The 53842-nt window shown below is 64.8% G+C and carries 63 protein-coding genes, 1 tRNA gene and 1 pseudogene (1 of these 65 cut by a window edge); 29 read left to right on the top strand and 36 right to left on the bottom strand.

Annotation, left to right across the window (positions count from 1 at the left end; all coding sequences use genetic code 11):
• The 8 genes from OF829_RS08945 to OF829_RS08910 all read right to left on the bottom strand — a co-directional run.
• Positions 1 to 62, bottom strand: partial view of a Fic family protein gene (locus OF829_RS08945; protein ID WP_264939668.1) — the 5' portion only. 1075 nt of this gene lie to the left of the window's left edge; 62 of the gene's 1137 nt are visible here — the first part of the coding sequence; its start codon is at positions 60 to 62; its stop codon lies off the left edge, out of view.
• Positions 63 to 154: 92 nt separating this feature from the next.
• The gene (qatD, locus tag OF829_RS08940) at positions 155 to 904 is read right to left on the bottom strand and encodes a Qat anti-phage system TatD family nuclease QatD (protein ID WP_264939667.1); all 750 of its coding nucleotides are present in this window, start codon (positions 902 to 904) and stop codon (positions 155 to 157) included.
• 8 nt (positions 905 to 912) lie between these two features.
• Positions 913 to 2262 (bottom strand): Qat anti-phage system QueC-like protein QatC, encoded by a 1350-nt coding sequence (qatC, locus tag OF829_RS08935; RefSeq protein ID WP_264939666.1) that lies wholly within the window; start codon positions 2260 to 2262, stop codon positions 913 to 915.
• Positions 2259 to 3158 (bottom strand): Qat anti-phage system associated protein QatB, encoded by a 900-nt coding sequence (gene qatB, locus OF829_RS20580; protein ID WP_319951547.1) that lies wholly within the window; start codon positions 3156 to 3158, stop codon positions 2259 to 2261. The genes qatC and qatB overlap by 4 nt, the downstream gene beginning before the upstream one ends.
• Positions 3158 to 5119, bottom strand: a complete 1962-nt coding sequence (gene qatA / locus OF829_RS08925) for a Qat anti-phage system ATPase QatA (RefSeq protein WP_264939664.1) — start codon at positions 5117 to 5119, stop codon at positions 3158 to 3160. The genes qatB and qatA overlap by 1 nt, the downstream gene beginning before the upstream one ends.
• A 307-nt stretch (positions 5120 to 5426) precedes the next feature.
• Entirely contained in the window at positions 5427 to 6404 is a 978-nt protein-coding gene (locus tag OF829_RS08920) for a DUF2726 domain-containing protein (RefSeq protein WP_264939663.1), read from the bottom strand.
• 181 nt (positions 6405 to 6585) lie between these two features.
• Positions 6586 to 6897, bottom strand: a complete 312-nt coding sequence (locus tag OF829_RS08915) for a DUF3768 domain-containing protein (protein WP_264939662.1) — start codon at positions 6895 to 6897, stop codon at positions 6586 to 6588.
• On the bottom strand, positions 6894 to 7106 hold the full coding sequence (locus OF829_RS08910) for a hypothetical protein (protein WP_264939661.1): 213 nt from the start codon (positions 7104 to 7106) through the stop codon (positions 6894 to 6896). Before OF829_RS08910 ends, OF829_RS08915 begins: the two co-directional genes overlap by 4 nt.
• 351 nt (positions 7107 to 7457) lie before the next feature.
• On the opposite strand from OF829_RS08910, the gene OF829_RS08905 reads away from it, so the two are divergent.
• Positions 7458 to 7805 (top strand): recombinase family protein, encoded by a 348-nt coding sequence (locus OF829_RS08905; RefSeq protein ID WP_264939660.1) that lies wholly within the window; start codon positions 7458 to 7460, stop codon positions 7803 to 7805.
• Positions 7806 to 7830: 25 nt separating this feature from the next.
• Here OF829_RS08905 and OF829_RS08900 read toward each other — a convergent pair whose 3' ends face one another.
• A complete protein-coding gene (locus OF829_RS08900; protein ID WP_264939659.1) occupies positions 7831 to 7971 on the bottom strand; it encodes a hypothetical protein in 141 nt (46 codons plus the stop codon).
• 289 nt (positions 7972 to 8260) lie between these two features.
• Here OF829_RS08900 and OF829_RS08895 point away from each other — a divergent pair, with 289 nt between their 5' ends.
• Positions 8261 to 9172 carry a hypothetical protein gene (locus OF829_RS08895; RefSeq protein ID WP_264939658.1) on the top strand — a complete coding sequence of 304 codons (912 nt, stop codon included), beginning with the start codon at positions 8261 to 8263 and terminating at the stop codon, positions 9170 to 9172.
• Positions 9173 to 9209: 37 nt separating this feature from the next.
• Here OF829_RS08895 and OF829_RS08890 read toward each other — a convergent pair whose 3' ends face one another.
• Positions 9210 to 9851: an SOS response-associated peptidase gene (locus OF829_RS08890; RefSeq protein ID WP_264939657.1), complete on the bottom strand. Its 642-nt coding sequence runs from the start codon at positions 9849 to 9851 to the stop codon at positions 9210 to 9212.
• A gap of 297 nt (positions 9852 to 10148) precedes the next feature.
• On the opposite strand from OF829_RS08890, the gene OF829_RS08885 reads away from it, so the two are divergent.
• Together OF829_RS08885 and OF829_RS08880 are read left to right on the top strand one after the other, a co-directional pair.
• Positions 10149 to 10727 carry a hypothetical protein gene (locus OF829_RS08885; protein WP_264939656.1) on the top strand — a complete coding sequence of 193 codons (579 nt, stop codon included), beginning with the start codon at positions 10149 to 10151 and terminating at the stop codon, positions 10725 to 10727.
• 17 nt (positions 10728 to 10744) lie between these two features.
• The gene (locus OF829_RS08880) at positions 10745 to 12190 is read left to right on the top strand and encodes a hypothetical protein (protein ID WP_264939655.1); all 1446 of its coding nucleotides are present in this window, start codon (positions 10745 to 10747) and stop codon (positions 12188 to 12190) included.
• Between the two features lie 42 nt (positions 12191 to 12232).
• On the opposite strand, the gene OF829_RS08875 is transcribed toward OF829_RS08880, so the two are convergent.
• Entirely contained in the window at positions 12233 to 12889 is a 657-nt protein-coding gene (locus tag OF829_RS08875) for an SOS response-associated peptidase family protein (protein ID WP_264939654.1), read from the bottom strand.
• Positions 12890 to 13022: 133 nt separating this feature from the next.
• Here OF829_RS08875 and OF829_RS08870 point away from each other — a divergent pair, with 133 nt between their 5' ends.
• The 6 genes and pseudogenes from OF829_RS08870 to OF829_RS20610 all read left to right on the top strand — a co-directional run.
• Positions 13023 to 13205, top strand: a complete 183-nt coding sequence (locus OF829_RS08870; protein ID WP_264939653.1) for a hypothetical protein — start codon at positions 13023 to 13025, stop codon at positions 13203 to 13205.
• A 3-nt stretch (positions 13206 to 13208) separates the two neighbouring features.
• Positions 13209 to 13541 carry a hypothetical protein gene (locus OF829_RS08865; RefSeq protein ID WP_264939652.1) on the top strand — a complete coding sequence of 111 codons (333 nt, stop codon included), beginning with the start codon at positions 13209 to 13211 and terminating at the stop codon, positions 13539 to 13541.
• A 143-nt stretch (positions 13542 to 13684) separates the two neighbouring features.
• A complete protein-coding gene (locus tag OF829_RS08860; protein WP_264939651.1) occupies positions 13685 to 14728 on the top strand; it encodes a hypothetical protein in 1044 nt (347 codons plus the stop codon).
• 87 nt (positions 14729 to 14815) lie between these two features.
• A complete protein-coding gene (locus OF829_RS08855) occupies positions 14816 to 15094 on the top strand; it encodes a hypothetical protein (RefSeq protein WP_264939650.1) in 279 nt (92 codons plus the stop codon).
• 32 nt (positions 15095 to 15126) lie between these two features.
• Positions 15127 to 15324, top strand: coding sequence for a hypothetical protein (locus OF829_RS08850; protein ID WP_264939649.1), 198 nt, complete (start codon positions 15127 to 15129; stop codon positions 15322 to 15324).
• Positions 15317 to 16333, top strand: a pseudogene (locus tag OF829_RS20610) (recombinase family protein); the annotation flags it as partial. The gene OF829_RS08850 and the pseudogene OF829_RS20610, both read left to right, overlap by 8 nt.
• Before the next feature lie 650 nt (positions 16334 to 16983).
• Here the strand turns inward: OF829_RS20610 and OF829_RS08840 are convergent.
• Both OF829_RS08840 and OF829_RS08835 read right to left on the bottom strand, forming a co-directional pair.
• A tRNA-Gln gene (locus tag OF829_RS08840) sits at positions 16984 to 17058 on the bottom strand.
• A gap of 148 nt (positions 17059 to 17206) precedes the next feature.
• Positions 17207 to 18301: a branched-chain amino acid aminotransferase gene (locus OF829_RS08835; RefSeq protein ID WP_264939647.1), complete on the bottom strand. Its 1095-nt coding sequence runs from the start codon at positions 18299 to 18301 to the stop codon at positions 17207 to 17209.
• A 65-nt stretch (positions 18302 to 18366) separates the two neighbouring features.
• Between OF829_RS08835 and OF829_RS08830 the strand changes: the two genes are divergently transcribed.
• Together OF829_RS08830 and OF829_RS08825 are read left to right on the top strand one after the other, a co-directional pair.
• Positions 18367 to 18852, top strand: coding sequence for a MarR family winged helix-turn-helix transcriptional regulator (locus OF829_RS08830; protein WP_264939646.1), 486 nt, complete (start codon positions 18367 to 18369; stop codon positions 18850 to 18852).
• Between the two features lie 5 nt (positions 18853 to 18857).
• Entirely contained in the window at positions 18858 to 19133 is a 276-nt protein-coding gene (locus tag OF829_RS08825; protein WP_264939645.1) for an ASCH domain-containing protein, read from the top strand.
• A 179-nt stretch (positions 19134 to 19312) separates the two neighbouring features.
• Here the strand turns inward: OF829_RS08825 and OF829_RS08820 are convergent, their stop codons facing one another.
• The 10 genes from OF829_RS08820 to OF829_RS08775 all read right to left on the bottom strand — a co-directional run bounded on the left by OF829_RS08820 (position 19313) and on the right by OF829_RS08775 (position 30290).
• The gene (locus tag OF829_RS08820) at positions 19313 to 19936 is read right to left on the bottom strand and encodes a hemerythrin domain-containing protein (protein WP_264939644.1); all 624 of its coding nucleotides are present in this window, start codon (positions 19934 to 19936) and stop codon (positions 19313 to 19315) included.
• Between the two features lie 66 nt (positions 19937 to 20002).
• Positions 20003 to 20803, bottom strand: coding sequence for a pyrroline-5-carboxylate reductase (proC, locus tag OF829_RS08815; protein WP_264939643.1), 801 nt, complete (start codon positions 20801 to 20803; stop codon positions 20003 to 20005).
• Positions 20803 to 21306 carry a YbjN domain-containing protein gene (locus OF829_RS08810; protein ID WP_454877240.1) on the bottom strand — a complete coding sequence of 168 codons (504 nt, stop codon included), beginning with the start codon at positions 21304 to 21306 and terminating at the stop codon, positions 20803 to 20805. The genes proC and OF829_RS08810 overlap by 1 nt, the downstream gene beginning before the upstream one ends.
• Before the next feature lie 94 nt (positions 21307 to 21400).
• Positions 21401 to 21700 (bottom strand): accessory factor UbiK family protein, encoded by a 300-nt coding sequence (locus tag OF829_RS08805; RefSeq protein ID WP_264939641.1) that lies wholly within the window; start codon positions 21698 to 21700, stop codon positions 21401 to 21403.
• A complete protein-coding gene (locus tag OF829_RS08800; RefSeq protein ID WP_264939640.1) occupies positions 21690 to 22301 on the bottom strand; it encodes a TspO/MBR family protein in 612 nt (203 codons plus the stop codon). The genes OF829_RS08805 and OF829_RS08800 overlap by 11 nt, the downstream gene beginning before the upstream one ends.
• Before the next feature lie 10 nt (positions 22302 to 22311).
• Entirely contained in the window at positions 22312 to 25425 is a 3114-nt protein-coding gene (locus OF829_RS08795) for an efflux RND transporter permease subunit (RefSeq protein ID WP_264939639.1), read from the bottom strand.
• Positions 25426 to 25428: 3 nt separating this feature from the next.
• A complete protein-coding gene (locus tag OF829_RS08790) occupies positions 25429 to 26478 on the bottom strand; it encodes an efflux RND transporter periplasmic adaptor subunit (RefSeq protein ID WP_264939638.1) in 1050 nt (349 codons plus the stop codon).
• Positions 26479 to 26602: 124 nt separating this feature from the next.
• Positions 26603 to 28528, bottom strand: coding sequence for a TonB-dependent receptor domain-containing protein (locus tag OF829_RS08785; RefSeq protein WP_264939637.1), 1926 nt, complete (start codon positions 28526 to 28528; stop codon positions 26603 to 26605).
• An 80-nt stretch (positions 28529 to 28608) separates the two neighbouring features.
• Positions 28609 to 29340 (bottom strand): TlyA family RNA methyltransferase, encoded by a 732-nt coding sequence (locus OF829_RS08780; RefSeq protein ID WP_264939636.1) that lies wholly within the window; start codon positions 29338 to 29340, stop codon positions 28609 to 28611.
• Between the two features lie 5 nt (positions 29341 to 29345).
• Positions 29346 to 30290 carry a 2OG-Fe(II) oxygenase family protein gene (locus OF829_RS08775; protein ID WP_264939635.1) on the bottom strand — a complete coding sequence of 315 codons (945 nt, stop codon included), beginning with the start codon at positions 30288 to 30290 and terminating at the stop codon, positions 29346 to 29348.
• A gap of 124 nt (positions 30291 to 30414) precedes the next feature.
• Between OF829_RS08775 and OF829_RS08770 the strand changes: the two genes are divergently transcribed.
• The 5 genes from OF829_RS08770 to dxs all read left to right on the top strand — a co-directional run bounded on the left by OF829_RS08770 (position 30415) and on the right by dxs (position 35483).
• Positions 30415 to 31086, top strand: coding sequence for an RBBP9/YdeN family alpha/beta hydrolase (locus tag OF829_RS08770; protein WP_264939634.1), 672 nt, complete (start codon positions 30415 to 30417; stop codon positions 31084 to 31086).
• A 163-nt stretch (positions 31087 to 31249) separates the two neighbouring features.
• Positions 31250 to 32227, top strand: coding sequence for an alpha/beta hydrolase (locus OF829_RS08765; protein ID WP_264939633.1), 978 nt, complete (start codon positions 31250 to 31252; stop codon positions 32225 to 32227).
• A gap of 72 nt (positions 32228 to 32299) precedes the next feature.
• A complete protein-coding gene (locus OF829_RS08760; RefSeq protein ID WP_264939632.1) occupies positions 32300 to 32686 on the top strand; it encodes a MerC domain-containing protein in 387 nt (128 codons plus the stop codon).
• Between the two features lie 155 nt (positions 32687 to 32841).
• On the top strand, positions 32842 to 33306 hold the full coding sequence (locus OF829_RS08755) for a Fur family transcriptional regulator (RefSeq protein ID WP_264939631.1): 465 nt from the start codon (positions 32842 to 32844) through the stop codon (positions 33304 to 33306).
• Positions 33307 to 33557: 251 nt separating this feature from the next.
• Positions 33558 to 35483 carry a 1-deoxy-D-xylulose-5-phosphate synthase gene (gene dxs / locus OF829_RS08750; RefSeq protein WP_264939630.1) on the top strand — a complete coding sequence of 642 codons (1926 nt, stop codon included), beginning with the start codon at positions 33558 to 33560 and terminating at the stop codon, positions 35481 to 35483.
• Here dxs and OF829_RS08745 read toward each other — a convergent pair.
• The gene (locus OF829_RS08745) at positions 35480 to 35764 is read right to left on the bottom strand and encodes a type II toxin-antitoxin system RelE family toxin (RefSeq protein WP_264939629.1); all 285 of its coding nucleotides are present in this window, start codon (positions 35762 to 35764) and stop codon (positions 35480 to 35482) included. The genes dxs and OF829_RS08745 overlap by 4 nt on opposite strands.
• The gene (locus OF829_RS08740) at positions 35754 to 36002 is read right to left on the bottom strand and encodes a type II toxin-antitoxin system Phd/YefM family antitoxin (RefSeq protein WP_264939628.1); all 249 of its coding nucleotides are present in this window, start codon (positions 36000 to 36002) and stop codon (positions 35754 to 35756) included. Before OF829_RS08740 ends, OF829_RS08745 begins: the two co-directional genes overlap by 11 nt.
• Positions 36003 to 36110: 108 nt before the next feature.
• Here OF829_RS08740 and OF829_RS08735 point away from each other — a divergent pair, with 108 nt between their 5' ends.
• Complete coding sequence (locus OF829_RS08735) at positions 36111 to 36644, top strand: pseudouridine synthase (protein ID WP_264939627.1); 534 nt, start codon at positions 36111 to 36113, stop codon at positions 36642 to 36644.
• On the opposite strand, the gene OF829_RS08730 is transcribed toward OF829_RS08735, so the two are convergent.
• The 6 genes from OF829_RS08730 to OF829_RS08705 form a co-directional block, all read right to left on the bottom strand.
• A complete protein-coding gene (locus tag OF829_RS08730; RefSeq protein WP_264939626.1) occupies positions 36641 to 37024 on the bottom strand; it encodes a DUF1801 domain-containing protein in 384 nt (127 codons plus the stop codon). The genes OF829_RS08735 and OF829_RS08730 overlap by 4 nt on opposite strands.
• A gap of 14 nt (positions 37025 to 37038) precedes the next feature.
• On the bottom strand, positions 37039 to 37452 hold the full coding sequence (locus OF829_RS08725; RefSeq protein ID WP_264939625.1) for a DUF1801 domain-containing protein: 414 nt from the start codon (positions 37450 to 37452) through the stop codon (positions 37039 to 37041).
• Between the two features lie 4 nt (positions 37453 to 37456).
• On the bottom strand, positions 37457 to 37672 hold the full coding sequence (locus tag OF829_RS08720) for a hypothetical protein (protein ID WP_264939624.1): 216 nt from the start codon (positions 37670 to 37672) through the stop codon (positions 37457 to 37459).
• 13 nt (positions 37673 to 37685) lie between these two features.
• On the bottom strand, positions 37686 to 38105 hold the full coding sequence (locus tag OF829_RS08715) for an SRPBCC family protein (protein WP_264939623.1): 420 nt from the start codon (positions 38103 to 38105) through the stop codon (positions 37686 to 37688).
• Positions 38102 to 38425, bottom strand: a complete 324-nt coding sequence (locus tag OF829_RS08710) for an ArsR/SmtB family transcription factor (RefSeq protein WP_264939622.1) — start codon at positions 38423 to 38425, stop codon at positions 38102 to 38104. The genes OF829_RS08715 and OF829_RS08710 overlap by 4 nt, the downstream gene beginning before the upstream one ends.
• A 73-nt stretch (positions 38426 to 38498) precedes the next feature.
• A complete protein-coding gene (locus tag OF829_RS08705) occupies positions 38499 to 38993 on the bottom strand; it encodes a hypothetical protein (protein WP_264939621.1) in 495 nt (164 codons plus the stop codon).
• 75 nt (positions 38994 to 39068) lie between these two features.
• Here OF829_RS08705 and OF829_RS08700 point away from each other — a divergent pair, with 75 nt between their 5' ends.
• The 9 genes from OF829_RS08700 to OF829_RS08660 all read left to right on the top strand — a co-directional run bounded on the left by OF829_RS08700 (position 39069) and on the right by OF829_RS08660 (position 44602).
• On the top strand, positions 39069 to 39665 hold the full coding sequence (locus OF829_RS08700) for a DUF2306 domain-containing protein (protein ID WP_264939620.1): 597 nt from the start codon (positions 39069 to 39071) through the stop codon (positions 39663 to 39665).
• A gap of 9 nt (positions 39666 to 39674) precedes the next feature.
• Positions 39675 to 40691, top strand: coding sequence for a COX15/CtaA family protein (locus OF829_RS08695; RefSeq protein ID WP_264939619.1), 1017 nt, complete (start codon positions 39675 to 39677; stop codon positions 40689 to 40691).
• Positions 40688 to 40999 carry a divalent-cation tolerance protein CutA gene (gene cutA, locus OF829_RS08690; RefSeq protein ID WP_264939618.1) on the top strand — a complete coding sequence of 104 codons (312 nt, stop codon included), beginning with the start codon at positions 40688 to 40690 and terminating at the stop codon, positions 40997 to 40999. The genes OF829_RS08695 and cutA overlap by 4 nt, the downstream gene beginning before the upstream one ends.
• A complete protein-coding gene (locus OF829_RS08685; RefSeq protein WP_264939617.1) occupies positions 40999 to 41778 on the top strand; it encodes a hypothetical protein in 780 nt (259 codons plus the stop codon). The genes cutA and OF829_RS08685 overlap by 1 nt, the downstream gene beginning before the upstream one ends.
• A gap of 132 nt (positions 41779 to 41910) precedes the next feature.
• Positions 41911 to 42390, top strand: a complete 480-nt coding sequence (gene rplM, locus OF829_RS08680) for a 50S ribosomal protein L13 (RefSeq protein ID WP_264939616.1) — start codon at positions 41911 to 41913, stop codon at positions 42388 to 42390.
• Entirely contained in the window at positions 42390 to 42911 is a 522-nt protein-coding gene (gene rpsI / locus OF829_RS08675; protein ID WP_264939615.1) for a 30S ribosomal protein S9, read from the top strand. The genes rplM and rpsI overlap by 1 nt, the downstream gene beginning before the upstream one ends.
• Before the next feature lie 108 nt (positions 42912 to 43019).
• Positions 43020 to 43532, top strand: coding sequence for an RNA polymerase sigma factor (locus tag OF829_RS08670; protein WP_264939614.1), 513 nt, complete (start codon positions 43020 to 43022; stop codon positions 43530 to 43532).
• Complete coding sequence (locus OF829_RS08665) at positions 43529 to 44101, top strand: hypothetical protein (protein ID WP_264939613.1); 573 nt, start codon at positions 43529 to 43531, stop codon at positions 44099 to 44101. The genes OF829_RS08670 and OF829_RS08665 overlap by 4 nt, the downstream gene beginning before the upstream one ends.
• 15 nt (positions 44102 to 44116) lie before the next feature.
• Positions 44117 to 44602 (top strand): hypothetical protein, encoded by a 486-nt coding sequence (locus tag OF829_RS08660; RefSeq protein WP_264939612.1) that lies wholly within the window; start codon positions 44117 to 44119, stop codon positions 44600 to 44602.
• A 270-nt stretch (positions 44603 to 44872) separates the two neighbouring features.
• Here the strand turns inward: OF829_RS08660 and OF829_RS08655 are convergent, their stop codons facing one another.
• From OF829_RS08655 to OF829_RS08635, 5 genes are read right to left on the bottom strand one after another with little or no spacing between them, the layout of a single operon-like run.
• Positions 44873 to 46534: an SDR family oxidoreductase gene (locus OF829_RS08655; RefSeq protein ID WP_264939611.1), complete on the bottom strand. Its 1662-nt coding sequence runs from the start codon at positions 46532 to 46534 to the stop codon at positions 44873 to 44875.
• On the bottom strand, positions 46531 to 46965 hold the full coding sequence (locus tag OF829_RS08650) for a hypothetical protein (protein WP_264939610.1): 435 nt from the start codon (positions 46963 to 46965) through the stop codon (positions 46531 to 46533). The genes OF829_RS08655 and OF829_RS08650 overlap by 4 nt, the downstream gene beginning before the upstream one ends.
• Entirely contained in the window at positions 46962 to 47411 is a 450-nt protein-coding gene (locus tag OF829_RS08645) for a hypothetical protein (RefSeq protein ID WP_264939609.1), read from the bottom strand. The genes OF829_RS08650 and OF829_RS08645 overlap by 4 nt, the downstream gene beginning before the upstream one ends.
• Positions 47408 to 48106 (bottom strand): DUF4166 domain-containing protein, encoded by a 699-nt coding sequence (locus OF829_RS08640; RefSeq protein ID WP_264939608.1) that lies wholly within the window; start codon positions 48104 to 48106, stop codon positions 47408 to 47410. Before OF829_RS08640 ends, OF829_RS08645 begins: the two co-directional genes overlap by 4 nt.
• Positions 48107 to 48115: 9 nt before the next feature.
• A complete protein-coding gene (locus OF829_RS08635; RefSeq protein ID WP_264939607.1) occupies positions 48116 to 48676 on the bottom strand; it encodes a GbsR/MarR family transcriptional regulator in 561 nt (186 codons plus the stop codon).
• A gap of 328 nt (positions 48677 to 49004) precedes the next feature.
• Here OF829_RS08635 and OF829_RS08630 point away from each other — a divergent pair, with 328 nt between their 5' ends.
• Both OF829_RS08630 and OF829_RS08625 read left to right on the top strand, forming a co-directional pair.
• On the top strand, positions 49005 to 49739 hold the full coding sequence (locus OF829_RS08630; protein ID WP_264939606.1) for a class I SAM-dependent methyltransferase: 735 nt from the start codon (positions 49005 to 49007) through the stop codon (positions 49737 to 49739).
• Between the two features lie 159 nt (positions 49740 to 49898).
• A complete protein-coding gene (locus tag OF829_RS08625) occupies positions 49899 to 53528 on the top strand; it encodes an autotransporter domain-containing protein (RefSeq protein WP_264939605.1) in 3630 nt (1209 codons plus the stop codon).
• Positions 53529 to 53842 lie beyond the last annotated feature (314 nt).

Here is a 53842-nt window from a genome sequence, read left to right as displayed (position 1 = left end):
GCCAGCGCGGCGGCATCCCAATCGAAGCGCGGCCAATCCGCGTGCTGCCAATTCCACTTCATGAGTTATAGAGAGCCTTCCTATAACTCATATGATGCCATATTTTGAGCTATAAAACTAGCCTCTATGCATCGGCACGCGCACGCGAGGGCTGCTAACCGCTTGACAAGAGCGTCTTCAGATTACCGAGGATCATAGCCTCGGCCTCCCGCAACGCGAAACCATGCATTCGAGCTAGTTCGTCCACCACGAGGAGCACATCGCTGGGTCTAGCGGGCCTACCGCCTGTCCGGGTGAACGGGCCATCGGTTTCGGTAAGTAGTCTTTCCCGGGGCAAATTTTCGACCAACGCTCTCCGCTTTTCGCCGATCAGCATCTCGGCGTTGATTGAAAAATAGCAACCCAGATCGACCGCGCGCTTCGCTTCAGACGGCGTTCCCGTAAACCAGTGGAGCACGACGCGCCCCTGCTCGGGCGGCATGTGCTGCTCGATCATGTCGAGCACGATCTTGGTGGCCCTGACGCTATGGACGGTAAGTATCTTATCGCCGGCTTCCGCGCACAGTGCGAGGACGCGCGCGAAGACCGCCTTCTGCTTCTCAAAGGACTGATAAAAGCGAGGTCCGGCATCCAGTCCGACTTCACCGACATAGCGGGTATGAGGAAGCAGTTCCTCCCACAGCGCTATCTCGTGGGCACGGTCCCCGACCAATTGCGGATGGAGGCCGAGGGCGGCCCGCACATGGCGGGTCGGGGCAGCCAGTTCATGATTCCTCGCCCAGGCTTTGGGGGTGGTGGTAACCGCGAGCGTGAAAACGCCGTCCGCCTCACATTGTTTGATAGCCGCGACGTGATCGGGATAGAGATCGAGATGGCAATGGAAATCTACGAGACCGGAGGGCATGCGGTCTCCTACAGCGGGGCGGTACGAACGCCAGCAATCAATCGTCCGACTTCTTCCAAACCGCGCCGATACACCTCGGCGAGGTCGTCCTGCCTGTCGGGGAAATCGTAGAGCGGTCCCGGCTTATGAATAAGGATTTTTGCGAGTTCCGGGCGCGCCGCGAGACGCGCGATGGCGACCTGAAATGAGCGTACCTGCTGACCCTCGGCCTGATTGGTATTCAGGATGCGCGCCTGCAAATCAGGCAGATTGTAAGGCGTCGTATCGTTCTTGCCCAACGACGCCCGCCGAATGAGACAGGGTAGACAGTGCCCACAATGGCCTTGGGGTTGTTTCGTCCACCGGCCCTTCGTCGGCGATGAGCATGACAAGGAAAGCGGAGCCAGTTGCTTCAAGAGAGTGGGATTGGCGCAAGCCTTGACCATCTCACCCTTGGTCATGTTCCAGTATGGATTTTCGACCAGCCCGGGGATGCCGAGGGCCTTAAGCATCTCATTCCATCGAGCCATATAGAATGGATGGGTCGTCCTGGTGCTCAACGCGCCGAGCCGCAAACGATCGAGCGGGACGTTTAGCGCGATTAGCCCATTCTCCGGCACCTTGAGCGTGAAGGACTGACCGAGCGCGGTTCCGGCGGCAACGCCCAGCGAAAAGAACAGGAAGGATCGCCCGCGCGTGGTGTCTTCCGATCCGACGTCCTCGATCAGGCCGTGCTCGAAATTCATCCAGACTCGCAGTCGGTCGAACTCGACATTCTTGTAAGCGCCTTTCAGGCCCTCGAAGCAAAGCTCCTGTGACTTGCTGACCAGCCCTTCACCCGCATGACTCACCAGAAGAGGTTTGCCGCCCGCTTGCAAGGAGTCGATCGCACCGATGAGGCTATCCAACCCGCCCGAAAACAAGCTGACGCCATCATAGGGTGGTATGAGCGGAACCTGCGCGCTTTTCGGCACCGTCTCGAAAAAGGCTTTGGGGCGCTTTCTGAAGCCAACATTCCAACGGTCCCCCGTCAGGAAATTCAGTGTGCGCACGAGAATGGGTGCCGCGGCGCTCCACTTCACCGGATCGCTGACGGGCACGACCAACCTGATTTCCCGCGTCCACGCGTCCTGCGATTCCGTTGCGCGCGAGATTCTCGTATCCGCGGCGTGCACGTGGGCGGCAACAACCAAGAGATCGACCCCGATTTCACTCGGTGTCAGTTTCAAAGCTCGGAGGTCGGCCAAGGCGCGACCGATGCCGTGGTCGAGATTCTTTCCAGTCGAGAGTTGGAGCGTCGATGCCACCTCGTCGCGCGCTCTAGGAACGGGGATTTTGTCGTCGGGACCGAACCGCCCGATGAGCACATGCCGTCTCATGTCGCTGCCTCCGCGTCGCCCATGGTCTGAAGTATCTGGAAAGCGGACTGGTATATGCCCGTGACGAATCCGATCACCGCATCTGGGGTCAGCGCCTGAACCGCCATCGCTGCCGCGCTCAACGCGTCGCTGACACCACGTTGTATGAAATCCCGAAGCTGTGCCTGGACCCGTCCGGCGGCGCGCGCATCGGCGGGCACCGTGACGACCTTGCTACCGATGTCGTTGCACAGACGCGCTTCGATCGCGTGCGTCGCGTACAATTCGAAGATCGTTTGAATCTGGGGCGGCGTGAGCCCGTCCAAGTCTGTAATTCCGGCACCGGCGAGATCCGCGATGGTTTCGACGAAGGCGTCCCTCGCGATGCCATCGTCGATTGAGCCGCCCTCCGGGCAAATGTAGTCGGCGAGACCCGCGAATATCTCCTCGATGGGTCGACCGGCTAAGCCTTCGAGATTAAGGGTCCGCAGCGCTTCCCGAACACCGTTCGTCGCGACGTTGTTGAGGAACCGGACAAGTCCGGCACCTGCTCCACGAGATGAGCCCATCCGACTCGCCGCGTTTCGCGACCCTCCCGCTGCGCGCGAAACATACTGCGAAACGGCGCGTCCCAGGCTTCGACGATCACTTCCGCCGGAACTCGTGAATCGGGTAAAATTGCCCCGCGCCGCCGTGTAACGATCCGAGTCTCCTGCAGTCGGCGCAACGGGCCGGGCGGGCGGAGCCGAAGGTGCGCTTGGGGCGCCCCCATCATTCTGGCCAGGTGGCGTTCCATCGTCGGGGCTCGGCAGCCCACCGTCACCACCTCCGGCATCGCCTCCGCCATCTCCTTGGAGCCAACTCGGCACGAGCGGTGTACCGCCGCTCGCGCCGCCGTATGAACTCGAAGTGCCCATCAGCGTCCCCCCCTGCGTGTTCGAAGGGCGGCCGCCGCCGTCGCCTTCAGCATCGCCGACTTCGAGGCCGACCATTTCTCCAAAAGTTTTTCGAAGCGCGCCACGGACTCGGCCTCTTTGATTACCCCCTCCCACCCGCTCGCGGGCCACGGTCCGCAGCGGTCGGTCGGCAGGGCTTCAAGCAAATCGACGAGGTTCGCCTGCAATGTGGGATGCGCTCGCACCAACACCGCGATTCCGTCGATGCCCGGGGGGGTGGTGTCGAACGCGTCGCCGCCCATGACGCGCCCACGCAACTCTTCGAATACCTGAGCCGCCTCTGCGGGGACCAGTTGCTTCAGTTCGTTTTCGAAGCTCTGGACCTGCAATTTCGGACCCAGCAGCTTCTCGACGACCGCGGTCAGCCGACCCAAAACAGACGCCGCGCCGAAGTAATCCTTACGGTCTTTCGTCACGAACAGGTATGGGCGCAAATCCACATCAGCCAAACTCGGCGCTAGGCTGGCCCACGCGCGGATTGCATCGGCGGCTTTCCATTCGCTGAGTGTCGCGCTTTCGGTTTCCGTCGCGACGGCGGCGGGCTTGGCGTCTTTCTCAAAACTGGTGACTCTCGGTCCGCTGCGACGGGTTTTGGATACCGTCTTTTCCTCGGACGCGACCGCTTCCAATGCCGCCAAGTCCTCGCAGCGGCCCTCCGGATGGCGTGCGGCAGCGCTTGCGATCTGATCGAACAGACGCGATAGGAATCGTTCGGCTAACATGAGCTTCGCGAGCACTGGCAACTTGACTTCGTCACCGAAGCCGCGCGCCATCGCCGTTTGATACCGCAGCAAAAGTGTATTTAGAAATCGCTTTATCTGGCGCGGATTGCCTTGCGTCCCGCTCGCCAAAATCGGCCCGATTTGATCGCTCAAAGCGAGCGCGTTCTGTACTTGCCCAGCCTTCGATCCCAGCGCCGTCCTAACCGTCTGCGCGTCAAGGCCGGCGGATTTCCAAGGCCGCTTCAGCATCTCGCGCGCTGCATCGACGAGAGCGGCGTAGGCTGGATCGGAGTCGCCAAGCTCGGCGCCGACCAAAAGCAAAGTCACGTAGATGCGCGTTTCCGTCTCGCCCAAAGCCGGTATGCGAAACGGCACCTGAATGAGCTTCTCGAGATAGTTGCGCGCGTAGTCGCGAGGCCCGGTGGTGTCAGGCAACTCCGGGAAGTGTTTGCGCACAGCGTATTCGATCATCGCCTCATCGGCGGCGACGATGAACGCGGTTCGGTCAGTGAACACGAAGAGGCGCACCGCTTCGAGTGTTTCGATCGCCGTGTCAGGCAAACAGCGGTCCAGATCGTCGATGAGCACGATGAGCTGCTTCACGCCCGACTTGTCCAAAAGGCCGTCGAACGCCTTACGGAACTCGGCGATCTCCTCCGGGACGTTTTTCGATTCACCTGGCTTAATCAGCCCCTCCACGCTGGAGATGGCTTTGTCATAGTTGCCCTTCGTCGCGAGCTTTGCGGGATCGGACAGGATACCTCTGAGGGTTCCGACGACCGCCGCAATATGGTCCGGTGTGGGAATGCCGCTCAGCGCCGTGAAAGCCAGCCCGCCGCCGTGCCGCGCGACCTTGAGCCAGTCGATGCGGCGAAAGATGTCCTTTACGGCTTCGCCTGCCTTCGTCGCCAAGGATCGCTTCTCGATCAGCCCGGTGACGATTCCCTCGATCAGCGCGATCTTAGCGTCTTCGAACCCTTGGAAGCGCCAACCGTTGAACTTGAGGCACAGAACATCATCGTCGCCGCGGAGCGAATGCTCGATCATTTCGAGGACGCTGGATTTTCCCGCACCCCAATCACCGTGAACGCCGATAGTCACCGCATGCTCAGGCTTCTCCCTAAGCAGCTCGATTATCGTCTTGGCGATCGCTTCATTGTTGAGAAGGTCGACCTTTGTCTCGTTGTCGGTGAGTATCACGGCATTCCTCTGAATGAATGATACTAGACCGTCCGCGCGACGAAGCCAATTGACCGCGACAACGACCAAAATGCCTAGAGCTGGTGTCCAGAGGGCGTGCGAGCCCTTTGGTTTGGAGGTGTCGGAGGAGCAGGAACGCTCCTCTGACGAGTGGTGCAACGGCGATACGTTGGCAACGGCGCGGGAATGACGCCATACGCCAGTATGCGGGTGATGGACCGTGTCGTTTCGGGCCGGGGGGATGCAACGGGGGCGCGCAGCGGGCCCCCTTGCCAAGATGTGCGGTATTACCGCACACATCTTGCGGTCAGCGCGAAGCGCTCGGCGGGTAGACTGATGAGGGCATGGCATCGGCCCGGAACGCTTTGTTGACCCGCTCTATCATACCGCCGTTTCCGCCTCCCCAGCCGCTACGGAGGACGCGATAACCCTGCGCCGCCAACGCCTCGATCTCGGCATACATTTCCTCTTCGGTTCGCGCCGCGTGTCCGCCCGATCCAAGCTGCATCTCGATGTTGGCGCAAAGGTCTTCCAAGGCCATACCCTCGCAGAAGTCTGACAAAGCCGACCAGCCAAAGGGCAGCTCACCCAACTCGCCCAGGCTGGGCGTGCCAATGTCCAACCTCGCCCTGCCGTAGGCCATGCGTCCCGCAATCGGGACGCTCGCCAATCCGACGAAGCTGGAATCTCCCTTCGCCAAAAGCGAATGGGCGATGTTGCAGTGAGCAAGCTGATGCCATTCTTGCCCGGCTTGCTTCGCAAGGCGGTTGATCCGGCCACGCCAGATTCCGGTGAAGTTGAACTCCGAATCGAAGATGTGCTGAGCGTCCGGCTTGAGGAAACCGGACATGAAGAACGGCTCATCGGAGTCTATCTCGCCTGCCTCGCGCATGCGCATGAACTCGCGCCCGAGGAACCAGGTGTGCGCTAGATACTGAAGAAACGTGACCCCGCCCTGCCGCCGGTCGAGCAACAGTTCCGAAACGCGGAAGAGTGCCAAGCCAGCCTCGCGCGCGATTTCGTTCTTGCGCTCGTCGTTCCTGCCGTCATGGCCAGCGCCGTCGTATTCGATCGCGAAGGCAGGCTCTTTGCGCTCGTCGCCGACGCAAATATCAAAATGAGATTGGAGCGCGAATGTGCCGCGCGACCGATCCGACAACTTGCTGATGTCAATAACATCGGCAATTCGGATACGCCGATAAATTTCAGCTTGGTATGTCGAGACCACGCCGACGATCTCATCATGTACGAGTTGTTCTCCGCGATTGGTCAGCTTCCTTTTCATGAGGCGATTATAGGCGCCGATTCCACGGAGTTGATAGCCCCGGCAAGCGGCGTGGATGTCAACGCTAAGTACGATCGATGGTGCCTACTTGTCCGTATCGCAGGTTGCTCGCGGTTACTCGTGGCGGCGCGCGATGGGCGCGCCGCCACGAAGGGTTAGTACTCGCTGGCGAGCAAGATGGTCAGGACGCGACGTGTGACGGCGGGATCGGCCGATCGGGCGAGCCATATTCGAGCGCAAGATCATAGTAGTCGATCTTCCAGCACAGCCGGAGGCCGTCGATCTCGAACGCGCCGAAGTCATGCTCCGCGTACGGGTCGTTGATGGGCGTGAAGCCGTCGAAGTGGATCACTTCCATCAGCGCCGACAGGGTGAAGCGCTTTCCACGATCCGTCACGCCTGCGGTAATCATCCACTGATCGTGACCGGGAGCGAGCGGCCCCGCGCTACGCATCGCGTCGTTGAGGGCCGCGATGGTGGTTGGGCGGCTCATACGAGCCGCCCTTGGTCGTCGTCTTCGCCCTTGGCCGAAACCTCGCGCATGACGATCTTGCCGATGAAGGGAACGAGGATGTTGAAGCCCTTGCCGTCCCCGTGAACCCAGGCGCTGGCGATCGGCGTCCAGATGGCGTTCCTGCCTTCACCCGACACCTGATAGAGTCGGTGGGACGGTTTGCGGTTCGAGCTGTTTTCGGTGCTCATGGTCTTTCTCCTTTGGTTCGATCCGCGACCATTCGCGGCATCGTGGGAGAGGACCGGAGCGGACCTTAGGGGGCGGCGATCAAACCTCGCGCCGGAGGTGTGCCGCCATGCGGGGCGGAGCTGCACAAGCGCAGCGCGGAAGCGAGTCAGGTTGATCGCCGTCCCGGTTCGCTCAACTCTTCCACCCCGGATGCCGCGGGTGGTTCTCGGTGCGTACGGAGGAATGATCCATCTGCCGTCACAACGGAGCCCTGACAGATTTCACTCTATTCGCCGGTGGATAAGTCAGGCAGCTTGAGTGACGCGCCGGTCTGGCCAATGCTAATCTGCGGGCTGAATCAGGGAGTGAAGATGGCAGGCAAGCTTGTCGGCTACGCGCGAACCGCCAGTACCGACGGAGACATCAACGGCCAGATCGACCAGCTACGCGCGGCTGGATGCCAGATCGTGCATTCGGATGAAGGCGTTTCGGGCCTGTCGACGGAGCACTCCGCGCTGGCGGACGCGATAGCGGAGCTGGGCGTGGGCGATACGCTGCTGGTGTGCGATCTCGCGCGACTGTCACGCGACGCCGCCTCGCTGCAACTGTTGGCCAACGACGTTAAGGCGAAGGGCGCTGCGGTGCGCACGCTCGACGACGAGCAGAGTGGAAATCTCGACCGCTTTCTTGCCACGCCCGGCCCGGCAATGCCGCAGTAGCGGGCGCATTGTTCAGACGTCACGATCAGCGGTGGGTGAGGAAGTACAGAGCCACAAGGGCCGCAGTCAGGATCATCGCCAGGGCCGCCAACCCCCGACCCGGGTACTTGTTATCGACATATGTCGTGACGATCTTCGCAACCGCTTCCGAGACCGAGCTTTTCATCGGGCAGACTCCACCATTGAAAGGCAGGGTTTCAACGGTGGGCGGATTTGGACCTAAGTCCTTCGGACAGTGAGATCACTTCGCGGATATGACGTCAAATTGGCTACCTGAAATCGCCTGCATATGTCCGACAAACCGGTTTTGGCTCGCGATGAAGCGTTGAACGCGTATGCGTGCGATAAATATCGCGGGGCTCTTTCTCGCTAGGATCCAGTCGCTCAAATAAGCGCTAGCTCTTCTTCCACATCGCGAGATACGATACAGGCGGGCAAGCTGTTTGGGGGCAAGCGTGGCTGGCGACAACGATACTCAAGCCAAGGTCGACAGGCGCGGATTTAATGGCAACATCGCTACTATATTGACCGTACTTAGCGGAATAAACATTTTCGCGTTTGTTCAGAACTTGGCCGACTTTTCGGCAACGTTGAGCTTGTTATCCGGCTGGTGGCACTATTTCGTTAGTCTCCCTTTTCATTTTCTGCATATAAAGCTTCAACCGTTCACTAGAGATTTGACCACGCTTATTATATTGGCGTTCGGAGCATCTTCCTTTGCCTGGAAGTCTAGCGAAGGGTTCTCGATTTTCGGAAAGCTGCTCTACGACATCGGCCACATTCCGGATTATATCATTAATTTAATTGTAAAACGCCGAACCGACTCCCCTATAAAATTCGAGTTACCCTCTGATCGGATCACAGAGGGCATGAGCAAACGGGACATCCGTTGGTTCACTGCGATTCTAATTCTAATTATGATTTCAATAGTTTTGATCTGGACAGAATTTGTCGCCAGAAATCCGGTCATTGGAAACTCGATCCTCGTAACGCTCTTCTTAACCAGCTGGGTAATTGTGATTTCGAGTATCATCCAAACAGGTCGTAAGTTTGAATTTGCACCATACACGCAGCTTGAGCTTGATTTAGGTGAGCAGGAGAATGGCAAGCTGCCGTTCGGCTGCGCGGACCTGCCTCTCATTATCGTCATCGGGCTGATAGTGCTGGTCGCAGTTCCGGTTTTGGCGGTTTTAGGAACTGTGGCCTATATCTCGCTCATGGTGGCTTCTAGGCCTGGAGCGGTTCGTTTAGTGGCGGGCTGGGTCGCACTGTTGCTGGTGCTGAGCTTTGTATTTTCGCTCCTTGTCGATCCCACACTGCTACCAGTGCTGCGCAATATTCCCGTTGCCCCTCCCGCTTACAATTAGGCCGCTCCCTAATTGACACAACTGCCAACTGGGATGTTCACGTCATAGAAGCGTCGGCGGGCTGCGTCCGCTTCACCCACGGTTCGGACGTGCGGGTCATCTCGATCAGCTCGTCGGGAAAGCAGCGCTCCTGAAACGCGATGAGATCCTCGAAGCTGCCGTGCAGCCAGCGGTCGTACTCGTCGGGGTGCAGCAGCACGGGCATGCGGTCATGCACCGGGCGGATCGCCTCGTTGCATTCGGTCATGACGCCCGAATAGACCGGCCCCCATTCCGCGCTCTCGCGCCACAGCCCCGCCCACGCGAATATCGGCTGGTCCTTCACGGCGAACCATGTGCGGGTCTTCGCGCCCTTCGCGCCTTCGGCCTCCGCGAACCCGGTCAGCGGAATGAGGCAGCGCCATTCCGGCTTGCGCGCCAGGCCGACCCACATGCCCTTGCGCAGATCGGCGATGTTGTTGACGGGCTTCGGCTTCGCGGTCGGGCTCATCGTCTTGAGCCGCAGCGGGAAGCCCCACACCATCGACTGCATGACGCGCGCGCCGCCCGCCTCGCGCACGACCATGCCGGGCTGACCGGGATAGACCTCCTCGGGCGCGTTGGACTGGAACGGGTCTTTGACCCGGAAATGCGCCGCGACTTCGGCGGCGCTTTTCCGGTTCGTGTAGAGATTGCACATGGCGCGATCCTAGCGCCCCCGCCGCAGGCGACAACAAGGACGCACCCTTGCGGAGCCGCCCGGCGGGGCGGCGTGCGCGCGCGGCAGTGCGCCAGCCGCCGCACCGCCCTCAAGGCGGGAGCAAGTGTGCCACGCGGCCCAAACAGACTTGCGACCCCTGTCCGGCTGCGCAGCAGACGGCAGAGTGCGCTCCGCTGGTCCGCCGCGTTCTGCTGGCAGCTCCGAGCCTCAATCGGCTCACGTCGCCATTTAAATAGTAAGTGGTAGAGTGTAGAATAGTCAGAAGGGGGCGCAAGAATGGTTAAGGTGAAAATGTTCGGGGCAGCGCTTCTGGGACTTCTCGCTAGTTGCGGAAGTTCTGGGTCTGGCGGGGAGGTCGTCACGCCTGTCCCGAGTCCAACAGTCACCCCTTCACCGACCCCTAGCCCCACCAAAGCTGCTACGGTAGAGGACGCTCTAAAGGCAGCACAAAGCGCCGGAACGATCCCGACTCTGGATTATAGCGACACCCTACTCGGCACCGACAGCAACGCGAATGGGGTCAGGGACGATATAGATAAATACATTGCGAGCCTGCCCGTCTCCGTTTCCGAAGCCGATTTCCTTAAGCGCAAAGCGAAAGCGCTGAATCGTATCCTTTCAATCGATCTGGCCAATGCCGATGACCTGCGTGGCGCGGACAGTTTACTTTTCCACTCAACGATGTGCATTGCTAGTGTCCCGAATCTGAAAAGCATCTCCCGGTACGAAGACCAGTTAGTAGCGTACACATTCAACACACGCGCACGGTTCGATAAGTATGATCAATTCAATCGGCGCTTGGATGGCACTACAATTGGCACTGAGGATTTAGATTGTAACAGCTATCTGCGTTAGCCGTTTCGGAGAAAGCCATGCTCTTACCGTCGAGGGTGCTTCGGGCGGTTGCTCTTTGCATCATATTTGCGGTTTCAATGCAGTGCGCTCACGCGCAAAGCAGTTGCGCACTCAAGGGGTACGCAGTCGGCTATTCTAATGGGATGGGCGGACAGCTTATTGTACGCGGCCATCGAGAGCAGGCCTTCCAGCAGCTGCGCGAACTTTCAATGGTTGTTGGAGATAGATATAACAATCTTCCAGTGGTGTACCGCCTGTTATACAACGTATCCTATGGATTAGTGCCCGATCTCCAAGAGGTTTTTAAGCAGAAGGCCGACGAGGTAGACGCTAGCCATACTATTTCAAAGCGGTATGACGTTCTCTGGGATGTAGTCAGTTCCCGACCGTCGTCCCTTGATCAAGCCAAACTTGTCGCAAATCAGGCGATATCCACCATTTTTGCGAATGCAAAGGACGGTATAACCAAATCCATTGCCGCATCATATTCACGAGACGCTCAGTATAATTTTATAATCGGAAGCAACACAGAAAAAGAGTACACCGAGCACTTCGCGATTATGTCGTCGTATATCGGTAAAGGATATGGGGACCTACTTATCGGATACTCTCAAGGAAATTTCTTCGTAAACAAAACCTATGACAGTTTGATTGGAAAATTTTCCACCGGCCCTGTTGAAGCTTTTCATATAGCCCCGCCCACTCAAACCGTCCGTGGGAAGTACATTTTATCGAAAAATGACCGAGTTATAACCGAATTGCTAAAGGTTTTCGGCAACGTACTCAGCCCTAGCCCGGCCGATCTCGCGATACCTCGTATTGACGAGAACGACGATGGGCATGGGCTCATAACCTCGTATTTGAATCCCGCCTATTCAGGCAGAGAGATCGTTCGCTCGAATATTCTGGAATCCTTGTCCAAAATATCCTTGCCGCCGTGCAGTCGTAAATTCAAATTTACGAACACATTCTCCCCAGTGATATCGACCACTCCGGGCTTCTTTGGTCAATCCGGTTCGTACATCGTCGAATTTACGCTGGCCGGGATTTCATCTACTTTTACCGGCACCGCAGATTCGTCCGATGTGACCAATTTCAAAATTGACTTTACGTCTGATCAGGACGTTGGCGACTTCAATACGTCTGCCGGTGTCGTCATATACGACACTTCGCCGCGCGCGAATTGCCCGCTTTGTGTCAGCTCCGTCTCTTCCTACTATTATTCGGGCTATATAACTACACCGCGATTTTCGTTTTCCCAAGGCAAGTTGATCAGCCTGTCCTTCGGCTACTACCGAGCCTATAATCTCTCTCCGACGATTATCGGAACGAGGATATCTGACGGGGGCTCGATAAGCTCCGCCTCATCACAGATCCTGACTCATCGATACAGCGGCAATGGACCCGCCTCTCAATATGAGGGCAGGAGCGGAGTCGGCACGCTGGTGGAATTGGCCCCATAGCGCTTGATTGAAACCGTCCGAATGGCCGCTCTGCGCATCGGCTCAGAGTAATGCAGCCTGCCGCCAATCGGAGGGCAGCCCTTCGCCGCGCCAGCGGTCGGTCGTCTGCTCGACGGTCATGCGGTCGGCCGCGATCGGCGGGCGGAACTGAAACGCGATCACGTCCTCAATCGAGCCGCGCAGCCACCGGTCGTACTCGCCCGGCTCGAGCAGCACCGGCATGCGATCGTTGGTCGGCATGACGGCGCTGTTCGCGTCCATCGTCATGCCCGCATAGACCGGGCCGAGCTCTTCCGTGTTCCGGCAAAAGCCCGCCCAGGCGAGGATCGGCTGCCCCTTCACCGAAAACCACGTCCGCGTCTTCGCGCCGGACGGGCCGTCCGGGTTCGCGAAATGCGTGATTGGGATGATGCAGCGATAGCGGGGATCGACCACCAGATGCTCCCACATCGGGTTCGTCAGGTCGGCGACGAGGCCGATCTTGTCCGGCCCTTCCTCGGGCGGCCCGCCGCCCCGCGCCCGGCGCGGGAAGCCCCAGCGCATCGTCCGCAGCATCCGCGCGCGTTCGCTCTCGAACACGGCGAGGCCCATCAGGCCTTCGACCGTCTGCGCCGGCACGGCGAGATCCTGCGGATAGCTCGCGCCGAAGCGCGAAGCGATCTCGCCCGCCGTCGCCATGAAACAATGCAGCCGCGACATGCGCCTCTCGCTACCGACTCGGAAACCGGCGCGCCTTATAGCGCGGAACACAAAGAGAACAAATCTCTTTCCAGACGGACCATTTTGGACTTATCGTCGCCGTCCTTCGAGTCGGAACAACCGAGACACTGACATGCAGACCGAGCCCCTGCGTGCGCTGGCGCGCACGATCTATGACGCCTGTTTCCCCACCGACGAGGTCGCGCCCGTGGGCTTCGACGAAGCCGAGCGGTTCGAGACGATCCATTACCGCCGCGCGGTGACGGCGGCCAAGGGCGCGCAGCTTCACCTCCAGGAACAGCCGACGCTGTTTTGAGGGATGGCCCGCGACAATCTCGCGGAGGAATGGCCGCCGTTGCGCACCGTCACCGATCTCGCGCTGCGCTTCTGGAACGTCCGGCTCTCCTGCCAGCGCTGCGGCCACCAACGGGTCCTGCACGGCGCGGCCCTGTGGAAGCTGTTCGACCGGAAAGGCTGGCGCGACGATGTGCAGAGCGCGGCGCGGCGGTTTCATTGCGCCTATTGCCGCAAACAGGACGGCTCGCTCGTCCGGCCCCGGCTGGACAAGACGAAAGACCCGCCGACCGGCGCGGTCCTGCCACTGCCGAGCGACGCGGAGTGGAAGAAGCTGACGGCGCGATACAGAAGTTAGTCGGACCCGTCCTGCACGAAGCGCTCGGATTTGAGCAACCAACGGTGCTGATGGTAGTATCATTACCTGTGTCGCAATCGGAGCCGCGCTGAGCATGCCGAACTCGATGTCGCGCAATCGCTTGGATTAAAGAGCGGATAGTTATGCGCGCTTCCGCACCGCAAGATTTAGAAACTCCGAGGCGTTTCTGGAGAATCGGGCTAGATATATGCCCTATCGGATTCCCATTTATCAAGGAAGCCATCAAAATCATCAGATCGTCCCCAAATATAAAATCCAAAGATACAGATTATGCGGAAAAACATATTGCGGAATATATCGCTCGTATACTTTTAGAACTTGGCCATGGAATCCACCAGATTGAAATGATGAAAGGACATATACTCGAAGAAGCTTCTACCGTAAGATGGTTTATCAATAAACAATCGATTAAAATTGACAACGATCCACGCCTTTCAGCGTTGGTGAACGAATTCGTCGCTGGCTTTCCCGATCTAATAAATAACCGATCAGCCAATCAATCTTGGTGCACTCAAACAATATCATGCATCTTGATAGAGGATCTTAAATCTATTATTGAAAATTCGCGCGAATTTGATATAATACCCACCACATTGAGAGAAGAGCTGACAAAGAGGATTGCTTTTCGATTAGGCGAGGCGGGAATGTCTTCAACAGACGCTGCTAGGATCGCTCGCACCACTGTGACCGATTTTCAACGCTCAGCGGGTAGCAAGGCCGTTCATTTGACCCACGCGTTTACCGCTGATCTTGCGGCTCAGCTCGTAGCCTCCTTCACACGTGCCCTCAATAAAACTCCCACAGAATCCTTTGGGCTAAGCGCGGAGAATTCCGTATCGATCAAAGAGCCAGAACTTCGCTGGAAAAACCGTGATGATCGCCTTCCCAAGGAGACACCGATTGAATTCCTTCGACGTGTGTGGGGCGAATGGCTAGATTCGGGCGAACTCTATCAAGACGTAATGACGCACTTTGGTGAGGATCGGCTCGTGAGAGCAGTGAGAGATTACTGTCGAGCCCGAGAATTGGACGCCAATGAGTATCTGCCGCCACCAAAACGCGTCAGGACGGATAGAGAATTTGCGACTGCGGAACCTGGCGCCCGTAGGCAAGAACTCAGAAAACTTGTGCGGCGTCGGAAGCGACCCCCTCCGTCTCCCGCCTAACCTGATCACCAAAACACCCCGCCCCAGTCAGGTGATGCCTATCAAGAACTCATTAGACGCCGCCTGTGAACAGCACAGGAGGCGCGAATGCCCACACACGAAAGCCACAGAAGCTATGGCAAAGCACGCGTCGATGGCCGCCTGCGCGCCGACGAAATCGACTTCTGCCCCGTGCTGGGCGAGTTCCGTCGCCGAGGCGAGTCCGACGACTACGCAATAGCGTTCGCCCGCGGTTTCTATCACCGCTGCCTTGAAACCGATCCGATCAACGCCACCGACCGGGTGGCGGATTTCTGGGCGTCGATCGGAGGGTGCGCAGGCCTCTTTAGAAATAATTTTCGCGGTGCACACAATCGCAGGCATTAAATCCTACAGCTTATGGTAGAAGGATGTTCTACATGTCCTTTGAACAACCCATTGCCGAACAGTTCAAGCACCATTCGGTGACGGACGACCCTGCCGCCAGTCATTTGTATAACGCGCTCGCGGATATTGTACGCCACTTGGCGAGAATTGCGGCGGAAGCCGATTATAAAGCCTTTATCGCAAGCGGCAGGATCGCGTATATTGATTGCGAAGAGGTTCTCGATGACTAAAGTGGCCCTGTACGCGCGTTTTTCGTCAGCAGAAAATCAGCGCGACGATAGCATTGACCAGCAGTTGCGGCTGCTGCGCAACCGCGCGGCGGCTGAGGGTTGGGAGATCGTCGGCGAGTATTGCGACAGGGGCCTGTCGGGCAGCAACATGGTCCGGCCCGAACTGCAACAGATGTTGGCGGCGGCGCGCGAACGAAAATTCGACATCGTGCTGTCGGAGTCGATCGACCGGCTAAGCCGCGACCAGGGCGACATCGCCCACATGCGGAAGCGCCTTCAATTCTTGGAGATCACGATCTTCACGCTGATGGAGGGTGAAATCGACGCCCTGAAAACGGGCTTCAAAGGCACGTTTTCAGAGCTCTACATCGCCGATCTCGCCAAGCGTACTCATCGCGGGCTGGAAGAGCGCGCGCTGAACGGGGAGAGCGCTGGCGGCCTCGCCTACGGATACGGGGTGGAACGTCGCTGGGACGCCCGGGGCAAACAGATCGGGGGACGGCATTACATCATCGAGGAGGAAGCGCGGATCGTTCGGCGCATTTTCAAGGAGTATGCGCGAGGGGTATCGCCGCGCGCTATCGCCATTGCGCTGAACGCGGAGGGCATCCCCGCCCAACGTGGCCGGGCTTGGCGGGACACGACCATTTACGGCAATCGCCAGCGGGGGACCGGTATTCTCAATAACGAACGATATATCGGGAAGCTGGTCTGGAACCGTCAAAAATTCTGGGTCGATCCCGACACGGCTCGTGGCAATGGCCGGATGAAGGATGAGTCCGAGTGGATTCGATCGGAGATGCCGCATCTGCGGATCGTCGATGACGATCTCTGGAACCGCGTGAAGGCGAGGCAGGCCGAACTTACGCGCCGACATCCCAATCGCGGCAACAAGCGGCCAACGTATCTCTTCTCGTTCTTGATCAAGTGCGGAACCTGCGGCAGCGGAATGTCGAAAGTCTCGACGTCGCAATATGGATGCGGCTGCGCGCGTACGAAGGGGACGTGCGACAACCGCCTGACCATCAGCCGCCTCAAGCTCGAAGAAGTCATCCTTGGCGCGCTTCGCGACAGGCTCGTGGACCCGGAACTGTGCAGGATTTTTTGCCAGGAATATGTGGCGCACATCAACCGGCTTCAGTCCCAGCAGAGCGAGTCACAGGATGCCGCACGCGAAGAGTTGAAGCGTGTCGAGCGCGAGATCGCGAAGCTGGTCGAGGCCATCAAGCGTGGCGTCGACCCCGATCTGCTCAAAGACGAAATCAATGCCCTTTCGCTCAGAAAACAGCGTCTGGAGTCGTCAGCTAGTGAGCGGCCCCCCACCCCTGTTTTCGTGCATCCGAACATGGCGAAGCGCTACCACGAAGAAGTGCAGCGGCTCATCGCGTCCTTCTACGACCCGGATTTCCGGGAGCAGTCCATCGACCTGATCCGAAGCCTGATCGAAAAGATCGTGCTGACGCCGAACGCCGACCGCACGAGCTTGGTCATCGATCTGTACGGTAACCTCGCCGGTATCTTGTGCATGGCAGCGGGGCGCCCCCCGTTGGCGATGGGCGAGGCAGCCACTCTAAGCCTGTCGGAAATGGCCGAGCTAGATCGGATAAAGCTGATCACGGATGCAAAACAGGAACACGACCCGGCATTAGCAGGTCTGAATGGCTGGGGCGGCAGGATTCGAACCTGCGAATGCCGGTACCAAAAACCGGTGCCTTACCACTTGGCGACGCCCCAACGGGAGCCGCGCTTATAGCCAGCGCGGCCCCGGATGGAAGGGGTGGTTTTCCCGCGTCACGGCACCGGCCCGCTCCCCCACCCGGCCTCCCTTACTTTAATATTCTATGGGAGGCCGGGTGGGGGAGCGGGCCAGTGCCGTACCCAATCAAAAGAGCCGCTTTACCCAGCCGTGCGGATCGGGCGCGCGGCCGCGCTGGATCGCGACGAGGTCGCTCTTGAGCTTCTGCGCGACCAGGCCGGGCCCCTGATTGCCGATGGTGAATTCGAAATCGCGCCCGCGCACCTTGCCGATCGAGGTGACCACCGCCGCGGTGCCGCAGGCGAACGCCTCGCGCAGCTTGCCGCTCTCGGCATCGGCCTTCCACTGATCGATGCCGTAACGCTCCTCGCGCACGGTGATCCCGGCATCCCGAGCGAGCGTGAGCAGCGAATCGCGGGTGATTCCGGGCAGGATCGTGCCGCCCAGCGGGGGCGTCTGGATCGATCCGTCCTCGAACACGAACATCACGTTCATGCCCCCCAGCTCCTCGACCCAGCGGCGCTCGGCGGCGTCGAGGAACACCACCTGGTGGCAGCCCTCGCGGATCGCCTCGGCCTGCGCGACCAGCGAGGCGGCGTAATTGCCGCCGCACTTGGCGGCGCCGGTGCCGCCGGGGGCCGCGCGGGTATAATGTTCGGACGCCCACAGCGTCACCGATTCGGCGCCCTTGAAATAAGCGCCGGCGGGCGAAGCGATCACCATATAGGTGAACTCCGAGGCCGGCTTCACGCCCAGAAAGGTTTCCGAGGCGAACATGAAGGGGCGCAGATAGAGCGATCCGCCCTCGATCTCGGGAATCCAGCCCTGATCGGCCTTCACCATCTCCTCGAGCGAGGCGAGGAACAGTTCCTCGGGCATTTTCGGCATCGCCATCCGCTCGGCCGAATCGTTGAAGCGGCGCGCATTGGCCTCGGGGCGGAACAAGGCCGCGCCGCCATCGGGCAGGCGATAGGCCTTGAGCCCCTCGAAAATCTCCTGCGCATAATGGAGCACCGCGCAGGCCGGATTGATCAGGATCGGCGCGTGGGGCTCGACCGTCGGGCGATGCCAGCCCTTCTCGTCCGAATAGCGGATCACGACCATGTGATCGGTCAGCGCCTTACCGAAGCCGGGATTGGCGAGCGTCTCCGCAAGTACCTCGGCCGAAACCGGGTTCGGATGCGCCTCGAACTCGAAATCCAGCACCGTCGCGTCTTCCATCTCGCTTGTCCGCTCTGCTCTCTTCGGGTTGCGAAGGAGTAAGGCGCGTGGCAAGATACGTCAACATGGCTGCCCCAATTCCCGCCTCGCCGCTGTTCCTGCGCGAACCCGAGATCCGCCGCGGCATCGAATTGCTCTATTTCGGCTATTCGCACCTGACGCGCTCGATCGATGCCGGGCTGGCGCAGCAGGGGCTGGGCCGGGCGCACCACCGCGCGCTCTATTTCATCGCGCGCAAGCCCGATCTGACGGTGAGCGAGTTGCTCGCCTTGCTGGCGATCACCAAACAGTCGCTCGGCCGCGTGCTCGGCGACCTCGACGCGCGCGGGCTGGTCGAGACGCGCACCGGCGACAAGGACCGGCGCCAGCGCCTGCTGCGGCTGACGCCCGCGGGAGCGGCGCTCGAGACCGAATTGTTCGAGGCGCTGCGCGAGAAGCTCTCCGCCGCCTATTCGAGCGCGGACCGCGAGGCCGTAGGCGGCTTCTGGGCGGTGCTCGAAGGGCTGGTGCCCGAGGAAGAGCGCAAGCGGATCGCGGCGCTGGGGCAATAGGCGCGATGATGTTCGCCAGGCAGCTGCGCGAGCGGGTGATGCGGGGCGAAATCACCTGCTCGGTCCGCATCTGGCAGCGGCCGCACGTGAAGACCGGCGGGCGTTACGCGATGGGGCCCGGCCATATCCACGTGACCTCGATCCGCGAGATCGCACCCGACTCCGTCACGGACGAGCTCGCGCGGCGATCTGGGTTCGAGGATGTCGAGGCGCTGATGAAAGTGGCGAAGCACGGCCCCGGCGACACCGTCTATCTGGTCGAGTTCGAATATCGGGAGTGAAGCCCGATCCGTTCGTGCTGAGTAGAGACCGAGTAGGCGCGTAGCGCCGTATCGAGGGCTCGTATCGAGGCATCGTGGCGCGCGGCAACCTGTCCTTCGATACGCGTTCTCGATACGCCCTTCGGGCTACGCGATCGCTACTCAGGACGAACGGCGATGGTCGGAGCCACAGCGGCGCCTCAAGCCACCTTGAACCCCTCCTTGTTCATCGCCAGCGCCAGCGCCTTGTTCTTCTCCTCGCTCAGCATCGCGCGGAGCATCGGGAAGAGGTTGGTCTCCTCTTCCGCCACATGCTCCTCGATATCGGCGCGGAAGCGGCGGACGGTGGCGATCCATTGCGGCGAGGCGGTGGGCATATTCTCCAGCTCGTAGAGATATTGCTTCACATAGCCGTGCTCCTTGTTGAGCGCGTCGGCCGCCTCGCGCTGCCCGGCTTCGCGCAGCGCCGGGTAGATCACATTCTCTTCCTCGATCGCATGCTTGGTGAGCGCGTGCTTGAGCTGCATCAGCAGCAGGTTTCGGCGCGTGGTCGCATTCTCGTCGGTCGCCTCGATCGCGTCGAACAGCTTGGCGACCGCGGCATGTTCGAGCGTCAGCGCCTCGACCCAGTCATGCGCGAGCGCGCTCGGCGCCTGGACGATCGCCTTGCGCCCGAACATCGCGAGCAGCCCCAGCGCGGCCCCGCCGGCGGCCGCGCCGGCGATCATGCCGAGATTGCCGCGGCTGCCATGATCGGCGCCGTTGGTTCTGGGCTTGCTCTTGAAACGTCCCTTGCTGTCGCGCGTGGCTTCGGTGGTCGCCATGTCCGCCTCCATTGGATGAGATGGCGGAAAAACCCTTGGGGCGTGAGGCTGTTCCAACCTTGGAGTCTAATTGCGCGCCGCTTCCGCCAGTTCCGCGCTGCGGCGCGCGGCCGCGGTAAGGGTGTCGTGGATCAGCCGCTTGAGCGCATTGTCATGGTCGAGCACATCGAGCCCCGCACGGGTGGTGCCCCCGGGACTGGCGACGCGGTTGGCGAGCGTGGCCGGGTTCTCGCCCGACAGGCGGCCCAGCGACGCGGCGCCCTCCACCGTGGCGATGGCGAAGCGCTCGGCCTGGTCGGCGGGAAGCCCCAGCGCCCGCCCTGCCTCGGCCAGCGCCTCGATGAAGCGGTAGACGAAGCCCGGCCCGCTGCCCGAAAGCGCGGTGACGGCGTCGAACAAGGCTTCGCTGCCGATCCATTCGACCAGTCCCAGTGGCTTCATCAGCAGCTCGGCCTCGGCGCGCTCGGGGGGATCGGCACCGTCCGAATGGAGTGCGACCACGCCCTGGCCGATGCTGCCGGGCAGGTTGGGCATGGCCCGGATCACCGTCCCCGCCTCGAAATGCTGGCCGAGCACCGCCTCCTCGACCCCCGCGAGCACCGAGATCAGCAGCCGCGCGCGCACGCCCGCAGCGGCGAACTGTGCCGCCACCGGCTCCAGCATCTGCGGCTTGACCGCGAGGATCAGCACGTCGGGCGATCCGGGCGCGACCTCGCTCAGCGCGGTGACGCCGGCCGGCACCGGGGGCAGTTGCGGGTCGATCACGGTGATCGAGGTCGAAGGGATGCCGCTGGCGATCCAGCCTCGGAGCATCGCCCCGCCCATATTGCCGCACCCGACCAGCCAGATGCTGGCGGGCGCGCCCATCACGCTTCGCCCTGCGTCTCGATGAGCGCCGCGGCGATGGCTTCGGTGGGGCTCTTGCCGCCCCACAGCACGAATTGGAACACGGGATAGAAGCGTTCGCACTCGTCGATCGCGCTTTCGACGAGCAGTTCGGCATGGCTGAGGCTCATCACCGGCTCCTCGCCGTCGATCAAAGCGGCGTGGCGGAACAGCAGGATGCCGCTCGCCGACCAGAGTTCGAAATGGCCGATCCAGAGCTGCTCGTTGACCAGCCCGATCGTCTCGTAGAGCGCGGCGCGGCGCTCGTCGGGCACGCGGATGTCCGGAAAGGCGAGGAATTGCAGGACGCCGTCGTCCTCGCGCCAGATCGCGCGAAGCTCATACTCGGTCCAGCTGCCCTTGACCTTGGCAATGATCTCGTCGTCCTCGCGCTCATGGCTCCAGCCATGCGCTGCGAAGTAATTTTCGAGCATATCGATCGGCGCTGCGTCCTCGCGGTCGAACTCGGCCTCGTCGAGCATCACAACCTCCACCCGCTTTCGCGGATGCTTGCCAATCGCCCCGGAGCGGCACAAGCGCGGCGTTTGCAAGTCTGTCGAAAAGCTGTGGAAAAAGCGTTCAAGCTTTTCCCGTCGGCTTCTTCGCCGTCTTGGGCTTGGGCGCCGCCGCCGCGCCTCCCAGCTGGGCCTCCAGCGCCGCCACCCGCGCCTTGAGCGCATCGGCTTCGTCACGCGCCGCGACCGCCATCGCCTTGGTCACTTCGAACTCGTCGCGGCTGACGAAATCGAGCCCGCCGATCCATTCCTTGGCCCGTTCGCGCGCCTGCTCGCCGCCCTCGCGCGCCATGCCCGCAAAGGTGCCCGCGGCACCGTTCACGAACTTGACGAAATCGTCGAACAGCTTGTTGTCACTCTGCATCGTTACCGGTTCCGCTATCATTCCCGTCGACCGACATGGTCTCGTTATCGACCTGAATCTGTTCACTCCCACCCGCAGAAACAAGGCTTCCCGCGTTCGGATTGAGCTGATTGATCTGATAGAGCAGGAAACCGGCATAGCCGACCCAGGCGAGATAGGGCAGCAGCAGCAGCGCCGCGCCGGTGCGGATCCGCCCGAACAGCAGGATCGTCGCGAACACCAGCACCCCCAGCGTCCCGAGCAGGATCAGCGCGGTCATCACCTGGTGCATCCCGAAAAAGACCGGGGTCCAGGCAAGGTTCACCGCCATCTGCACCGCGAACAGCACCAGAGCCGGCCCGCGCAGCGTCGATCCGCGCGCGTTGATGATCATCGCCAGCGCCAGCCCCAACAGGACGTAGATCACCGTCCAGGCGACCGGGAACGCCCATTCGGGGGGCATGTTGTCGGGCAGGAGCAGGCTCTTGTACCAGCGATTCTGCGCGCCCGAAGGCACCAGCCGCGCCGAGGTGAACCCCAGCAGCAGGATGAACGGCACCGTCACCACGGCCCATCGCAGATAGGCGAGCCTCAGCTGGCCCTTCGATGCGATTTCCCTCAAGCCTTCCTCCTTATTCCGCCGGCTGCTCCGCCAGCGGCGGCGCGCCCAGCGCCGCGTCCAATTCCCGTCCGACGGCCTGGGGCGACCCGGTCCGCTTGGCCAATCTACTATAGAGAATTGGAATAAGGAAAAGGGTGATCAGCGTTGCGAGCGCGACGCCGAAGACGATCACCACCCCGATCGAGGCGCGCGCGCCCCCCCCCGCGCCCCCCGCGACGATCAGCGGCACCGAACCGGCTATGGTCGCGATCGAGGTCATCAGGATCGCGCGCAGCCGCCGCGCAGCCGCCTGGCGAATCGCGTCGGCGATCTCGGCGCCCTCGTCGCGCAGCTGGTTGGCGAATTCGACGATCAGGATGCCGTTCTTGGCGGCGAGCCCCACCAGCATGACGATGCCGATCTGGCTGTAGAGGTTGAGCGACTGCCCCATGATCAGCAGCCCGATCAGCCCGCCGCCCACCGCGAGCGGGACGGTGGTGATGATCACCGCGGGATGGACGAAGCTCTCGAACTGCGCCGCGAGGATCAGATAGACGATCAGGATGGTGAGCGCGAACACCACCAGGATCGATCCGCCGGTCTCGATATAGGCCTGGCTCTCGCCGCGATAGCCGACCGCGAGCACCTCGGGCGACGCCGCCGCCTGCTCCTGCATGAACTTCAGTGCCTCGCCGAGCGAATAGCCGGGCGCCAGCGCGCCCTGGAAGGTGATCGCGCGCAGCTTGTTGAACCGCCCCAGATCGCGCGGTCCGGCGACCTGGCGGGTGGTGACGAGGTTCGACAGCGGCACCAGGCTGCCATCGCGCGCGCGGACATAGATGGAAGCGAGATCGGACAGCGCGCCGCGATCGGCCTCCTCGGCCTGAACGATCACGCGATATTCCTCGCCGCGGTCGACATAGGTCGAGACCCGGCGCGACCCCAGCAGCGACTGCAGCGCCTGGCTGACCGCATCGACCGACACGCCCAGATCGCCCGCGCGCTGCGGATCGACGTCGATGCGCAGCTGTGGCTTGGTTTCCTTATAGTCGCTGTCGAGATTGACGATGCCCGGATTGTTGCGCGCCGCGGTCAGGATGCGGTCGCGCGCCTTGACCAGATCCTCATAGGTCGAGCCCGCGATGACGAAACCGATCGGCTGACCGCGCCCGCGCCCCAGCGCCGAGCGGACCTGCGCATTGCCGCGGATCGCGGGCATCTGGGCAAGCTTCTTGTTGAGGTCCTGCACGACCTGCTGCGTCGTGACACCCCGCTCCTCCCAGGGGCGCAGGAAGACGACGAAGGTGCCGCTATTATAGTCGTCGCTTGCCTGGAAGCCGCCGGGTGTGCGCGTGATCAGCGTGCGGACCGCGCTCTGGTCGAGCATCGGCAGGAATTTCTCCTGCGCCTGCGTCATGTAGCGGTCCATCTGTGCGAAGCCGGTGCCCTCGGGCGCAGTGACCTGGACCTGCGCGACGCCCTGATCCTCGGCCGGCACCAGCTCGGACTTGAGCAGGGTGAAGGCCAGCCCCGCGAGCGCGAGGAAGGCGGCGACGCCGAGCAGCGGCAGCAGCGGCTTGCGCAGCACGCGATCGAGCCCGCGGCTGTACCGGTTCTCGAGGCTGCGGAACCGGTCGTCCACCCAGCCGGTGAAGCGCCCCCGCGCCTCGTGCCGGAGCAGCTTCGAACAGAGCATCGGGGTGAGGCTGAGCGCGAGGAAGCCGGAGAAGGCGATCGCCCCGATCATCGCCACCGCCAGTTCGCGGAACAGCAGGCCGGTCTGGCCGGCCAGGAAGCAGACCGGCACGAACACCGCGCAGACCACCAACGTGGTCGACATCACCGCGAACCCCACCTGGCGCGTGCCCTTGAACGCGGCGACGAGCGGCGTCTCGCCCTCCTCGATCCGGTGATAGACATTTTCGAGCACGACGATCGCGTCGTCGACCACCAGCCCGATCGCGAGCACCAGCGCGAGCAGGGTCAGCAGGTTGATCGAAAAGCCCGCCATCCACAGCACCGCCATCGCGCCGAGCAGGCAGATCGGCACCGTCACCGCCGGGATCAACGTCGCGCGCCAGCTTCCCAGAAACAGGAAGATCACCAGCACCACCAGCACCGCGGCCTCGCCCAGCGTGTGCCACACCCCCTCGATCGCCCGGCCGATGAACAGCGAATCGTCCGATCCGATGTCCATCACCATGCCCGAGGGCAAGGAAGGCTGGAGGTCCTTCATCAGCTTCTTGGCGGCATCGGCGACCGCGAGCGTGTTCGCGCCCGATTGGCGGACGATGCCGAGGCCCACCGCGGGCGCGCCGTTGACGCGGAAGCGCTGATACGGATTCTCGGCGCCCTGCTCGACCTTGGCGATGTCGCCCAGCTTGACCTGATAGCCATCGGGCCCGCGCCCCACCACCAGCTGCGCGAAGCTCTCGGGCGTGCGGAACTGGCGATCGACGCGGATCGTGACGTTCTGCTGCTTCGATTCGATGCGCCCCGCGGGCAGCTCGACATTCTGCTTCCTGAGTGCCGTCTCGACATCGGCGGGGGTCAGCTGGAACGCCGCGAGCTTTTCGGGCTGGAGCCAGATCCGCATCGACGGCCGCGCCTCGCCCCCGACGAAGACGCGCGCGACCCCGTCGATATTGGCGAACCGGTCGGTCAGGTTGCGATCGACCCAGTCGGAGAGTTCGAGCGTGGTCCAGCCGGGCCGCGCGATCGTGATGAACATGATCGGCGAGGCGTCGGCATCGACCTTGCGCACCTGCGGCGCGAGCGCGTCCTCGGGCAGGTCGTTGGCGGCGCCGCCCACGCGGTCGCGCACATCGTTCGCCGCCTCGTCGATATTGCGGCCGGGGCGGAACTCGACCGAGATGTCAGAGCCGCCGTCGCGCGACCGCGACGTGATCGTCTGGATGCCCTCGATCCCCGAAAGCTGATCCTCGAGTGGCTGGGTGATGCGCGATTCGATCACGCTCGCCGCGGCGCCGGTATAAGTGGTCTGGACCGAGACGATCGGCGGATCGGTGTCGGGATATTCGCGCACCGACAGGCTGTTGAAGCCGACCACGCCGACGATCGTCAGCAGCATCGCCATCACCGCGGCGAACACCGGGCGCCGGACGGAAAGATCCGAAAGCTGCACCGCTTACTTGCCCTTGTGGCGGTTGTTCTCGCCCCCACCCAGCCGCACCTTCTGGCTGGGCCCGCCGAGCTTGACCACGCCCTCGGTCACCACGCGCTGGCCGGGCTGGATGCCCGAGAGGATCTCGACCATCCCGTCCTGTCGGATCCCGGTGGTGACCTTCACGCGCTTCGCGGTGTCGCCTTCGAGGATATAGACATAGCTGTCATTGCCCTCGCCCACGACCGCGAGCTCGGGCACCGCGGCGCTCTCGCGCGCCTGCGATTCGATCGTGACGGTCAGCAGCATGCCGGGCTTCAGCCGCCGGTCGCCATTGGGCAGGATCGCGCGGATCGTGACCGCGCGGGTCTGCGGGTTGAGCACCGGATCGATCGTCGCGATCACGCCGTGAAAGGGCTGGTCGGGCCAGGCGGCCGCCTTGGCGAAGATCACCTGCCCCGGCGCGACGCGCGACAGCACCGTCTCGGGCACCGCGAAGTCGAGCTTGATCCGCGAGACGTCGCTGATCATCGCGATCTCGGTTCCCGCGGTCACCACCGCACCGGCGGAGATGTTGCGCAGCGACACCCAGCCCGAAAAGGGCGCGCGGATCACGCGGTCGCTGATCGTCGCGCGTGCCTGCGCCGCCTGGGCGCGTGCCTGGGCGGAGAGCGCTGTCTGGGCATCGACCGCGCTGTTGGTCGCGAAGCCGCGCGCCTTGAGCGCGTTGAGCCGGGCGAGCTGCTGGTTCGCCTCGCGCTCGCGCGCGCCGGCCTCGGCGAGCTGGGCGTTCTCCTGGCTGTTGGCGAGCACCGCCACGACCTGCCCCTTCTGGATGAACTCGCCATCGTCGAAGTTGAGCCGCACGATCCGCTCGGTCACGGGGGCGGCGAGCGTCACCTGCTCGTTGGCGACCGCGGTGCCGACCGCGTCGATCTTCTCGACGAAGCGCTGGGTGCTCACGGTGGCGACGGTGACGAGCGGGGCCTCGCGCTTGTTGGCAGCACCATTCGCCTGCTGGCCGCAGCCGCCTAGAAGCGCTGTCAGCGCGAGCATCAGAGCCGGTATTCGCATCGAACCTTAGCGGCTAACCCGCACGGGGGTGGAAACGCAAGGGCGGAGCCCTTGGTTTCGGGCTCTGGGCGATCACTATTGCCCCGGTGTTTCCAAACCGAAAGCGCGTGTCCGGCGCCCCGCGTCAGATGTCCGTCGCAACGCTCATCGAGAAGCGGCGCGATCCGTTGGGGACGTAGAAGCCGCTGTTGCCGTTCGACCAGCCGAAGGTGTTGGTCACGTTCGCCACCTGGAAGCGGAACAGCGCATCGGCTTCGCCCAGCTTGAACCGGTAACGCGTGCCGAGATTGAGGACCGCGCGGGTCGGGATGAACAGCGTGTTCGCCGAATTGGCGACGCGGTCGCTCGTCCCCTCGGCGAAGGCGTCGAACGAGAAGGGCGAATTGGGCAGCCGGTAGTCCAGGCTCAGGATCGTGTGCCGCCGGAAGCTCGCGACCGGGCGCGCGCCGATCGTGCCGTTGCGCACCTCCTCGCCCGAAACCTTGGCATCGATCAGAACATTGCCCGCCACGACATTGAGTCCGGGCAATATCTGTCCCGCGACCGAGAATTCGATGCCCCGGTTGCGGACCATGCCGAGCTGGCGGAAGCGCAGCGCCGGATCGAGGTTGAAATAGGGCTTTTCGACATCGAACACGCCGACCACCGCGGTGATCTTGCCGACGCTCCAGCGCACCCCGGCATCGGCCTGGCGGGTGCGGATCGCGGGCGGCGCCTCGTTGAGGTTGACCGCCTCGCGCGGGGCGACCGGGCTCTCCTCGAGCCCGCGCGTATAGCCGCCATAGAAGGCCAGCTTCGGCGTCGCATAAAAGGCCGCGGTTGCGCTGAACAGGATCGGCGCGTCATGGCTTTCGGGGAAGATCACCGCCGGGTTCGGATCGGTGATGCGCTTGGTGTAATCGGTCTTCTGGATACCGAAACCCAGCTCGCCAATCCCGCGCCAGCGGCCCTGATACGCCACGCCGAAGGTGGTCTGGCGGACGCGGTCCTGGGTCTTGGGCCCTTGGGTAGTGACGGGCTCCGGGCGGAAATCCTCGCCCAGGCTGGTCGAGGCGCCCAGATCGACCAGCGCCGCGCCGCCATAGCGCCGGTCCTGCGCGCGGCCGCGCACCGAGGCGATCAGCGTATGCCTACGCACCCCCTCGTCGAAATGGCGCGAGACGCGTAGCTCGCCCGAAGTCGAGGCGGACTTGTCGCCATTTTCAAGCACGATCAGCCGCTTGCCGACCGATCCGTCGGGCGCGGTATCGAACAGCAGATCGACCGCCGAGGTATCGCTGTCGAAGATCGAGCGGAACACCCCCAGCCGCACCTCGAACCCGGCCGGATCGGCGCGCGCGAGCAGGCCGTAATTGGTCTGCTCGCTATTGTCGTCGGCCCAGTGCTGGCCGTAGAATTCGTTGCGCTTGAAGCGCTTGGGCAGGAAATCGCCGCTGGTGAAGAGCAGCGGCTGCGCTTCGTTGTCGGTGTCGCGGATGCGGCTCCAGAAGGGCATGATCTCGACGCCCGGCCGCGGCGCCCAGCGCGCCACCGCGCCCAGCGAGAAATCCTGCGGCGAACCGCCATAGGGCTGGCCGTAGCGATAGATGCCCATCCCCGCCGCGAGGCCGAGCCGCTCGCCATCGATCGGCAGCTGGACATCGACATCGGCATAGCCGCCATTCCACGGCCCGAACCCCGCCCCCGCCGAGATCAGCCGCCTGGCGCCGGGCTTGCGAAGCGACAGATCGGCGATGCCTGTGGGCGCCGGGAATGCATAGCTTTGCGCGGAAAGGCCGACGCGGACCGTCGAGCCATCGGAGACGCGTCCGGTCAGCCCGGTCTGCATGTCGAAATACAGCCCTTCGATCCGGACATTGCCCGCGTCCACGGGCGAAAAACCGCGGACGTCGAAATCATTGTAGATGCCGATCGACTCCTCGCCGACGCTGGTGCCGAAGGCGTCTTCGGCCTGCGTCACGGCATTGTCGTCGGTGCGCTGGGCCAGTGCCGGCATGGTGATGAGCAGCGCCATCGCCGCGGCCGAAAGCCGCAGGGTCTCCCTCAACATCGATCACCCCAATCGTGTATTGTTGCTATAGCGCAATAACACGGTTCAGCGGCTGAACCATGGATGAACCAATAGTCCGATCAGCAATATGCAGCAATGAGGAACTCGACATTGCCCTCGGGCCCGGTGATCGGACTGGTGGCGATGCCCTCGACGGTCCAGCCCTTCGACACGAGCCAGTCCGAAACCTCGCGGCACACGCGCTCGTGCACCTGGGGATCGCGGACGACACCGCCCTTCCCCACCTCCTCGCGCCCGGCCTCGAACTGCGGCTTGATCAGCGCGACCAGCCGCCCGCCGGGCCGCACGAAACCGAGCGGCGCCTCGAGCACCTTGGCGAGCCCGATAAAGCTCGCGTCGCACACCACCAGATCTACGGTCTCGGGGATATGCGCTGCCGTCAGGATGCGCGCGCTGGTCTGTTCATGGACGATCACGCGCGGGTCCTGCCGCAGCTTCCAGGCAAGCTGATTGGTCCCCGAATCGACGGCATAGACGCGGGCGGCGCCCCGGCTCAGCAGCACATCGGTGAAGCCCCCGGTCGAGGACCCCACGTCGATCGCCACCGCGCCGCTCACGTCCCAGCCGAAATGATCAAGCGCGTGCGCCAGCTTGATCCCGCCGCGCGACACCCAGGGATGATCGCGCCCGCGCACGTCCAGCGCGACATCGTCGGCAACCGGCTGGCCGGGCTTGTCGATCTTGCGGTCGCCCGCGAACACCAGCCCGGCCATGATCAGCGCCTGCGCCCGCGTCCGGCTCTCCGCCAGTCCACGGTCGACGAGCATCTGATCGGCGCGCATCTTGGCCATGGGGCTCAGGCCGCCACCGCTTCGGTGGTGATCGCCAGCCGCGCGCCCGCGGCGCGGGTCGGCTCGGTCCAATGGACGTACCAGGAAGGCAGGATGACCAGCAGCCCCGGCTCGGGCGTAATCGACACGTCGGGCCAGCCCGGCGGGGGCGGGTCCTGCCATCCGCCGACGCGAAGCTGGCCGCCCATGCTCCCTTCGGGCAGCCCCGCCGGATAATAGATCGCCGTCACCCAGCCATAGGGATGGACGTGGCGGACATTATGCCCCTCGGCGCGCGCGATCATCGCCCAGCTCTTCATCTCGACCGCATCCGGCACCAGCCGCGCCAGCGGATGGCCGCTCGCCGCCCAGCGCGCGCAATGCGCCGCAATCTCGGCCCGGATCTCGGCAAGCAGCGCGTCGTAAACCGGGTTGCCCAGCCGCTCGATCCGGTGGCGGTACCGCATCTGCCGTGTGATCGTCTCCGATCCATAGGTGAAGTCCGGCTCGGCCTCGAGCATCGCCCGCGCCACCGCTTCGTGATCGCCGATCCGGGTGCGGTGGAGCAGCCGCGCCGTATCGAACATCGCGGCGACGCGATCGGTCCGCCCGAGCCGGCCCAGCGCACGCAGATAGGCTTCGATCATCACGGCATTACCCATGCCCCGCGCGAACCGGTCCTCATATTCGGCGACGGCATCCTCGGGCGAGGCATTGGGCGCCACCGATGCATAGGTGATGTCGTTGCCCTTGCGCAGCATCATCGTCCGCAACTGATCCGCCGCGAGGGTCCTGCCCGCGCCTTCCATCATCCGGAGATGCACCATCAGCCCCAGCTTCCCCGCGACCTCGGGCAGCAGACAGCCATGGTAGCGCGCGATCCCCCCCGCCTCGTCGCCGGCGAGGCACAGCTTCAGCCCTTCCGCGGTCCGAAGCCGCGCTTCCTCGACGTCGAGCACTGACTTCGCCATGGGCCCGCCTCTATCGCGGATCATCCCGGCGCACCAGCGCCGCACTCCGCCGCACACTTATTGCACACTAATTTGATAGGAATTATCCAACGGCTTCCGGCCACACCTCCCTTGGGAGATCGGAATGTCCGTCTTTACCTCCATCGACAGCGGTTCGCCGCTGATCCTCACCGTCCCCGGTCTCGGCGGATCGGGCCCCTCGCACTGGCAGACTTTGTGGGAGCAGTCGCGCCCCGACACCACCCGCGTCGAGCTGGGCATGTGGGATGCCCCCCATCGCAACGCCTGGGTGACCAAGCTCGACCAGGCGATCCGCGGCGCGCAGGCGCCGGTGGTGCTCGCCGCGCACAGCCTGGGCTGCCTCGCCGTCGCCTGGTGGGCCGAGCTCGCCGGGCAACCGTTCGGCTGGCCGGTCGCGGGCGCGCTGCTCGTCGCCCCTGCCGATGTCGACCGCACCGGCGCGTCGAAGGCGCTCGCCACCTTCCGCCCGGCGCCGGCCAAGCCGCTCCCCTTCCCCTCGATCCTCGTCTCAAGCAGCGACGATCCCTGGGTCTCCACCCACCGGGCGCGCGAACTCGCCAACGCCTGGGGCAGCTTCCACGTCGATGCCGGGCCGCAAGGGCACCTCAACGCCGCGAGCGGGATCGGCTGGTGGGAGGAAGGCCAGGCACTGCTCGACCGCGTGCTAGACGCCGCGTCGGACCGCGGCGGCCGCCCGCGCAACGCCGGCGAGGGGCGCACGCTGCTCGCGATCAACGCGACCGAGGCGGCGCAGGCGCATTTCCTCGGCGCCTGAGCCTCGGGCTGGCGCAGCGGCAATTCGGATTACCGCAGGTTCAATGGCGACGGAGGAGGAAAAACCCAGATAGAGACTGCGGGCATGGCCGGGCGGCGTCCCCTAGAGCGTTCGCCCGGCCTACCTGATTGCCCTGCTCCACAATTCGCGGCACAGTGCCCCCATGACACCGGTAGACCGCCGCACCGTGATCGGGACCGCGCTAGCCGCCGCCACGATCCTCCCCGCCACCGCGCGCGCGGCCGATGCGGGTCATCCCCAGCCCGCCTTCAGCGTCAATTTGTGGCCCGGCGAGGCGCCCGGACTCAAGGATCCCGCACTCAAGGACGAAGTGCTCGAGCGCAGCAAGGACCCCGCCATCCTCGACCGCGCGATGGTCAGGGTCCGCACCCCGCGCATGGACGTCTTCCCCGCGAAGAGCCCCAACGGCGCGGCGCTGATGATCACCCCGGGCGGCGCCTATCAGCGCGTGGTGATGGACAAGGAGGGCTATGAGCTCGCAGCCTGGCTCGCCGAGCGCGGGGTGACGGCGTTCGTCTGTTTCTACCGCCTCCCCGGCCAGGGCTGGGACAAGCCGCGCAACGTCGCGCTCGCCGACGCCCAGCGCGCGATGCGGCTGATCCGCCACCGCGCCGCCGAGTGGAAGATCGATCCCAAGCGGGTGGCCGCGCTCGGCTATTCGGCGGGTGGCCATGTCTGCGGCGATCTCGCCACGCGCCACGCCGAGAAGGTCTACACCCCCGTCGACGCCGCCGACACGCAGGACGCCAGGCCGATCGTCGCCGCCCCCATGTATCCCGCGATCGCGATGGACCCGTTCCTGGGCGCGCAGCAGGGTACCACGCTCGGCACCACCACCCAGGTCCCGGCGAGCGGCCCCGGCTGGCAGATGCTCGACGCGCAGGTGAGCAAGGCCACCCCGCCCTGCTTCCTCTGCCATGCCGAGGACGACCCCGTCCTCCCCGTCGCCAACACGCTCCGCCTGCGCGACGCGCTTAAGGCGGCGGGGGTGCCGGTCGAGACGCATGTCTTCGAGGAGGGCGGCCATGGCTTCGGGCTGCGCTTCACCGCGGGCAAGCCGATCCAGGTCTGGCCCGAACTCTTCATGGCCTTCGCCGCACGCCACAACTGGCTGGGCTAGATCACTCGCTGTCCCGATTTTTCCCGCAATGATATGTTGTAACTTAAGGATCGCGGGGTTATATCGTCTCCCATGCCGGCGACTCTCTCCCTGACCCGCATCTGGGGCGGCCTCGACTCACGTATCGATCGCATTGCGATGGGTATGAGCGGGCTGTGCTTTGCGCATTGCCTGGCGACGACGATCTTCCTCGCGGTCTTCTCGGCGGCCGGCGGCCTGCTCAACCCCGCGATCCACGAAATCGGGCTGACGCTCGCGATCCTGTTCGGCGTGGTCGCGCTCGGCCGCGGCATCATGAGCCATGGCTATATGATGCCCGCGGTGGTGGGCGCGTTCGGGATCGGCATCATGGCGGGCGCGCTGTCGCTGCCGCATGGCGAGTTCGAGACCTGGTGGACCCTTGTCGGCGTGGCGCTCGTCGCGCTCGGCCACGACCTCAACCGCCGCGCGACTTATTGATTGGTCGGCTCACGCCGATTTGCGGTGCCGGCCCGCTCCCCCTCCCGGCCACCCATAGGCTACTAAAGTAAGGGTGGCCGGGAGGGGGAGCGGGCCGGCACCGCGACAAACAAGCGCCCATTGCGATAGGCGCTCCGGGCGCCTAAATCAGTGCCATGGCTGCACACGCCCACGATCACCACGAACATCACGGTTCGGACCTCACCCGCGCCGCGCAGACCACGCTGGAGAAATCCGGCGAGCAATGGACCGCGATGCGCGAGCGCGTGTTCGAGGCGCTGGCCGGCTTCGACAAGCCCGCCTCCGCCTATGACATCGCCGAGGCGGTCTCGAAGATCGAGGGCCGCCGCGTCGCCGCCAACAGCGTCTATCGCATCCTCGACCTGTTCGTCGGCTCCAACCTTGCCCGCCGGGTCGAGAGCGCCAACGCCTATGTCGCCAATGCGCATCCGGATTGCCTGCACGATTGCATCTTCCTGGTCTGCGACAGCTGCGGCCAGACCACGCATATCGACGACGATGCGATCACCAAAAGCGTCCGCTCGGCGGCCAAGGGCGCGGGTTTCTCGCCCGAGCGCCCGGTGATCGAAGTCCGCGGGAAATGCGCCGACTGCGAGTGAGCCGCCGCTCCCTCGGAAATCGTCTTGAAATGTTGGATTTCGCCTGCTTGGCTCGGTGCGCCGGAAGCCCCGCGGCCGCTCTTTGACATCGCGAGACCGACCGGCCCGAACGGGCGCGATCAGTGTCAAGTTTGTGTCAACTTTCGCTTCGCACTATCGGCATGCCGCTACGGCAAGCTGCACTGAATCTGCACGGCAATTCCCGAATCACAGCGTTCGACTTGAGGCCCCTACTGGGGTACAGGCGAAGCATGTCCGATCTGCCACCGACGCCGTTGCTCGACACGGTCGAAACGCCGCACGACCTTCGCAAGCTCAAGCCCGCCGACCTTCGCCAGCTCGCCGACGAGCTGCGCGCCGAGACGATCTCGGCGGTCGGCACCACCGGGGGCCATCTCGGCTCCGGGCTCGGCGTGGTCGAGCTGACCGTCGCGATCCACTATGTGTTCGATACCCCTGCCGACCGGCTGATCTGGGACGTCGGGCACCAATGCTATCCGCACAAGATCCTCACCGGCCGGCGCGACCGCATCCGGACGCTGCGCATGGGCGGGGGGCTGAGCGGCTTCACCAAGCGCAGCGAGAGCGAGTACGATCCGTTCGGCGCGGCGCACAGCTCGACCTCGATCAGCGCCGCACTGGGCTTCGCGGTGGCGAACAAGCTCGTCGAGCGGCCCGGCAAGGCGATCGCGGTGATCGGCGACGGCGCGATGTCGGCCGGCATGGCCTATGAGGCGATGAACAATGCCGAGGCCGCGGGCAACCGGCTGATCGTGATCCTCAACGACAACGACATGTCGATCGCCCCGCCGGTGGGCGGGCTCTCCGCCTATCTCGCGCGGCTGATCTCCTCGTCCGAATATCTCGGCCTCAGGAGCCTCGCCAAGCGCGTCGTCCAGAAGGTCTCGCGCCGCCTCACCCTCGCCGCGGGCAAGGCCGAGGAGTTCACGCGCGGCTGGATGACCGGCGGGACGCTGTTCGAGGAATTGGGCTTCTACTATGTCGGCCCGATCGACGGGCATAATCTCGACCACCTGATCCCGGTGCTCGAAAATGTCCGCGACAGCGAGCATGGGCCGATCCTCGTCCATGTCGTCACCAAGAAGGGCAAGGGCTATGCCCCCGCCGAGGCGGCGGCGGACAAATATCACGGCGTCCAGAAGTTCGACGTGATCACCGGCGCACAGGCCAAGGCGCCCCCGGGCCCGCCCGCCTATCAGAATGTCTTCGGCGACCAGCTGATCAAGGAGGCCGACCGCGATCCCACCATCGTCGCGATCACCGCCGCCATGCCATCGGGCACCGGGATCGACCGGTTCGCCAAGGCCCATCCCGACCGCGCCTTCGATGTCGGCATCGCCGAGCAGCACGCGGTCACCTTCGCCGCGGGCCTCGCCGCGCAGGGGATGCGGCCCTTCTGCGCGATCTATTCGACCTTCCTCCAGCGCGCCTATGACCAGGTCGTCCATGACGTCGCGATCCAGAACCTGCCGGTCCGCTTCGCGATCGACCGCGCCGGGCTGGTCGGCGCCGATGGCGCGACCCATGCGGGCAGCTTCGACGTCACCTATCTGGCGACCTTGCCCAACATGGTGGTGATGGCCGCGGCCGATGAGGCCGAGCTGGTCCATATGACCCATACCGCCGCGCTCCACGACACGGGGCCGATCGCGGTCCGCTATCCGCGCGGCAACGGCACCGGGGTGGCGCTTCCGCAAGTCGCCGAGCGGCTCGAGATCGGCAAGGGCCGGATCGTCCGAACGGGGCACAAGGTCGCGATCCTCTCGCTCGGCACGCGGCTGGCGGAAGCGCTCAAGGCCGCCGATGCGCTCGAGGCCAAGGGGCTCTCGACCACCGTCGCCGACCTGCGCTTCGCCAAGCCGCTCGACGAGGAGCTGATCCGCCGCCTGCTCACCAGCCACGAAGTCGCGGTGACGGTCGAGGAAGCCAGCATCGGCGGCCTCGGCGCGCATGTCCTCACCATGGCGAGCGACCAGGGCCTGATCGACGCGGGCCTCAAGCTCCGCACGATGCGCCTGCCAGATGTCTTCCAGGACCAGGACAAGCCGGAGAAGCAGTACGCCGAAGCCGGGCTCGACGCCGACGCGATCGTCGAGACGGTGCTCAAGGCACTGCGCTGGAACGAAGCCGCGGTCGAAGGCGGGGCGCGGGCCTAAAGCCGCCCCGCCGCCGCCTTGTACACCGCATTCCGGTCCCGCTTGCCCACTGCCACGACGATTACCGTCACCACCGCGTCATCGACACGGTACACCAGCCTATACCCCGCCGCGCGCAGCTTGATCTTGTAGCAATCGGGCATTCCCGAAAGCCGTGAGGCCTCGACATGCGGCGCCTCCAGCCGTTCGGCGAGCTTCTTCTTGAACTGCGCCCGGACATTGCCACCGAGCTTTTCCCATTCCTTGAGTGCGCTCGGCAGGAAGGCGAGGTTATAGGTCATCGAGCCGGACGGGCACCGGCACTTCGTCGGCGCGCGCGCGGACCAGCGCGGCGAGATCGGCATCTTCCAATCGCTCGACCATCTCGGCCCAGGCCGCCGCCGGCACCAGATATGCCGAAGGCTTGTTGTGGTTGAGGATCGCGACCGGAAACCCGTCCGCGGCGGCAATCGCGGCCGAAGGATTCTTCTTGAAATCGCTGATGCTGATGCTCGCGCCCGCGAGGAGAGGTTCGACCATGTTCGAATTCCAGACTATAATATTGGTCGATATATAGGTCATTTTATCGCGGCGCGCAATCGATGGAGGTTGCGATGACCGATACTACCGGTACAGGCGGCTGCAACCATGGCGCTGATCCTGTTCAACAAGCCGTACGGCGTGATCTGCCAGTTCAGCGGCGACGGATCGCCCCGGCCCACGCTCGCGGATTTCGTGAAGGTGCCCGGCGTCTATCCCGCGGGCCGGCTCGATCAGGACAGCGAGGGACTGTTGCTGCTCACCGATGACGGGCGGCTGCAGGCACGGATCGCCGATCCGAAATACAAGACGGCCAAGACCTACCTCGTCCAGGTCGAAGGCGATCCGGATGATGCCGCGCTCGAACCGTTGCGCAAGGGCGTCCGCCTCAAGGACGGCATGACCCTTCCCGCCGACGCACGCCGCATCGATCCGCCGGACCTCTGGCCCCGCGATCCGCCCGTCCGTTTCCGCAAGAGCGTCCCCGATTGCTGGATCGAATTGACGATCCGCGAGGGCCGCAACCGCCAGGTTCGCCGCATGACCGCCGCGATCGGCTTCCCGACGCTCAGGCTGGTGCGCTGGCGGATCGGCGACTGGGCACTCGACGGCATCGCACCTGGCGAATGGCGCGAAGCCTAGCGCTTCCCCGCCCGATTGAGCGCCACCGCCGCCCGGAACAGCGCCTTGAGCGCCGCCTCATCGACCTCGGCTCCTTCCTCGAAATCGATCGCGCGGCGGACATTGCCGTCGAGGCTCGAATTGAACAGCCGCTTGGGATCGTCGAGCGCCGCACCCTTGGCGAAGGTCAGCTTGACGACCTTCTTATAGGTCTCGCCGGTGCAGATCATGCCGTCGGCATACCAGGTCGGCACGCCGCGCCATTTCCATTCCTCGACCACCTCGGGCACCGCCGCCTTGATCAGCGCGCGCAACCGCGCGAGCATCGCGCCGCGCCAGTCGCCCAGTTCGGCGATGCGTTCGTCGATCAACTGCGATGGAGTCTTGCCGCTCTCGCTCATTCTATCCGCTCCTTTCAGGCCATCCAGCCGGGTATCGCCGCGGCCTGCCGGATCCAGCTTGCCACCTGTGCTTCGTCGGGTGCGTCGCCCTCATGGATATGGAGATAGCGCGTATCCGGGCCCGTCGACGAAACCGGCGGCATCGGTTCCAGCGCCGCCCCGCGAAAGAACGCCACCTTCACATAGGCGTTGAAGCAGTGGAAGCTCAGGAACCATCCCTCTCCCTCCACTCCATAAAAGGGCGAGTTCCACTTCACCGCCTTGCGCACCTCGGGCACCGTCCGCACGATCAGCGCGTCGAGCCAGTGCCCGACATCGCGTTTCCACCCCGGCATCGCCGCGATATAGGCCTGCACCGGGGCGTCCCCCTCGCCCTTGGCGATCCGGGGATTGCCGCCCGACAGCAACTCTGTCTTCTCCGCCGCCATCGCCTCAGCCCGCCACCTGCCGCGACTTCGCGAAATAGGGCAGCGCGAACATGTACAGCCCCGTCGCCAGCAGCAGGAAGAGCGGCGGCAGCGGCAGGAAATAAACCCACTGCGCGGGGCTCGCACCCACCCCCAGCATCACGAAGATCGCCGCGACGATCCCCGCGAAGACGATCGACGTCCAGCGATGGATCTGCCGGATCAGCCTGTTCCAGTTCATCCCATTCCTCCCTTCAATCCAGCGTCGCCAGCAGCGTCTCCAGCTTCCCGAAGAATTGCTGCCACCCGTAACGCGCACCGCCCGACGCCGCCTTCTGCTCGGGCCGGAAACCCTCCTGCTCCATCCGCAGCAGCGTGCCGCCCGCGGTCGGCTCGAGCGTGAAGCTGACCACGCTCTTGAGGTCATAGGCGGGATCGGCATGCGCGTGATCCCAGCGGTACGACAGGCTTCGCTCGGGCTCGACCTCGAGCACCTCGCAATCGAGCGTCCCGCCCCAGTCGCCGTTCAAATTGAAGCGGTGACCCACGACGGCCACGAAATCATTCCGCATCAGCCATTCCTGGATCAGATGCGGCTGGGTCAGCGCGCGCCAGATCCGCGACGGCGGATGGGGAAATTCGCGCTCGATCGTGACCGTCTGCGTCTCGCTCATTGGTCCATCCTCTTCAGCAGATCCTCGAGATCGTCGAATCTTCGTTCCCAGAACGTCTCCATCTCCCGCGTCCAGTCATTGAGCGGGGCGAGCGAACCGGGGAGCGCGCTGTAATGCGTCTGGCGGCCGGCATCGCGACCAGCGACAAGGCCGGCCTGTTTCAGCACGCCGAGATGTTTCGAAACCGCGGGCTGCGAGATGCCCGCATGCGTGGTCAGCGCCGCGACGGTCTGCTCGCCCTCGCGGCACAGACGCTCGAAGATCGCGCGCCGGGTCGGGTCGCCCAGGGTCTTGAACAACAGGTCGTGGCGTTCGAGCATCGAATCATAACTCGCTGGCTATGGATGATCCATAACCAGCGAGTTATGAGTGTGTCAATGCCCTAAATGCGGATCAGCGCGTGCTGCACTTCGCATTGCCGGTGCGCTTATATTCGGCGTGGAATTTGGGCATGCTGCCGGAGCGTTCGCCGAAGCTGTGGCCGTCGCCCAGATAGAGTTCGAAGCTCCGGGGGCTGCCGGCCTCGGGCTCGCCGTACGAATAGATCACGACATTCTTCTGCTCATTGCCCCATTTGCCGTGACCGCGCAGCGTATCGGCGCGGACATTCTTGGCGAGGAAGCGGAACAGCACCGCGCCGCACTTGCCGCGGTCGTCCACGCTCACGCCGCAGAAATCCTTGCCGCACTGCGCGATGTCGATGGTCTTGTAGAGCTTGCCGCGCGCGGTGAAGACCGGGCGGTCCTCGTTCACCGTCCAGCGGCCATAATAGGGCGTAGCTGATCCCGGACCCTCGGCCGCGGCGGGCACCGGGCCGGACAGAGCAAGCCCCCCGAGCAGCACGGGAACGAGCATCGACAATCGAATGAGCGACTGGGATAAGGCCATATGATGCACTCCTCTCTGGAAAAGCTACGCATCGGCGGACGCTCCGGACGTGCCGCTTCCGTACTGATCTTATCAGTGATCGCGCTCTTTGTACTCTATACAGCTGAACGGGGGCTGTCGGCCGCGTTCGACAGCAGCGATTTCCCCGAAGCCCTTGCGGTCAAGGTCGAGCTGCTGCCGGTCACCTTCCCGCTCCACATGGTCACCGGCGCGCTGGCGCTGATCCTCGTGCCGCTGACGCTTGCGCTGCGCCCGCGCCGGCAATGGCACCGCTGGATGGGCCGGATCGCGGCGGCGGACGTGCTGGTCGCGGGGCTGACCGCCTATCCGGTCGCCTGGGTCGCACCGGTCACCACCTGGTCGGCGCTCGGCTTCTCCGCACAGGCGACCAGCTGGCTGGCGCTGCTGGGGCTGGGCATCGTCAACATCCGCAACCGCCGCATCGCCGAGCATCGCGCCTGCATGCTGCTGATGATGGCGGCGACCTCGGGCGCGGTGTTCTTCCGGCTCTGGCTGGCGCTTTGGGCACTCTATGGCAGCAGCCGCTGGTACGAGAGTTTCTATGCCTGCGATTCATGGATCGCCTGGCTCCTCCCGCTGGGCGGAACCGCGCTATGGCTCTCGCGCCAGCCCGGAGGCCTCAGACTCGCCTTTCGTCCCCGCGGCGCCTAGAGGCGCGCCATGCTTCAGATGACCACGCCCGTCGATACTTCCCGCCCCCGCGCCATCGCCCTTTGGCTCTTCGCCGTTGCCGCGCTGATCGTGCTGATGGTGGTCGTCGGCGGCGTCACGCGGCTCACCGAATCCGGCCTGTCGATCACCGAATGGAAGCCGATCAGCGGCGTCATCCCGCCGCTCACCGACGCGCAGTGGCAGGCCGAATTCGCGAACTACAAGCGCATCCCCGAATATCAGCAGCTCAACCAGGGCATGACCCTAGCGGGCTTCAAGGCGATCTTCTTCTGGGAATATCTCCACCGCCTGCTCGGCCGGCTGATCGGCCTCGCCTTCGCACTGCCGCTGATCTGGTTCGCGGTGAAGCGGCAGATCCCCAAGGGCTATGGCTGGCGGCTGATCGCCCTGTTCGTGGCCGGAGGCATGCAGGGCGTGGTCGGCTGGTGGATGGTGATGTCCGGCCTCAGCGTGCGCACCGATGTCAGCCATATCCGGCTCGCGGTGCACCTGCTGCTCGCGCTGACCATCCTCGCCGCGGTCGTCTGGACCGCGCTCGACCTGCTCCGCCATCCGGAGAAGCCCGCGCGGTTGACCCGGCTCGGCGCGGGCGTGGGAGCGATCCTGTTCGTCCAGCTGCTGTTCGGCGCACTGGTCGCGGGGCTCAATGCGGGGCTCGTCACCAATGAGTGGCCGCTGATGAACGGCAAGCTCCTGCCCCACACCACGATCGAGAACCGACCCTTCTTCGACGCCTTGTTCAACGATCCCGCGGTGGTCCATTTCGTCCATCGCTGGTGGGCCTGGGTCGCGGTGGCGGGGCTGATCATGCTCGCCCGCGCGGTCCGCGCCACCGACCGCCGCGCCTCGATCGCGATCCACAGCGCCTTTGGGCTGCAGATATTGCTCGGCATCGCCACCGTCTGGTCGGGGGTGAACATCGTGCTGGCGGGACTCCACCAGCTCACCGGCGCGCTGCTCGTGGTGGCGACCGCCTGGGGCGCGCACGCGGCGGGACGGCGTTGACCGACACCTCGCTCCTCTACGTCACCTTCCCCGACGCCGCCGAGGCGCGGCGGGTGGCGGAGGCGGTACTGAACGAGCGGCTCGCCGCCTGCGTCAACATCCTCGGCCCTTGTGCCTCGCTCTATCGCTGGGAGGGCAAGCTCGAGACGGCGGAAGAGGTCCCTGCCCTGTTCAAGACCCGCCCCATGCTCGCCCGGCGCCTGCGCGGTCGGATCGCCGAACTGCACAGCTATGATCTGCCGGTGATCGAGGCCTGGCCCGTCGAGGCGGGCGAGGCCGTCACCGGCTGGATCGCACGCGAGACCTGATGCTCGTCGTCGTCATCGCCGCCGTCGCGCAGGCCGCGATCTTCGCGCCGCCGATCGGCGTACCGCTTCGCGTCGTCACCGAGCGGACCGAGGGCGACTGGACCTTCCGGATGGAACGGCTGGTCCGCTTCGCACGCGAGGGGCAAGGCTATCGCGCCGAAGTGTGGATGGCCGATGCGCGCGCCGACGGCCCCGGCAAGGTCGGCGCGATGATGGAGGCGGGGTTCGCGGGCCTCGCCGGGCGGACGATGGTCTTCCACCTCGATGGCGCGGGGAAGCTCGTCGCGATCGACGATCTCGACGCGCTCTGGACGCACTTCTGCGACGGCATCGCCGCGATGGTGGGCGCCAAACACCCCAATCCCGCCCCGCTGGTCGCGCCGATCCGCGCGCTGCCGCCCGAGCGGCGGGTGGCGGTGCTCGCCTCGCTGGTGACCGCTTTGGTCGCCGAAGAAGCCGCCGAGCCGGCGGGCGTCCGCCCCGTCCGCGTGCCCGGCAAATCCCCCTATGGCGGCCCGATCATGCTGACGGGCACGCGCAGCATCGCGCGGCTGGGCATCACCCTGCGCAGCACCACGAGCGCCGCCGCCGACCTCCCCCCGCGAAACGGCGTCGCCGCGCGGGTCGAGATGGAGGATAATCGCGACTCCGATCCCGCCACCGGGCTGATCTCATCCATTTCCGAACGCGTCCGCACCCGCATTGGCGACCGCGACAGCGAACGGCTCTCGACCGTCCGCGTCACCCTCGAACCCGCCGCGGCCTGGCCCGCCAACTGACCGGGTATCCCAATACCCGTCAAGAAACCCGCGCATTTGCTTGACTTTCGCGCGTCTCTTCGACAAATGCCCGCCAACCGCGCTGCCGGAAACGGCGGCGCGCTTGCGTTTCCAACGAAAGGTCCCACGCCCATGAAGGCGCTGATGAAGACCACCAAGGCGGTCAAGCCGCACGAGGTGGAGAAGAAATGGCATCTCGTCGATGCCAACGGCCTGGTGGTCGGCCGCGCGGCGACGATCATCGCCAATGTGCTTCGCGGCAAGCACAAGACCAGCTTCACCCCGCATGTCGATTGCGGTGACAATGTCGTGGTGATCAATGCGGACAAGATCCGCTTCACCGGCAAGAAGCTGCAGAACAAGGTCTATTACAAGCACACCGGCTATGCCGGCGGCATCAAGGAAATCACCGCGGCCAAGGTGCTCGACGGACGTTTCCCGGAGCGCGTGCTCGAAAAGGCCGTCGAGCGGATGATCCCGCGCGGCCCGCTTGGCCGCCAGCAGATGCGCAACCTGCGCATCTTCGCCGGCCCCGAGCATCCGCACGCGGCGCAGAACCCTGAATTCCTCGACATCGCGTCGATGAACCGCAAGAACAAGGTGGGCGCATAATGTCCGACAACCGCCAGTCCCTCTCCGATCTGGGCACGATCGCCGCCGATGCGGCCGTCAGCGCCGACGAATTCCTGAACGCCCCCGCGAACGTCGTGTTCGAGGCGCCGCTGCGCGTGCAGGAGCTCGACAAGTTCGGCCGTGCCTATGCGACCGGCCGCCGCAAGGACGCCGTCGCCCGCGTGTGGCTCAAGCCCGGCTCGGGCAAGATCACGATCAACGGCCGCGACCAGGAAGTCTATTTCGCGCGTCCGACGCTGCGCCTCGTCATCAACCAGCCCTTCGGCGTCGCCGAGCGTACCGGTGCCTATGACGTGATCTGCACCGTCAAGGGCGGCGGGCTTTCGGGCCAGGCCGGCGCGGTCAAGCATGGCATCGCCCAGGCGCTGACCAAGTACGAGCCGGTGCTGCGCACCGCGGTGAAGCGCGCCGGCTTCCTGACCCGCGACAGCCGCGCGGTCGAGCGCAAGAAGTACGGCAAGGCCAAGGCCCGCCGCAGCTTCCAGTTCTCGAAGCGTTAAGCCTTCAGGCAGAGACAAGAGGGGCGGTCCGGCGACGGGCCGCCCTTTTTGCGTTGTAAGACTTTCCCGCTCCCACCGACTAACCCTTCGAACACGATGGGGAACGGCATGGATCAGGACGCCCGCTACACCGCCGCCGCGCGCACCTTCGGGGCCGCGATCGAGCGGCTTGCGCGCGGCTATGAGGCCGATGCCGAGCTGCGGCGCGATCTGGTGCAGGAGATCCACGCCGCGCTGTGGCGCAGCTTCGGCTATTTCGAGGGGCAATGCTCCGAGCGGAGCTGGGTCTATCGCGTCGCGCACAATGTCGCGGTGACGCATGTCGTCACGCGGCGGCGGCTGAGGCCCCAGGCGCTTTCCGGACTCGACGAGATCGAGGCGATCGCCGCCCCCGGCGACACCGAGGCGGAGACCGACGAGCGCCGCATCGTGACGCGGCTGCTCGCCACCATCCACCGGCTCAAGCCCGCCGACCGGCAGGTGATGCTCCTCTATCTCGAGGATCTGACCGCCGCCGAGATCGGCGAGGTGACCGGGCTATCCGCCAACGCCGTCGCGGTCCGCATCCACCGGATCAAGGCGCTGCTCGCCGAGCGCTTCGACTTGAGGAAAGAGCCATGACCGATCCGTTCCACCACGCCTGGCAAGCGAGCGGCACCGACGCCGCGCTCCCCCCGCTTGCCGAGGTCCGCGCCGGCGCGGACCGCTTCCACCGGCTGATCCGCCGCCGCAATGCGATCGAATATGCCGCGTCGGTGCTTGTGATCGGCTTTTTCGGCTTTGGCGCGCTGACCGGCGCGATCCATGACCCGATCGCCCGCGCCGGCGCCTGGCTGATCATCCTCGGCACGCTCGCGGTCGTCTGGCAGCTCCATCGCCGCGCCTCGGCGATCCAGCCGCCCGCCGCCGATGCCGCGCGGCCGATCCTCATCCACCAGCGCGCCCAGCTGGTTCGCCAGCGCGATGCACTCGCACAGGTCGGGCTCTGGTATCTGGCGCCGTTCGCGCCCGGGCTCGCGCTGATGGTGCTCGCGCCCGGGATCCGCCACGGTATCGGCGCGCTGGGCGCAAGCGCCTGGATCGCGGTCGCGATCAATGCCGCGGTGTTCGGCGGCATCTGGTGGCTCAACCGCCGCGCCGCGCGCATGCTCCAGCGCGCGATCGACGATCTCGACGCGCTGGAGGGGTGACGGTAAAGCCAGCGGATGGCGTTCGACGATCCGATCCTCACCAAGATCACCGATTTCCTCGACCGGATCGGCGTGCCCGTCGTGATCGAGCGGGTCGCCGACGACAGTTTCCTCCCCGGGGTGACGGTGTGGCGCGGCACATTGGCGTTCGATCCGGAGCATCTCCCCTATCCGGGCGACCTGCTCCACGAGGCCGGGCATATCGCGGTGACCGATCCGGCGGTGCGGAACACGCTCGATACCGTGTCGGACAACCCGGCGGAGGAGATGGCGGCGATCGCCTGGTCCTATGCCGCCGCGCTCGAGATCGGGATCGATCCGGCGGTGGTGTTCCACGAACATGGCTACCGGGGCGGCGGCGCCTATCTGATACCGGCGCTGTCGGACGGGTGCGGCCCCGGCGTCCCGATGCTGGCCTATTACGGCATGACGGCCGAAGCCAAATGGGCCGAGGCGCGGGGGATGGCGCCCTATCCGGCAATGGCGCGCTGGCTGCGCTAGGTCCGGCCAACGGTCTGGACGCCTCGCGCTTGAAATGTTGGATTTCGCCTGCTTGGGTCAGCGCGCCGGTTAGCCCGGCCGCTCTTTGATCCGTCGATCCCCCATCCCTCCGCGCATCCGCGCAGCGCCCGGGCTATCCAACAATCTGCGCGTTTCCCCTCGGGCAAAGGTCACGAATGATCGCGAGTTGCGGGACCTTTCAGAAGGCCTCGAACACCGCCTGGCAGTGTGAAGCTAGTGTGAAGTTCCGCATGCTGGGACCAGCTCGGCCTAAGGCGAAGCGAAAGCCCGATGCCGCTCCGGCCACGCCTTCTCCAGCCCGATCGGTCGCAGCCAGCCGGTATAGTGGACGATCCGCCCGATCAGCGGCATCGTCACCTCGACCTCGAAGCGGAAGCGCTCCCCCTCCTGCCATTCGCGCGCGGCGATGCGCGGGGCGAGGAAGCGCGGCAGGGGGATGCGGAACAGGCTCCAGCCGCTCAGCACCATGCGCAGCCCCTCGCCATCGGAGGGCAGGTCGAAGCCGAAGCGCAACGGGCCGAAACGCTCGGTCACGCCGCCTTCGCGTTCGCTCAGCACGCTGGCGAAGCGGTGTCCGCCGAAATCGCGGGTCCAGCGTTCCTCGCCGTCACGTTCGGCAAAACCGACATGGAGCGGGGTGCTCCCCGACGGGGGCATCCCCATCATCGCCGCGAACAGCCCCGCGAGCGGGTTGGCGCCGCGCGTCACCATCCCCTCGCCCTCCGCGCCGCCGTCCGCCTGAACCTCATGGATCGCGCGGACGAGCGGCGGGAGCGCGGCGAACCGCGCGCCCATCGCCCGCGCGTAAAGCGGCGCCGGCAGCGCACGCTCGACCGTCTCGTGCCGCACCGCCAGCCCCGCGAACAGCGGCTCGAACCGCTCCGGCGTCAGCTCGAACCAGGCGTTGCGCGCGCCCGCCTCGACGCGTCCGGCGAGGATGTCCCCCGCCAGTATCTCCGCCGCAAGCGTCGGGATTTCGGGGCCCTCGCCATTCCAGGCGAGGATCGTCCAGCGCCGCTCGATCCCGCTCCCGCGCACCGTGATGTGCATCGCCGATCGGTCGCCGCCCAGCCGCGCCGTCATCCGGTAGAGCGGGAGGAGCAGGCGCCGGAGCGGCAGCAGCGAGGTCAGCCAGCCCCAGCGCACCGGCCAGCTCAGCAACCACAGCACCGCCATCTGGAAATCGAGCTCGGTCCCGGCACGGAAGGTCACGCTCGGACGGCCCGGCAGCGCTTCGGGCACGATCGCGTGATCGGGCACATCGGCAATCCCCACCAGCCGCCGGAACCCGCTGCCGTCGCGCATCAGGAAGGGCTCGCGCACCATCTCCTGCCAGCCATGCGCCACCTCCCAGCGTTTGCCGCGCCACAGCGTCACCGACCGCCCGATATAGCTCAGCATCGCCGCGGCGATCGAAGCGCCCGCGCTGGCGCGGTTCGAGGCGCTGATCGCCATTTCCACGCTGTCGATCCGGCCCATATCCGCCGTCATCGCCCGCACCACCGCGCCCGACAGCGCCGGCACGCTCGAGGCACCCGCGATGATCGGCACCCCCGCCGCGCGCGCGGCTTTGTCGAGCGCCGCGATCCCGGTCACGAAATCGCGGCCGTCGGCTAGGTCGAGATAGGGGATGCGCATCGCGATGCATGCCTCGGGCACGGTATAGCCGCTCGCCTGGAACGGCCCCGCCGCGTCGATCACCAGATCGGGCCGATGCCGCGCCATCGCCATGCCGATCCCGTGGGCGCGGTCCGCCTGGATCGGCTCCGCCCCTTCGAGCCCCGCGCAAAAGGCCACCGCCTTCTCCATGCTCCGCCCCGCGACGAGCACCTCGTGCCCGCCTGCAAGCAGCCGCCGGCTCAGCCGCGCGCCGAACCCGCCATAGCCGCCGATGACGAGGATGCGGCTCATCCGCGCCTCCCGCCCCGCGCCGGGGAGACAGCCTCGAACACCAGCCCCGCGACGATGCCGCAGATCGCCATTCCGACGAGCCCGAACAGCCATTCGCGCAGATCGACCGCGTTCCCCAGATAGGTCTGCGCGGCCACGCCGATCACGAGGAACGCCGCCGTCGGGAGCACGCCCGCCAGCATGCCCGTGAGCGCGCAGTTGAACGGGGTGAGCGGCTGGCTGCCGATCACGATGCGCGCGATCGGCGGCGCTGCCAGCGCGATGTGCGCGGCGGCGATCAGGAAGAAGCCCCACAGCATCAGGAACGCCGTCGTGACCTCGAACTGTCCGGTGGCGATGCAGAACAGGATGTCGCCCGCCACCGCCGCCACCAGCGCGGTAATCGCGACCGCCCGAAGCTGCGGCCAGGGAGAGGGGGATGCGCTGCTCATGCCATCATCTCCCGCTCGCCGCCGCGAAGGATCCACCAGAAGACGAGGCCGCCGACCACGCCCGCCGCACCCAATATCAGTGGCAGCTCCGGGCCGCCCGCGTCCGGGTTCGCCCAGCCATCGCGAATGAGCGCATTTGCGCCCTGCAGGATCGTCACCGGCAAGGCGCCGATCGCGCCGCCCGCCGCTCCGGCGGTCCACCAGCGCACCGGCCGGTAGCGGGATAGCCAGCGATACAGCCACGACCCCACCAGCCCGTGCATCAAGGCGATCGGATATCCGATCACCAGCGACCAGAAACCGAAGAAGAGGATTCCGCCCGGGAGGTAGAGCCACTCGTCCGCCCGGATCGTGGTCAGCGAGCCGGCGAGCAGCAACGCGCCGGGCGTGAGCGCCGCGGCGAGGGGCGCAAGCCGGATCGCCGCGGTCAGACGGTTCTCGCTCATGCCCCCATCTCGCAATCCGCGAACACCGCCAGCTGATGGATCAGCTCTCCGAACAGCGGATGCACCAGATCGAGCGTGAAGGCGAAGCGGCCCTCGCCCAGCTCGACATGGCCCACCACCATCCGTCCCGGCGCCAGCCAGTCGGGCAGCCGGAAGCGAAACCCGCCCAGCTTCACGAAATAATGATCGCTGACGAACAGCAATGTGTCGTCCACCGCATCCAGCCGGAGCGCGATGCCGAGGCCGAGCCCCAGATACTCCTCGAGCCCGGTCGGCCCGGCGAAGCGCTTGGCGCTGTGCACCACCTGGGGGAAGCCGTGCGCGCGGCTATATTGCCGCGTCCAATATTGCGCACAGCCTTCTGCGTCGCCGGTCACGCTCACGCTCGCGGCGACGCCCGTCTCGTGCCCGAGCGGCAGCGGCGCGCCGGCCAGCCGCCCGGCCTGGGCGAGCAGCCGGCCCATCCGGCTGGTGCGGCACTCGGTCACTTCGCCGACATAGGAGACGCAGGCCCCCGGCCCGACATGGCGCGCGAAGCGGCGGCGCGTCGCCTCGGGCAGCGCCTGCCAACGCGCCTCGCCGAGCAGGCGGCGGAACGGCGCGTCTCCGGCGGCCGCGGCCAAGGCAAGCGGGCGATGCCAGTCGCGGCAGCGCCGGCGGATCGGTTCGCCCCACCATTGCACAGCTGCTTCCATCGCCGCCTCCTATTTTTCCTTGGCCTTGGGCAGGAAGGCGAGGACGCGCTTGCCCATCGCCACCAGCATCGCGAGGCGGCTGGGGGGGATGGCCATCATCTGGTTGTACCAGTCGTCCATCGTCAGCACGAACTCGTGCATATTCTCGATCCGCTCGCGCGCCACGGACGAGATGCGGCGGTCGCGCCGTGCCTCCTCGGTGCAGGTCTTGAGCGCCGCCACGGCGGGGTCGACCTCGCGTTCCTTGCGGCCCTGGGCGATCCGGGTGAGCATCTGCCACAGATCGACCTCGGCTTCGTAGTGGTCGCGCCGGTCGCCCATCACGGGCGCGCGGCGGATGAGCTTCCAGCCGAGCAGTTCCTTGAGGCTGTTCGAGGTGTTGCTCCGCGCGATCCTCAGCGTGTCGCTGATCTCCTCGGCGTTGAGCGGGCGGTCGCTGAGGTACAGCAGCGCATGGATCTGCGCGACCGAGCGGTTGACCCCCCACTGCCCACCCATCTCGCCCCAGTGCAGCACGAACTGCTGGACGGCGGGTGGGAGCAGATCCGTGGTATCGGTAATTTCTGTCATAACAGAAATATGAGGAATGTGGGTGTGGGAGTCAAGAGTCTTCCTCTCAATCCTCCCCCGGAGGGGAGGTGGCGGGCGCAGCCTGACGGAGGGGTAGTCTCCACAAGCGGAAGCGCTCGCGGAAACTACCCCTCCACCGCCTTTGGCGGCCCCCTCCCCCTCCGGGGGAGGATCATCCCGCACCTCGTTCCGGCCCCACACCTAACCTGCCTTGCTCTCGCCGCTGTTGACTGCCACTGAGCCGTCACCGAGGCGCTTGGGGGCACGTGGTGTTGGGTCCACGCCAGCCGCTTTCGGGGGAGAGTGAGAGTCGATGACATCGCGTGAAATGACGTCCCTGCTGCCGCTGGCGGATGATGGGGCCTGGCCCGCCGACGCGAAGCGCTCCTTCTCCGATGTTGCCCATGTGATGGTGTTCGGCGTGATCGGCTGGCCCTGGCTGGTGCGCAGCCTTTCGGGCGGCACCAAGGCCGAGAAGCAGCGCCTGATCGAGCGGCTCGGCCTCGCGCCCGATGCGCTTCCCTATCTCGGCAGCTGGAAGGCCGATACCGGCTTCCTCCATCTGATCGTCGACCATATCGAGCAGCACCGCCCCCGGACCGTGGTCGAATTCGGCGCGGGTGCGTCGAGCCTGGTCGTCGCGCGCGCGCTCCAGCTCAACGGCGGGGGCAAGCAGATCAGCTGCGACCAGCATGCCGGCTTCGTCACCGCGACGCGCGAATGGCTCCACGACAATGGCGTCGAGGCCGATCTGCGCGCGACGCCCTTCCGGCCCTCTCCCAATGGCTGGCCGGGAGTATGGTATGATCACGGGCCGCTGCCCGCCGAGATCGACCTGCTCGTCATCGATGGCCCGCCCTGGGCGATCCATCCCTATGTCCGCGGCGCCGCCGACAGCCTGTTCGACCGGATTCCGGTCGGCGGCACGGTGTTGCTCGACGATGCCGCGCGGCCCGGCGAACGCGTCATCGCGCGCAAATGGAAGAAACGCTGGCCCAATTTCGAGTTCAAGCTGGTCCATGCCGGAACCAAGGGAACGCTGATCGGCACGCGTTTGCGCTGATCCTTGCGCTTGCGCCAAGTGTTGCCCCCGCGCATCAACTCCCTGTTGCCAATCATTTAGCGTCAAAAGATGCTTGAGTAGACGCGCCCGCGACAATAGCCTGTGCTTCTGGCCGGGACTCGATATGTGCGAGTCTCCGAGATTCGGGGGAAATTCCAAATGAATAATGTCCGTTATTCACGCTCGGTTCGTGCGACTCTGCTCACCTCTGCCGCGGGCCTCTGCCTCGCGCTGGTGCCGGTGGCGCATGCCGAGATCAACGATCCGACCGGCAACGACCCCACGGCGGTCGAGCGTCCGGCGTGGCAGGATGTGGTCCGTGAGTCGCAGAGCGCAAGCGATCGCCCGGTTTGGGACGATACCGAGCGCGTCGCACTGACCCGCCTGGACAACCGCGTGGCGGTTCCCGAGCCGCAGATCGTCATCGCCAATCCGCCGGCGGGACCGGGCCAGACCCCGAACACCACGATCACCGATCGTGATACCGTGCCCGTCACCGGCGTCGGCCAGATGGTGGTGGATTCGGGCGGCGGCTTTGTCGGTCTCTGCACCGCGTCGCTGATCAACCCGCGCACGGTGATCTTCGCCGCGCACTGCGTGAACACCGCCCCGGCCGCCAGCTATGGCTATGGCAATGGCGGCACCGGCATCAGCTTCGGCTTCAACAACAACAATCTGCCCTCTATCCAGGCCTGGCTGAAGGCGATCGGCGGCAGCGGCAACACCAACACCGGCACCTTCCTCTACAATTCGAACTGGGTGACCTACAACCAGCTCTCGAACGCGCCCAATTCGGGCGTCAATGCCCAAGGCACCGGGGGCTTCCTCCAGGCCGATGTCGCGGTCGCCGCGCTCGATACGCCCGCGAAGAATGTGCCGACCTGGGCCCTGCTCTTCTCGGCGCTGCCCGCGCGGCCAATCAACGCCGCGGACGGCGCCGGCTATACGGTGGGCCTCGCCGGCTACGGCAATAACGGCACAGCCTCGACCGGTTCGACCGGCGGCATCGATTTCCGCCGCCGCATCGCGGAGAACATTCTGGGCGGCCTCGCCTCGCTCGACCAGTTCGAGAATTTCCTGTTCGGCGGCGCCGCGACCGACAATCCGCAGAATCTCTACTGGATCGACTTCGACGATCCCCGCCGTGGCACGGCGAACCCGCCGAGCGCGTTCGACTTCAACGCGTGGCGCGACAATGCGACCCCGGGCCGCAACGGCGGCCTCAGCCAGGAAGGCATCACCGCCAGCGGCGACTCCGGCGGCCCGCTGATCCTCACCCGGATCGGCGGCGTCCCCGTCGCCAAGCAGCTGATCCTCGGCGTGCTCTCGGGCGGCTATCGCCAGTTCTTCAACGGCCAGCCGTTCAACGGCTATGGCACGGCGAGCTTCTATCAGCCGCTCTACCTCTATTGGGACTGGGTCGCGGCGAACAACCCGTACCACTATGTCTCGTCGGTCGCGGGCAACGCCAACTGGACCGATCCGACCCACTGGGTCTCGAACCTCGATCCCAACTACATCATCCTCGATTCGAACGGCAACGCGATCAACGGCGTGCCGGGCAGCCTCGGAGCGGGCACCACCGGCAACAGCGGCACCTGGGGCCAGGCCTGTTTCCAGTCGGGCGGCGTCAGCGACTGCCAGGACATGTCGACGGGCGTCGAGACGATCGAGGCTAAACCGATCGGCACCGAAGGCACGGGCGAGGTTCCGGTGGGCGTGAGCAACGGCCGCGCGATCGTCTCGATCGACGGCCTCGGCACCCCGGTTTCGCAGACGCTCGACGCCGGCGGCGTCCAGCGTGAGGCCCAGGCGGGCGGCAGCGGCGACAGCGTCACCGCCAACGCGCTCCCCGCCGCGACGATCGACAACGGCCTGCCCGGCGCGACCAACTTCGTGCCGAACAACCTGAACGGCGGCGGCGCGGTCAAGCCGCGCTTCTTCGACGTGACGCTGTCGGCCACCGGCACCACTACGCTCGACACCGCCGTGACGATCGACCGCTTCGGCATCGCCGGCGCGGGTGCCGCGCTCAACATCACGTCGACCGGCTCGCTCACCAGCCTGATGGACATCAACCAGATCACCGGCACGATGCAGGTCAACGGCACGCTGACCTCGCCCGGCGACTATTTCATGATGGCAGGCGGCCTGAACGGCACCGGCACGATCACCGTGCCGTTCTTCACCAGCGTGGCGGGCACCATCTCGCCGGGCGCGGCGGGCACCGCGGGGAGCTTCGGCAGCCTCACCTTCCGCGGCAACATCGTCCTGTCCTCGGGCAACACCTATCTGGTCGATCTCGGGACCAACGGCTTCTCGGACAAGATCGTCGTCAACCGCAACGGCGCCGGTACCGGCCTCGCCAATCTCGGCGGCCGCCTGATCTTCAACGGCAGCTCGGCCGATCTGCGCGGCGGCAACACCTATACGATCCTCACCTCGGAAGGCGGTATTTCGGGGCAGTTCCTCACGCCCACCTCGCTGAGCGCGATCCTGCTGCCGAAGCTGACCTACACCGCCAATGCGGTCACGATGACGCTGTCGACCAATCTCTATGGCAACGTCGTCCCGATGAGCGATCCGGTCGCCTTCTCCTACGCGCTGATGCTCGACAAGAACCGCAGCCAGGCGGGGCGCTATGACGGGCTCTATGGCCCGCTCGACCTGCAGAATGCGGCGACGATCAAGTCGAACCTCGATGGGCTCCGCCCGGCCGCCTACACGACCGTCCAGTCGCTCGGCATCGCCGGCGTGGATCAGATGCAGGGCTTCATCCATCAGCGTCTGACCGAGCTCGATCCGGGCAGCACGGGCGGCACCTTCGCCCGTTACGGCGCGCCGAACCAGATCGCCGCGATGGGCCTCGCCAATCGCAGCGTCGCCGGGCTTTCGGGCATGGGCTTCGACATGAGCGCCGCGGCCGACGCCACCGCGCCGATGGTCGAGGAAGGTGCGCTTCCGGAAGGCATGAGCGCCTTCGTCGCGGGCGGCTATCTGAAGGGCGACAGCGCCTCGATGAACGGCGTTGGCGGTCGTGACGATTATGACGGCTGGTACGTCGCCGCGGGTCTCGAGACCTGGGACGACAACACCGCGATCGGTTTCACCGCGTCGTACAGCAAGCTCGACGGCACCGGGGCGTTCCTGGGCAACAATGCCAGCGCCAGCCTCTATCAGGGCTCGATCTACAGCAAGATCCAGACCAAGGGCGGTCTGGTCCTCGACTCGTCGATCACCGCGGGCCTGCTCGATGGCAGCACGCGGCGGACGGTGACCTTTGTCGGCACGCCCTATACGCTGCGTTCGAACAGCGGTTCGCTGGTCGTGGTCAGCGAAGTCGGGCTCGGCGGGGACTTCGATCTGGGCAGCATCCGGGTGACGCCGCGCGTCGCCGGCCGCGCGACCCATATCGGCTTCTCGAAGACCAACGAAACCGGCGGCCCGATGGCGCTGGCGGTCGATCGCCGGCCGATCAACAGCCTCCAGGGCCGTGCGGGCCTGTCCTTCACCGGCACCGGTCCGAAGGTCCGTCCATTCCTGAGCGGCACCTATGTCCATGAGTTCAACGATCGTCCGAACGTGATCGGTGCGAACCTTGCGGGCGGCGGCATCGGCGGCAATGTGCTGTTCGATCTGAACAGCCAGGACACCGACTATTTCGAAGTCGGCGGCGGTCTTTCGGTCACCGCGGGCTCGGTCGATCTCTCGGTCTCGGCCGAAACGACGGTCGCGCGCGACGATGTCTCGGGCCAGGCCTATCGCGGCTCGATCTCGTTCCGCTTCTGATCGGACGATCAGGGCAAAGAGGGCCGTCCCTTCGGGGGCGGCCTTTTTTGTTGGAGGGGATTTGTTGAGTCCCCAGGCCCTTGAAATGTAGGATTTCGCCTGCTTTGCTCGCGCAGCCGGTCGCTCCGGCCGCTCTTTGACTCTGTCGATCCGCGCATCGCGAACCCCGCGTTTCCCCGGAAAACTGCGCGGCGCAAAACATGCGGGGCAGTGTTACCCTAGGGCCTGTTGAGATTCATCGTGAGTTGATGACGGCTGCGGCGAGATAGATGCAAGCTTTGAAGCTCTGATCGGTTTTGTCGGCGCGCATGGCG

It is taken from the genome of Sphingomonas caeni (genome assembly GCF_026013415.1).
In the GTDB taxonomy this organism is placed as follows: Bacteria; Pseudomonadota; Alphaproteobacteria; order Sphingomonadales; family Sphingomonadaceae; genus Sphingomonas; species Sphingomonas caeni.
The sequence above is the reverse complement of the archived record's forward strand: the minus strand, read 5'-3'. Positions and strand labels throughout refer to the sequence as shown.

What these genes read in the sequence shown, in the direction of transcription:
- qatD (WP_264939667.1), bottom strand. Translation starts at nt 904, where the DNA reads ATGCCCTCCGGTCTCGTAGATTTCCATTGCCATCTCGATCTCTATCCC.
- qatC (WP_264939666.1), bottom strand. Translation starts at nt 2,262, where the DNA reads ATGAGACGGCATGTGCTCATCGGGCGGTTCGGTCCCGACGACAAAATC.
- qatB (WP_319951547.1), bottom strand. Translation starts at nt 3,158, where the DNA reads ATGGGCACTTCGAGTTCATACGGCGGCGCGAGCGGCGGTACACCGCTC.
- OF829_RS08920 (WP_264939663.1), bottom strand. Translation starts at nt 6,404, where the DNA reads ATGAAAAGGAAGCTGACCAATCGCGGAGAACAACTCGTACATGATGAG.
- OF829_RS08915 (WP_264939662.1), bottom strand. Translation starts at nt 6,897, where the DNA reads ATGAGCCGCCCAACCACCATCGCGGCCCTCAACGACGCGATGCGTAGC.
- OF829_RS08910 (WP_264939661.1), bottom strand. Translation starts at nt 7,106, where the DNA reads ATGAGCACCGAAAACAGCTCGAACCGCAAACCGTCCCACCGACTCTAT.
- OF829_RS08905 (WP_264939660.1), top strand. Translation starts at nt 7,458, where the DNA reads ATGGCAGGCAAGCTTGTCGGCTACGCGCGAACCGCCAGTACCGACGGA.
- OF829_RS08900 (WP_264939659.1), bottom strand. Translation starts at nt 7,971, where the DNA reads ATGAAAAGCTCGGTCTCGGAAGCGGTTGCGAAGATCGTCACGACATAT.
- OF829_RS08890 (WP_264939657.1), bottom strand. Translation starts at nt 9,851, where the DNA reads ATGTGCAATCTCTACACGAACCGGAAAAGCGCCGCCGAAGTCGCGGCG.
- OF829_RS08885 (WP_264939656.1), top strand. Translation starts at nt 10,149, where the DNA reads ATGGTTAAGGTGAAAATGTTCGGGGCAGCGCTTCTGGGACTTCTCGCT.
- OF829_RS08880 (WP_264939655.1), top strand. Translation starts at nt 10,745, where the DNA reads ATGCTCTTACCGTCGAGGGTGCTTCGGGCGGTTGCTCTTTGCATCATA.
- OF829_RS08875 (WP_264939654.1), bottom strand. Translation starts at nt 12,889, where the DNA reads ATGTCGCGGCTGCATTGTTTCATGGCGACGGCGGGCGAGATCGCTTCG.
- OF829_RS08870 (WP_264939653.1), top strand. Translation starts at nt 13,023, where the DNA reads ATGCAGACCGAGCCCCTGCGTGCGCTGGCGCGCACGATCTATGACGCC.
- OF829_RS08865 (WP_264939652.1), top strand. Translation starts at nt 13,209, where the DNA reads ATGGCCCGCGACAATCTCGCGGAGGAATGGCCGCCGTTGCGCACCGTC.
- OF829_RS08860 (WP_264939651.1), top strand. Translation starts at nt 13,685, where the DNA reads ATGCGCGCTTCCGCACCGCAAGATTTAGAAACTCCGAGGCGTTTCTGG.
- OF829_RS08855 (WP_264939650.1), top strand. Translation starts at nt 14,816, where the DNA reads ATGCCCACACACGAAAGCCACAGAAGCTATGGCAAAGCACGCGTCGAT.
- OF829_RS08850 (WP_264939649.1), top strand. Translation starts at nt 15,127, where the DNA reads ATGTCCTTTGAACAACCCATTGCCGAACAGTTCAAGCACCATTCGGTG.
- OF829_RS08835 (WP_264939647.1), bottom strand. Translation starts at nt 18,301, where the DNA reads ATGGAAGACGCGACGGTGCTGGATTTCGAGTTCGAGGCGCATCCGAAC.
- OF829_RS08830 (WP_264939646.1), top strand. Translation starts at nt 18,367, where the DNA reads ATGGCTGCCCCAATTCCCGCCTCGCCGCTGTTCCTGCGCGAACCCGAG.
- OF829_RS08825 (WP_264939645.1), top strand. Translation starts at nt 18,858, where the DNA reads ATGATGTTCGCCAGGCAGCTGCGCGAGCGGGTGATGCGGGGCGAAATC.
- OF829_RS08820 (WP_264939644.1), bottom strand. Translation starts at nt 19,936, where the DNA reads ATGGCGACCACCGAAGCCACGCGCGACAGCAAGGGACGTTTCAAGAGC.
- proC (WP_264939643.1), bottom strand. Translation starts at nt 20,803, where the DNA reads ATGGGCGCGCCCGCCAGCATCTGGCTGGTCGGGTGCGGCAATATGGGC.
- OF829_RS08805 (WP_264939641.1), bottom strand. Translation starts at nt 21,700, where the DNA reads ATGCAGAGTGACAACAAGCTGTTCGACGATTTCGTCAAGTTCGTGAAC.
- OF829_RS08790 (WP_264939638.1), bottom strand. Translation starts at nt 26,478, where the DNA reads ATGCGAATACCGGCTCTGATGCTCGCGCTGACAGCGCTTCTAGGCGGC.
- OF829_RS08785 (WP_264939637.1), bottom strand. Translation starts at nt 28,528, where the DNA reads ATGTTGAGGGAGACCCTGCGGCTTTCGGCCGCGGCGATGGCGCTGCTC.
- OF829_RS08780 (WP_264939636.1), bottom strand. Translation starts at nt 29,340, where the DNA reads ATGGCCAAGATGCGCGCCGATCAGATGCTCGTCGACCGTGGACTGGCG.
- OF829_RS08775 (WP_264939635.1), bottom strand. Translation starts at nt 30,290, where the DNA reads ATGGCGAAGTCAGTGCTCGACGTCGAGGAAGCGCGGCTTCGGACCGCG.
- OF829_RS08770 (WP_264939634.1), top strand. Translation starts at nt 30,415, where the DNA reads ATGTCCGTCTTTACCTCCATCGACAGCGGTTCGCCGCTGATCCTCACC.
- OF829_RS08765 (WP_264939633.1), top strand. Translation starts at nt 31,250, where the DNA reads ATGACACCGGTAGACCGCCGCACCGTGATCGGGACCGCGCTAGCCGCC.
- OF829_RS08760 (WP_264939632.1), top strand. Translation starts at nt 32,300, where the DNA reads ATGCCGGCGACTCTCTCCCTGACCCGCATCTGGGGCGGCCTCGACTCA.
- OF829_RS08755 (WP_264939631.1), top strand. Translation starts at nt 32,842, where the DNA reads ATGGCTGCACACGCCCACGATCACCACGAACATCACGGTTCGGACCTC.
- dxs (WP_264939630.1), top strand. Translation starts at nt 33,558, where the DNA reads ATGTCCGATCTGCCACCGACGCCGTTGCTCGACACGGTCGAAACGCCG.
- OF829_RS08745 (WP_264939629.1), bottom strand. Translation starts at nt 35,764, where the DNA reads ATGACCTATAACCTCGCCTTCCTGCCGAGCGCACTCAAGGAATGGGAA.
- OF829_RS08740 (WP_264939628.1), bottom strand. Translation starts at nt 36,002, where the DNA reads ATGGTCGAACCTCTCCTCGCGGGCGCGAGCATCAGCATCAGCGATTTC.
- OF829_RS08735 (WP_264939627.1), top strand. Translation starts at nt 36,111, where the DNA reads ATGGCGCTGATCCTGTTCAACAAGCCGTACGGCGTGATCTGCCAGTTC.
- OF829_RS08730 (WP_264939626.1), bottom strand. Translation starts at nt 37,024, where the DNA reads ATGAGCGAGAGCGGCAAGACTCCATCGCAGTTGATCGACGAACGCATC.
- OF829_RS08725 (WP_264939625.1), bottom strand. Translation starts at nt 37,452, where the DNA reads ATGGCGGCGGAGAAGACAGAGTTGCTGTCGGGCGGCAATCCCCGGATC.
- OF829_RS08720 (WP_264939624.1), bottom strand. Translation starts at nt 37,672, where the DNA reads ATGAACTGGAACAGGCTGATCCGGCAGATCCATCGCTGGACGTCGATC.
- OF829_RS08715 (WP_264939623.1), bottom strand. Translation starts at nt 38,105, where the DNA reads ATGAGCGAGACGCAGACGGTCACGATCGAGCGCGAATTTCCCCATCCG.
- OF829_RS08710 (WP_264939622.1), bottom strand. Translation starts at nt 38,425, where the DNA reads ATGCTCGAACGCCACGACCTGTTGTTCAAGACCCTGGGCGACCCGACC.
- OF829_RS08705 (WP_264939621.1), bottom strand. Translation starts at nt 38,993, where the DNA reads ATGGCCTTATCCCAGTCGCTCATTCGATTGTCGATGCTCGTTCCCGTG.
- OF829_RS08695 (WP_264939619.1), top strand. Translation starts at nt 39,675, where the DNA reads ATGCTTCAGATGACCACGCCCGTCGATACTTCCCGCCCCCGCGCCATC.
- OF829_RS08685 (WP_264939617.1), top strand. Translation starts at nt 40,999, where the DNA reads ATGCTCGTCGTCGTCATCGCCGCCGTCGCGCAGGCCGCGATCTTCGCG.
- rplM (WP_264939616.1), top strand. Translation starts at nt 41,911, where the DNA reads ATGAAGGCGCTGATGAAGACCACCAAGGCGGTCAAGCCGCACGAGGTG.
- rpsI (WP_264939615.1), top strand. Translation starts at nt 42,390, where the DNA reads ATGTCCGACAACCGCCAGTCCCTCTCCGATCTGGGCACGATCGCCGCC.
- OF829_RS08670 (WP_264939614.1), top strand. Translation starts at nt 43,020, where the DNA reads ATGGATCAGGACGCCCGCTACACCGCCGCCGCGCGCACCTTCGGGGCC.
- OF829_RS08665 (WP_264939613.1), top strand. Translation starts at nt 43,529, where the DNA reads ATGACCGATCCGTTCCACCACGCCTGGCAAGCGAGCGGCACCGACGCC.
- OF829_RS08660 (WP_264939612.1), top strand. Translation starts at nt 44,117, where the DNA reads ATGGCGTTCGACGATCCGATCCTCACCAAGATCACCGATTTCCTCGAC.
- OF829_RS08655 (WP_264939611.1), bottom strand. Translation starts at nt 46,534, where the DNA reads ATGAGCCGCATCCTCGTCATCGGCGGCTATGGCGGGTTCGGCGCGCGG.
- OF829_RS08650 (WP_264939610.1), bottom strand. Translation starts at nt 46,965, where the DNA reads ATGAGCAGCGCATCCCCCTCTCCCTGGCCGCAGCTTCGGGCGGTCGCG.
- OF829_RS08645 (WP_264939609.1), bottom strand. Translation starts at nt 47,411, where the DNA reads ATGAGCGAGAACCGTCTGACCGCGGCGATCCGGCTTGCGCCCCTCGCC.
- OF829_RS08640 (WP_264939608.1), bottom strand. Translation starts at nt 48,106, where the DNA reads ATGGAAGCAGCTGTGCAATGGTGGGGCGAACCGATCCGCCGGCGCTGC.
- OF829_RS08635 (WP_264939607.1), bottom strand. Translation starts at nt 48,676, where the DNA reads ATGACAGAAATTACCGATACCACGGATCTGCTCCCACCCGCCGTCCAG.
- OF829_RS08630 (WP_264939606.1), top strand. Translation starts at nt 49,005, where the DNA reads ATGACGTCCCTGCTGCCGCTGGCGGATGATGGGGCCTGGCCCGCCGAC.
- OF829_RS08625 (WP_264939605.1), top strand. Translation starts at nt 49,899, where the DNA reads ATGAATAATGTCCGTTATTCACGCTCGGTTCGTGCGACTCTGCTCACC.